A 46,376-nucleotide genomic window follows, 5' to 3' on the forward strand; every position below is an offset into this window, starting at 1 on the left:
CTTGCTTGAACTCCAGCGTGTAGCGCGCTCTCGTCGTCTTCGTCATTTGCGTTCTCCTTGCTTGCATTGAAACACTCAGCAAGGGATACGTTTTTTGGGGGCAAGGTCAGATATACCAAAGACAACGGCATCGACCTAATCGCGGTACGAAAGGTCGCACCTGATTTGCGATTTTCAATGATGGTTCAGTGCAAACGCTTCTCAGAAAAAAGAAAGGTTGGCGTGGAGTTGGTTCGTGAGATCTGGTCCGTCAAATGGGAGCATGGGTTTCATCAAGCACTACTGGCTACTACCTCCACCTTCACACGGGGCGCCAAGCAGAAGGGAGAGTTGTGGAACCTCGACCTCAGAGATCAAGCTGCAATTGCAGACTGGTGCACGACGCTCGCAGGCGGAAAAGTACAGCAGTACACATAAGCCGGGTTTCCGCTACAAAGTAGAAGAAGAGATGTATGCGCTTCGTGCCTAAGGTGCCTAGCGGTTCCAAGATCTCGAAAGTCGTTCGGACCGAATGAGTGTTTTCGAGAACTGCAAACAGCCGGTTGAATCCGCAGCCCGGAGCGCCGGTTCGCGACATGCGGAGGCAGGCGTTCACACGTGATTTCGTCCTGGTCGTCCGTTGCCACCCGCAATCCGTTCGCTGTCGCCGAACTCGGATTTCCTCGACGATGTCGGCGAAGGTCAAGTTCCGAAAGTAGACCAGCCGTTCGCGAAGAAAAGTGCCAAGGTCTGCTTTCGCCAGCCGCCGACTTTCGACAGACCAAAGGCGAATGACGGCAGCCAGTCTGGAGCGGCGGTCCGAGCGTGCAATCTGTGTGTAGCGCCCCCCGGCGGGAACCAGCAGCTGCTGTGGTTGCGTGAGCGGACGACCTCTCTCCATGGTGGGACGAGCACAACCCAGATTTCTTAGTCAAAAATGACCACAACTCTTTTTCTTTGTAAATCTGGGGGGCCTTACAGGGAGAAATTGACCACAACTTTAGGAAACCTACGAGAGCCCAACAGACGCCGTTGATCTCACTCCACCGTCACGCTCTTCGCCAGATTTCGCGGATTGTCCACGTTCAGGCCCGTTGAGTCTTTTCAGGGTGACTACCCGCGCAGCGTAAACACGACTGATAGGTATGACACAGGCTGCACCTCTACGGCCTCGATCCCATGCAGGGCCGTGGCGTCGAAGAGAAGCGAACCTCCCACCTTGAGTTGGACTACCTTTGTCCCATACCGATAGCTCACTTCGCCCGACAGCAGGTACAAGAACTTGAGTCCTGGGTGCTGGAACGTTACATAGGGCTCGGCGCCAGGTAGAAGGGTCACAAGGTAGGGTTCGACAAAAAGGTTCCCCGAAAGAATGTGGCCGATGAGATCGTAGCGGTAGTTCGCAACGGCGCCGACACGGTCCACCTGCACTCCCCTACCCGCCGGTACATGGGAAAAATCAGTTCGGCCTGGCTGATCGCCAAAGAACCTCGAGATCGGAACGTTCAGTCCACGCGCTATGCGGTAGAGCGTATCCACCGATGGAGACACCAAACCCCGCTCGATGCGAGAGAGCATGGATGCAGAAACGCCGGAGGCGGCTGCAACCTTGCCGCCCGAGACCCCTGCCGCGAGTCGCAGGGCGCGTACCTGAGCGCCAACCTCACACACAGCAGGCCTGTGCGATGGTGAGGTCGACTGGAGAGTCAGCGTCCGCGCGATCGAGGCGGGCAGCTTTACAGCCTTTCCGGTCGGAAACGGTGAAGCCATTGTCACGATGCCAACCCTGGTGCTGAACAACCTCGGATATACAGAGGGGGGTGAAATTAATTCGTTGAGGATTATAAGCTTCGAAGCATGTATTGCGTGGCAATAGATGCCGCAGCCGAGCAGATTCGGCGCCAATGAGTACATCACCGCGCCGGTCCATCATTCCAAAGGGCGCCGTTCCCCGACCGATCACGCCAGCCAGCGTTACAGAGAAAGAGCGCAGCTCGAACCCCGTCTCGTTGGCGCTCGGCAAACACCTCAAGGCTCTACGAATCTCAAGGCAGTTGTCCCAGGAGGAAATGGCCGACAAGGCCGAAGTTGACCGCACACTTGTCAGCCGCATTGAGCGAGGAGTGGCCAATCCGTCGTTGATGACACTGTCTGTCATCTGCTACGTGCTCGATGTCTCGCTATCGGAACTGATGACGCCCATTAAGAAGAATCTCATGCCGCAATGGGCTGATCCGACTGCGCCGATTCGTCGCCAGAACCGTCGTCGCTCCGATAAGCCGTCCACTGGAGCCAAACGCCGCCTTCGCTAGGGACCGAGCTTGGCGCTGGAGCCATGCCCAGAACTGCATCGGACGCACTTCCGCTGGAGGTATCGCTCATCTGAGCACTCGACGTTGTCTATTGGCCGCGCGAACCACCAGATGATTCTGGTACAGGTGCCGAGCGTGTTTCCGGCGAGATCGTCCGGGAGGCTTCAGCTGCCGCCGTGCTTCGACGATCGTCCGATCCGTTCCCGATACTGCCGCGCGACTGGGCTGTCCTTCCAGACAACCGCCCTGCCCTCGTCGACGGCTTCGCGCCCGTAGACGATCCATGCGTCGCAGATGGCGCCGATGGGTTCGATCACCTCGAAGCGCTCAGCGTGCGCCGCCGCGAAGGACGCGAAGACGACCCCCGCTTCGTAGCGTCCTTCGGCGAGCCCGGCCTGGACCGCGAGCACCGTGGGCTCGTGGACGACGGTCGGCCACGCAGAAAGGTCGGCATAGTTCTGCGTGGCGCGCTGCACGCCCACCTTGCCGGCGCCCTCCCCGCTTCCTATGGCGCGTACCAGTGCCATGGGACGGCTGGGGGAAATGAAGGCGTCGACCACCACCATGGCCGTGCGATAGGTGCCCGTGATCTCGGCGGCCGCGGGATGAACGGCGCATTGAAGCAGGTAGTCCGCCTCGCCGGCGATCAGCGCACGCGCGCCGCTGTGGAAGTCGTCGAACAGTACGATGCGAGTGGCGTCCGCAATGCCATGCGCGGCAAGGTACCGCTGGAGAACGAAGTGGTGGTTGCTGCCCTCGAGGCCCAGCGTCGAGAAAGTGAGCATGTGCTTTAGAGGTAGAGCATGTCTGGTGACGGTTGGTCGACCTCGAGGGTTGCCTTTGCGAGGCTCTCGGCCTTCAAGGGCTGCCGGGCTCTGGTCTGAACGGAAGATGTGCGGCTTCATGCAGGCGTGGCGGGCACGCCGATGATCTCATCCTCCAGGCGGCAGGTCTCCGTGATGATCAGCTCGTAGAGGGCTCGCAGGAACGTCGGGCTCATGCCGTGCTCTGCGGCAAAGGCAGCCGCACGTTCCTGCACCACCCCGATGCGGTGGGGCTGCATCATCGGGATCGCATGATCGCGCTTGTGCAGGCCGATCTGGCAGCAGCAGTCAAGCCTCTGCCGCAGGGTCTCGAGCAGCGTCATGTCCAGGCCGTCGAGCTCGTCGCGCAGCGCCTGCAGGATCTGTTGGGCTTCCTCGTTGCTGCGGGCAGGGGTTGTGCCTCCGCTCTGCGTGGCCGTTGCGTCATTGGCCGCGGCCGTGGCTTCCTGGCGCCCGCCCGGGCGCGGTTGTTCCGGGTTCATGGTGGGTCTCCCTACTCGAGCTTGATGCCCTGGCTCGCGATGATCTGGGTGAGCGCTGCCGTGTCCGCCTTCACCCGGCGGACCAGCGCCTCGCCCGATATGCCGGCTGCCTCGTAGCCATGCTGGAAGAGCTTCTGCCGCACCTCGGGCGAGCGGATGACTTCCGAGAGGACCTGGGTCAGGCGCTGGACGATGGGGGCGGGCAGGCTGGCGGGGGCTGCCGCGGCAGTCCAGATCTCGAGCTCGAAATCCTTGAGTCCTGCTTCCTGCAGGCTCGGGTAGTCGGGCACGAGTGCGGAGCGGCGCGCCGAGGTCACGCCGATCGCGCGCAGCTTTCCGGCCTTGACCTGTACTTCCGCGAGGCCCGGCGGAAGGAGCGCCAGTTGCAGCTGCGCGCTGGCCAGGCCGGTGATGACCTGCGGATTGCCCTGGTAGGGCACGTGCACGGCGCCGATCCCGGTGCGGGCCTTGAGGAGCTCCATCCCGAGGTGGCCGATCGTGCCGATGCCGGGCGTCCCATAGCTCCAGGTGCTGCCGGCAGCGCGCGCGGCGTCGAGGAAGCCGCGGGCATCTGACTTCGAGACCTCCGGCGTCGTGGCGAGCACCAGGGGTGCCGTGCAGATGATGCTGAGCGGCACCAGGTCCTTTTGCGGGTCGTAGGGGGTCGCCGGATTGAGGACCTTGGCAATCGTCATGTTGCCGTTGATGAGGATGCCCACCGTGTGCCTGTCGGTGGACTTCGCGACGATGTCCGCCGCGATGTTGCCGCTGGCGCCCGGATGGTTCTCGACGACCACCGGCTGGCCCAGCGCCCTCGCCATGGGGATGGCCAGGGCGCGTGCAACGAAGTCCGGCGACGAACCGCCGCCAAAGCCGACGATGAGGCGCAGCGGTCGCGTCGGCCAGTTCAGATCCGCCGGCTGGGTGCTCGAGGTGCCCGGTGGGCTGGGATCGGTGCGACTCGCACCGGACGATTGCGCGAAGGCGACGCCGGCGCAGGCGAGCGCGCCGAAAACGCACAGCAGGCGCGCGGCAAATGATCGAAAAAGGAGGAAGGACATGGCAAGAGAAGTTGGAAATCGGAAGCCAAGTCTTTCTTCGACGCCGCCCGATCTACGGCTCACACTTCGTGCAGCTTCAGGGACCGCACCAGCGCCAGCAGCTCCGCGCGCCGCGCCCCGACGGCCAAGGGTTCTTCATTCAGCACCTCGAACGGCGGCTCCGGAAGGCGTTGCCCGAACAGCATCAGACAGCGGGCCGCATCGTGGCGCTTCGAGCCGTAGCCGATCGCCTGGGCCGCCGGTCGCTGCAGGTAAGCCGCCTGGGACCAGCGCCTGGTCTGCGGATAGCACCCCGGCAGGCTGTCGATCAACTGCGCCCGCGAGATCTTCTGCAGCCTCGGCAGATACGGCGTATGGAAGCTGACATACCGCAGCACCGGCGGCAGCTTTAGCTTGACCAAGTGGAAATGCGCCAGCGAGGCCACCTCGAACAAGCCGGGCGGCGAGAGTGAGACGTCGTGGAGCACGGACTCCATGTAAGCGGCTTCCGGGCTGCTCGCAACATAGTAGGTGTGCACCGGCGTGTCATCCGCCTGGTCAATGGGCGCAAAGCGGGTGTCGCCCCAGCCTTCGGCGAATGTCTGTGCCGTGGTGCTGGGATGGCTGCGCGTGCAGTACACGTGGTACCAAACGGGCACCTCCTCGTGCGTTACTTCCAGGACTTCGAAGTCCTCGGCCGGGCCGGGGTCGGGCAGGTCGCAGGCCGCGCCGTGCGGCGGACCGCCGCTCATGCGACGTAGCTAGTGCGCCGCCGCTGCGCCGCATGGAGCACGGCGTCATGCCGGTCCAGCGCCTCCTTTGGCGCGACCGGCGTGCCGTCGGCTCCGACGATCCAGGCATTCGGGTAGTGGAACCACGCCGCCAACACCCACGGGTCGGCGACTTCTCCGAAGGCTTTCAAGATCTCGCGGATGACAGGCAGGGGCTCGTACATCGCATCGAACTGGTAGCGGGCGAAGTACTCCCTCCCGCCGTGGCTCACGCCGTAGATACGCCCACGCCGCTTCCAGTCGCTCGCCGGCTGCGACTTGCTCTTGGGCGCCGCTGCCTGCAGCACGTTCAACTGCTCGGCGGTCAACCAGTCGCCCTCGGCGAACACCTGCCGCAGCGTCCGCATCCGATGCACGCGGTCCTCGAGCAGTTCGGTGCTCGGCTCCAGCAGGCCTGTGGCGATCTCCGCCAAATGGTCGGCACGCACGATCACCTGACCCTGGCCGGCGTGCATCAACACCACCAGCGCCTTCTCGATAGCTTCGACCACCGACGACACCGCTGCCGGATCGGTATCGTCCGGCATGTTGACCGGCACACGCAGCCCGCCGGCCGGCCCGGCAGGCATTTGAAAGTGCATCGCTTCGGTGGGCATGGCGGGCTCCTTTGGCTTCCGATCTTGCCGACATACTATCATCAATCGTCAATCTCGGCAAACGAACGCGTTCGTGACGGCGTGGGTCAAAGGGCGCCCGCCCCCGGGCGGAGATCATTGGACCTGCCTTGTGGTTGGTCCCCGCTGGCCCTTTGCTGCTACGTGACGGCCAGCGGCTGCGCCGGCGCGTCGAAGCGAGCGCTCGCTTCGACGCGCCGGTGGACGGCAACGCCGCTTCGTGTTCCAGCAATTGGTGCCGCGGCGCATGCAGACCGGCGAGATTGCCGTGACCGACGCGGCCGGCGAGACGCGCGTGTTCCGGCGCGATTCCGACTGCCAGCCAACGACTGGTTCCTGGTCGGCCAGGCCGACCTCACGGTCGGACGGGACCGCACCAGTCGCCCTGCCGCATTGCTGATCACCGGCAAGAACCGCAACGACACCTGGACCGAAGGCCGCCTCGCCTTCTACGGCAAGGGCACCTCAGCGATCGCTGGCAGTTCACCGCCAGCGTCGACACCGAGGAGCGCGAACTCGGCGACCTGTTCCGCAGTTCACCCTCAGTCGAGCAGGCCGAGCTTCGAGGAGCGCGCGACCGCGGCACTCTTGTTGGCCACGCGCAGCTTCGCAATGGCGTTCTTGATGTGGAAGTTCACCGTGTTCGCCGAGATCGAGAGGATCGAAGCGATCTCCTCGCTGGCTCAGCGAAGGTCAGTGCGCTCGCCTTCCGGACGCAAGCTACAACCCCATTGCGACACGATCGCTCAGACCCTGAGTTGACGCGCACAACGCAATGTCGGCTATGGCATCGCGCCGAGGCTTCTTCATGTCGGAGTCATCGGTCCATCGCTTGAGTCGGATTGCCAGAACTTCCACCAGGGTCGCCTGGGGGTCGGAACCAGCGGGGCACGCAGGGTGATCATCTGGCTCGCGCGAATGCGCCCTCGCCTTTCGACTTCGAGCACGTGGGCGACTCCGAACGCGCCGGACTCACCGCGCGCAGCGCGAGCCCGCCAGGCGTGCGCCAACTCGTCAAGCTCGGCATCTTCGAGCTGGGCCAGTTGAGATGGCGTTGGAACGGCAGTCATGTCCTCTTGAAGTGAACCGAGTGAATCTTGGACGGGCGCAAGGCACCACCGAACGCTGTGGCATCCGGCACGACCATTATCTACATAATTAGTAATTATGACGTGGCATCTGTCACGGCACTTTGAGTTGGGAAGCGCGACAAGAATTTCTCCTTCTAGCCCCAGGCGCGGGTTATCAATTCGTCCATGGCATCGGTGATCTGTTGCCCGTGATCCGCGAGCGATTCGACGACAGCACCCAGGTGGTCAAGGGCCACAGAGACGGTTTGAAGTGGATTGAGTACCACCTCGACGCCACCGACACTGAAGATCGGGTTCATTCGAGACCCGGATATGGACGCGCCGCTCGGGGCGTTCTGGCGGAGAACCAGCGGGACTACAACGCGGCGACGATAGGCATCGAATCGCGCGGACTGGATGACCACGACGTAAGGAATGCTGTCCTTCTGGCTGCCCTTGTTGCGATGGACGTCGAATTGCGCCATGGCGCGGGTTAGAGCGTCGAGTGTTCGTCAGCGAACGAACCGAACTTGTTGTCGAATTCGTTCCAGGCTTCCGCGCTGGCTGTTGCCCAGTCACGTTGAGCCTTCTGTTGGGTGTCACCGCGCGCTCGCGCCTCCTGAAGCTCTTTCATGTCTTGAGGGGAGATCATGTATGCAGCTGGTCGCCCATGGCGCGTGATGATGATTGGCTCACGCTGTGCCTTGTCAAGAAGCTGTCCGAATCTGTTTTGCGCATCAACGGACGTGACAGTAATCATGGTTCAATCCCGATGAAAATAGCTAACCTGTACAGTTTAGCCCGGCCAGCTGCCCGACGTCCAGATGTGCCACGGACCGGAGCCGCCAACTGGTAGCTATGCGCTCGATCTGGCGCTCAGGCGAACAGCGCCGTCACCTGTGTCCGAGCGCTCACAATTCCACCTGGCTGGCCGGCAGGTGCGCTGGCGCGCTCTACTTCCGGCGCTGCGATGCCGAAGGCTTCCCGCTTGCCAAGATCGACTGGAGAGCAAAACCCCGACGAGACGCTCGAGCTCGCGGCATCGCGTGGGAGAGCTGCGATGGCCTCGGAAGGGGCGATCCATGGCGTTGTATTGAGCCGATTAAAAGCTGGACAGTTGGCGGTCAGGCGTGTGGGAAAAACCGAGCGGCCCCTGCTCCTATCTGCCCGGTGAGTCCGCGAAGGCGAACGTCCGTCACGTCAAATGGAACGAAGTCGGAATTGCGGACGCAAGGCAAGCTTCCCTGGCCTGCAGGCGCGACTTGCACCTCAAGGTCGGATCCGTAGTCGTTCGGTCCCTCCCTCGAATCGATCTCCCAAGTCGAAGGGTGGCAGAGATCGACCAGATGCTTGGAAGCTGTGCTGATCCGATGATTGCGGTCAACGATTGGGAAGTCTGCGGACATGCCGAGTGTTGGTACAAGGTTCCCCCGCGGCGGCGCGATGGCGTTGGAGCGGGAAGTTGCTTTTTGTCAGATGAGCTTGGAGGCTTTCGCGAGGTAGGCCGCCGTCTGCGGCAAGCCGCGCAGCTCGAGCGCCTTGACCAACTCCTCAGCGGAGCGCGCTGGATTTGTCCAACTCGCTCGCATCTCCTTGATGGCAAGTCGAGCCCGGCGACCAGCTTTTCGTACCCGACGACCAGGCAGTCCGGCACCGCATCGCGCATGAGGCTGACGGTCCGTTCGATGGCTTGCGCCTGCTCGGGCCGCTTCTCAAGCAGGTTGCGCGTCCACTCTTCTTCGATGGTGGCGCTCCAGCGCGCGTGATAGAGGCCGGCGAACGTGAGCCGCATCAGCACGTCTCGTACGAGTTGCGGGTACAGCACGCACGCGTCGAGGATCGCGGTGAACCGCTCGGAGCCCGCCATCGCCTAGAACTCGAATCCTGCCTCTTGGGATACGCGCGCCAGCTCGTCGAGCGCGGCGCGAGACTTCTCGCGCGACGCCGCCTGGTAGGCCAGCAGATCCTCGAACGCGATGCGCCGATGGCGGCCCACCTTCCGGTGCTTCAGCCTCCCCTCCTCAATCTCCTTGATCACGAACGGGCGCGAGACGTTCAGAATCGCGGCCGCCTCCTGCGTGGTCAACTCCGCCTGCTGCGGCACCAGCATCAGCGGCTGGCGCGCGGCCATGGTGCGCAGCACATGCGCGAGCAGGTGCAGCGCCCGCGGCGGCAGCTTCAGGACTGGCGCCGCTTGGGTCGCATCGTCGAGGTCCAGGGTGACATCGATATGGTCAGCCTTGGAATGATCCAACGCCATCACCAGGCACTGATGCGCAGCCGCCGCCATCTCCGCCTCGGCTTGCGTGGCAGGTTCCAGCACTTCGCTCGTCATTTCGCTTTCTCCTTGCAGTTGCTTCAACACGGCTTCCAGCCTCTTAAGGGGCCGTGGGGTGATGATGATGAGGCCTAAACGCAGTAGACGCAATATTCGTAGTAATCGAAAGAACTATCACGCGTGGAAATCCGTTCGGCGGTGCCGGATAGCCAGCGCTCACTCCGGCGACCGTCTCAGGGACAGCAGGGCGTGCGACGCCGAGAGCGACTCCCGCGCTCTCCCCTTCAACCCCACCGGGCGGGGCGGGCGTCTTCACAGGCCTCGAACTGCTCGGCCTGCGGGAAATTCTCCATGCGCTGCGCTTACGCGATCGGCCAAGCCCTGCAGCGCCGGCGCCGCGGCGAATCGATCCGGGTCGAGCAGGATCAGCCGCGCGGTCTGAATTTCTATTCCCGCCGCGGCGGCCGCGCCCTGCGAACTCGGCGTCATCGACATGGGGCGAGCTGCGGCGACGTCGGAAAGGAGGTCATGGCTTATTGAAGTTGCTCGATCAAAAGCTGGACACTTCCGGCCTTGGCGGCAAGACGTGTGAAAGAACCGCACGGCCCCTGCTGCCCTTCGCCAATGGCATGACGCCGAGTGGGCCAAGGATGATGGCGGCCGCAGCAATGCTCAGCATTCCTGGTGACTGCATGCCCATGCCTTGGGCGTTTTGAACGGATTCAGCACCCCGAGCCGAACGGCCGGTCCGGTCCTGACCATTCCGGTTGCGGCGGTTGAGCCCAATGAGGTGTCCGCCGTCGAAGACATCACGAGTCTCTCCGTCCCGCCGGGCCGTCCGGTGGCCTATTTCAGGATGCGGGAGCTGTCAAAGGAATAGTGCCGCATCGGCTCAACTACTGTGTCGCATGACAGAAGTTGGGGCAAGAATCAGCGCATCTCGGATTCCGTGAAACATTGCGCCTCCCAATTGGAGCAAGAATCCGTAAGACTTTTTCTGAAGTGCGACAACAACTTAGCTTGCGCGCTGTGCCTTGGGCAAAAAATTGTTTCACGGAAATCGGGAGCGGAAAAGCACTTTGGCAATAGCGGGCTGATAATTCGGTTATTCAGTAACCAAATCATTCAGGCGTGGCGCATTTGTCCTCCTTACCCACCGATCGTGCTTCAGAACAGGTTGTGGATCTCGGAGAATTCCGTGATGCCGCATGGCCGGAAATCAGCAGTGTCGCGGACCTCGGGCGCATTCTGGTCATCTTGCACGGCGCCAGCGCGCCGTCAGAAGCAATGCTGAAAAAGTGGAGTGCAAGCGGCGAATTCAGGGAATGTCTCATCGCGTCGCGCGGGGAGGCCGACCCGGGCGGTCAGGATGGCGCGAACGCCAAGGGCACCGTGCTGCCTGGCAAACCGGGCCGGCCAGGACTGCGCCTGGCCACGGACAAAGCGATCGCACGGGTCTATGAGTTGTGGCCGCAGCTTGCGGACTCAGACCCGAAGGCCGTCTTCGAGGAAGCCGTGGCGCGCACGGCCCGCCAGCTGTCTGCGGTGCTGCGCCCGCTGATGCACGACCAGGTGGCACCTGCTGCGCCCGCTCACCGATTCCACGAAGCGGCGCCCGCGGCCGCGCCGCCCTCGGAGGAACTTGCAGAGTGGCAGCAGCGCATTGAGCAGGTGCTCTTGACGCTGGGTGACGACGTGCGAGAAATGCGGCGCGAGATGGCGCAGTTCGCTGCGCTGCGAAACAACCTGATTACCAGGCTTGACGAGGTGGTGGCGCGTTCCAGAGAGACTTTGCTCGCCACCGCGCGCGCGGACGGAGGCGGCGGCAACCCCATCGTCGAGGCTCGGCGCGACAGGGACATGGGAGTTCTGAAGTCGACGATCGATCAGATCCTGTCGTCGCTCGAGCGTCTCGAGGCGTCTCGCGGCTCGCAGTCATAAGAGGCGTGAGGGTGGTTGCGGCCTGATCGCCGTCGCTGTTCGGAGGGGTGTAGTACGGTACTACACGCGGTTCGGTACCGACGACTTCCCCGCCCGGGTCGCTTCGATCGCGGGGTGTAGTACCGTACTACACCTCCCGATTCGGATATTCGAGGCCAACAAAAAAGGCGCCCAAGGCGCCTTTTTTGTTTGTCCTGCGGGAATCTCTCTTTATCCTTCCGCTACAAACTGCTTGAGCAAACGGGCGAGCTCCAACTGACGCGCCGCGGTCAAGCCGACATGGATCCGGATGGAAGGCCGGGCTTCCCCATCGACCTTCATCGTCGCGATCGTCGTACCCGCCTTCTCGAAAGTCTGAATCGACGGGTGCGACGGGGCCCGCATTGCCGCCTGCGGCGACGTCAGCCGCGCAAAGATCTCCTTCGCGCTCATCGTGCCGCGGTCCGCCGCGATCTCGGCCGCCCGGGCTTCCAGTCCCGCGGGGTCGCTCTCCACCGCGGCCTTGAACGCCGTCGACCATCGAAACTGAAGATCCAGCGGTGACGCGAAGGCCTGCAGCACCGCCTGGGGCAGCCGCGCCAGCACCAGCGCCTTCGAGAGATTGGTCGGGTCCACGCCGATCGCGGTGGCCATCTGGCGCAAGGACGGATAGAGGCCGCGGTCCAGCGCACGTGCGTACATCACGCCCTGCTCCCAGGCCGACAGATCGGCACGCTCCCGATTCTCGCGCTCCATCTCCTCGAACAGCGCACGATCGTCCAGGTTGTCCACGAAAGCCAGAACCTGAAGTCCCAGCTGCAGACACGCCTCGTGCCGGCGATGGCCGAACACGATCTCGTACTTGGGACCATCGCCCGGACTCGCGATCGGGCGCACCTTGATGGGCTGGATATTGCCCCCGGCCTCCTTGATCTCGCGCTTGAGATCCTCGAAGTCCTCGAGTCGAAAACTCGACTCGTGGCGATTGGCATAGTCGCTGCGCTTGATCTCGCGCGGGTCGAGCAAGCGCGTCGCCTTGGCGCCGTCCCAGGTGTGGAGCTCGGTCACGGCATCGTTCAGGCGCCCCTCGAGTTCCGCCGCCCGCGCGGCTTGCCCGCGCAGCAGGTCGTTCTCGCGCAGGAGTTCTGAACGCTGGTCGTTGGCCAGCGCCATCATGGCGCCCGGCGCCGTCTTCGGCTTGGTGACGTCGGGCGTGGGTGCCGCCACCGGCATCAACGATGCGAAGTCGATCTTGGAGGCCTTGTCTTTCAGTCCCATGTCAAACCACCGTTTCCAGAACCTGCCGCTCCGCCACCTGGTGCGCCCACACCGCTTCGATCTGCTGCTCGATCAACTCGCACATCCGATCGTAGGCAACCCGCGCCCGGGAAAATGTCTTGGAGTTCACCGAGCCGCGCGGCAGGTCATAGACGGTTCCGAACTCCGCGCTGGCGGTCGCCGCCACCGCGGTCTTCGGGATCTCGATCGGCAGCACCTTGTCGCCGTAGCCCTCGAGCACCCACTGGCGCACCACCGAGCTGGCCGTGTCCGAGGCCTCGACCCGCGACAACAGCACATCGATGAACTCGAAGCTCTTGTCCTTGCCACGGCTTCGGACCAGCTGGTTGCATAGGTCGGAGAACAGGTCCCAGAACTGGGCCGAGCTCGCGAAGTCGAGCGCGGAAGGGGGCAGGGGCATGATGACGCCGTCGGCCGCCATCAGCGCGTTGATCGTCACGTAGCTCAGGGACGGCGGGGTGTCGATCACGATCACGTCGTAGGCCTCGCGCGTCAGGTCCAGGCCGCGGTCCAGCACGCGCCAGAACTCGAAGCCCGCGTCCCTCGCCTGCCGCGCCGGCAGGTGGAATTCCGCGCCATAGAGAAGCGGCGCCGCGCAGACCAGGTCGATGTTCGGCCAGTAGGTCGGGCGGATCGCATACTGCAGGTTGTCCTGCTCCCCGGTGAACAGCGACATCGCCGTGTGCTCGGTCTCGACTTCGGCGTCCGGCAGCACCCCGAACAGGGTGGTGGCGGAGCCCTGCGGATCCAGGTCCAGCAACAGCACCTTGTGCCCGCGCATCGAGAGCCCCTGGGCCAGTGTGACCGCCGAGGTGGTCTTCGCCACGCCGCCCTTGAAGTTGGCGACGGTGATCGTGATGCCGGCGGCGCCCTCCGGCCGCAGGTGGTCGGCACGCAGCTCGCGGGCCCAGGCCTGGGCCTCCGCCATCGTCCATTCACGACTGTTGCCATGGATCTCGCCACTGGGCAGGTCGCCGCGCGTGAGCCGGTAAGCTATCTTGGACTTGTCGACCCCGCACAGCTCGGCCAATTGCACGGCCTTGAGCGTCGGCGCGGTCTTGGTGGCGGTCGGTGCCAGCATCGCAACCCGGATGCGCTCCATCATGCCCGCGACCTTGTGCGCCTGGTGCTCGATGTCCTCGAGATTCTGGCGCCGGATGGTTTGCTTGATGTCCACGAAGTCTGCCCCGGAAGTTGAAGAGTGCTGCGATTATGCCCATCACCTTCGTAAAAACGAAGAATCTTCAACAATCATCCTGCGCGGACGCTGCCCTGTGGCGGCCTTCGTATTCTGTTCTCCATCCACCTCTCCCGAGATTAAAAGATATTGAATACCTTAAAGAGATTAAGCCCCTGACAAATTCAATTTTCTCTTTATAAATCAATAACTTACGAGACAATATTCGCGTGCGCCGTCCGGGTTTTGATCGCTTGCGTCCAGCTTCTAATCGCATCTGTCCAGACTCTGATCGGCAACCGTCCAGCCGGTGACGCGATACCTCGCAGCTTATCCACAGCAGTGCTGAGGCCCCAAAATCTGCCCGTTTGCCTTCGCAAGAGGGCAATGTCCAGGTTCTAACCGCCCCAATGAAGACCGTCAGAACAGGCTGCGAGGCGAACTGTCCGGGTTTTAATCGGGCCGGCTGATGCCCCCGAGGCAGGGGAGTTCACCAAGTGTCCAGCTTTTAATCGGGCCCGGTTCTGATTGTCGACCCCTCGCGCCCAGCGCGGGAGAGAGGGTGCCGGCAGTCCGGTGATTCCGCTTGTGTCCAATCGGAGTTGGACATACGATCAGGTCCTCATGAACAGTCAGAAGAACGTCGTGGCGCCTGATGCCGACGAAGCGCTCGAGTTGCGCAAGCCGCACGAGATGATCGTGATGATGCCGCGCTCGGCGCGCGTGACGCTGACCGGCCGTCGCATCTACACGGCGCTGCTGCAGATCTCCCAGACGCGGCTGGTGGCCATGCCGGCCATGCCCTCGGCCGACTTCATGTTCGAGGCACCCCTGGCGGCTGTGCTGCGCACCACCGGCTCCAGCGGCAGCGAGCGCACCGCGGCGAAGCGCTATCTGCTGGAAATGCGCAGCCTGGAAGTCGACTGGGAGTCGACCGCGCCCGGGGATGGCGTGAAGTGGCGGGGCTTCTCCATGCTCTCGGAAGTCGCCCTGGAAGTGCGCCGCGGCGAGAACTGGGTCAGCTGGTCGTATCCGCCCACGATCATGTCCGCCCTGCGCGAGCCGCAGCGCTGGGCCACCATCGATCTGGAAGTTCTCGGCAAGCTCGGCTCCTATACGGCCGTGGCGCTCTACGAGATCTGCATTCGCTATCGGGACAATCCGAGCGGGGTCACCAGTCGCAAGCCCGTGGCGTGGTGGGTCGACGCCTTGAGCAACGGCCCGGGCCCCGAGCGGCGCGAGTGGCGCAAGTTCAAGAACGAGCGCGTGAAGGATGCAGTGGCCGAGATCAACAGCGACACGGACCTGGAGATCGAGCTCATCGAACACAAGCAGGGCAGGCTGATCCACGAGGTTCAGTTCGCCGTCAGGAAGAAGCGCCAGGCGTCGCTGCCACGGGCCGCCTCGAATCAACCCGTGGATGCCAACCTGATCCTGCGGGCCGAAACACTCGGTATCCGGGAGATCAAGCTCGAAGGCCTGATCAAGGAGTTCGGTGACGACCGTGTCCGCGATCAGATCGCGGTGCTCGAACGACGCGCCGGCAACAAGAGCCTGCGCGCCGTCGACAACGCTTTCTCCTATCTGCGCTCGCTGCTGCGCAACGAGACGGAGCCCGATGCGCCAACGGGGCCGGCGACCGCCACCCCTTCGCTGCCCGTGGCTGAGCCCGCACAGGCCGCGCCCGCGCAGCCCGCAGCCTCCGACGGGTCGACCTGGTTGCGCGAGCAGATCGAAGCCATGAAGAAAGAGGTCGCCGCCCTGGAGCCGGCCAAGCTCAACGGCTGGGTCAATCGGGCCCTTCAGGATCTGGCGCGCAAAGGCGCACTGAACGCGGTCATCAGTCGCAGAGCTGCGCAGGGAGACGTTCTTCACGGGCTCCTCGGATCAGCAGTGGTCTACGCCTATGCCGATGCGACCTACGGCCCGGACTGGAAGGTCGATCGGCAGCTGTTCGATGCGCCGGCCGGCAAATAGGCCCATTCCCACTGACCTCAGGATCCGGCGCCATGGCCCCCGGCTTGACCAACGATTCAGCTACTGCAATCGCATCCAAATGATGTGAGTGTTCACATCATTGGAAGGGCGCTTGAAGGGGGAACAACCAGCCCCGGCAATCCGTCCAGTGCTCTTGGGAGATTTTAATTCCGTGTTCACGGAACAATGGACTGGGAGGCTGCAAGCGGTGATAATTCCGGTATTGCGGAACAATCGACTCTACTCCCGGGCTCAAGAATTAGTTCCGTAAAGGCGGAACTATGACACGCAAGCTTCCTATCCCCGATGAAACCGTTTCCCCCGTGGTGCGGAACCTGGCCGATCTTGGGCGGCTGGTGCGCAACCAGCGCGCTCACGCCCGTCTGCGCATCGACGATGCGGCTTCCCTCAGCCTGGTGTCGCCGGACATGCTGTCGCGCCTGGAGAACGGAAAGCCGGTCACCGTGGACAAGTTGATGCTGGTCCTGGAGGGGCTGGGCCTGCGAATACTCGTCGTACCTGCGCGCGCGTTGCCCCGCGTGGAAAGCGCCCTCAGGTCGTCCTCCCAGACTACGGGAGCGTAGCCATGGATGACTACGCCCTGCATCTCTACGCCGGGGAAGTCTTTGTCGGTGCATTGAAGTTCGACCCCGGGAGCGAGGAATTCGCTCTCGAGTACGACCCCGCCTGGGTAAAGAATCCAGCCGGATTCCCGCTGTCACCCCACCTTCCTCTTGCAGGGGATGCGTCGTCAGGCACGGTCAAACGCTTTGTAGAGAATCTGCTGCCCGAGGGCAATGCGTTGGACGTTGCGTCGAAGCACTCCAACATCATGAAGAACAACATCTTCGGTCTCATCCGCCATCTTGGACGCGAGACTGCAGGCGCATTGAGCTTCGTCCCCGTGGGACAGAAGCCAGGCGAGGGGGGCCCACAGGCTCGCGAAATACCCCTCGCGGAGCTCGAGGAGCGCATCCAACGCCGAGCTCAGCAGCCCTTCAGCGTCTGGGATGGCAAGGTGCGCATGTCGGTCGCCGGCTTCCAGGACAAGCTGCTGGTGCTGAAGGACGGCGACAAGCTCTTCCTGGCCGATGGCTCGCTCGCCTCGACGCACATCCTGAAGCCGCAACCGCTCAGCGAGGCCATGCCCTTCATGGTGGCCAACGAGCACTTCTGCATGAAGCTCGCGAACCGCATCAGCCAGAGCCGCTTCAACGCGGACTATGCCGCCGAAGTGGAGATCCTGAGAGTGCCGTCGGCCGTGCTGGCAGTGAAACGGTTCGACCGCCGCAGGACCAAGGACTCGGTCGATCGACTGCACATCATCGATGCGTGCCAGGCACTCGACATGTCAGTGACCACCAAGTACGAGCGGAACATGGGCGAAGGAGAGGATGTGAAGCACATTCGCGATGGCGTGAGCTTCCAGAAGCTCATGGATGTGCGCAAGGACCTGATCGACCAAGCGCTGGGCGTGCAACGAATCGTGCTCTGGGCGGTGACGACGCTCTTGCTGGGCAACAGCGATGCGCACGGCAAGAACCTCTCCTTCTACAGCCAGAACGCCGGTCTCGCAGTGACCGAACTCTACGATCTGGTGAGCGTCGTGCAGTACAAGAACATCCACCACGATCTCGCGATGGCATTCGGAGACGAGTTCGAACTCAACGGCATCAAGTCGTTCGCGCTTGCGGACTTTTGCGAGCGCACTCGCATTCCACGACCCTACTTTGCGCGGGAGCTCACGAAGCTGTGCGAGCTCGCGATCGTGCAGGCCAAGCTGCAGGCCGAGGATTCTGTCTACGTCGACGAAGAAAGAAAGTTCGTATCCGGCCTGGCCAACTTCATTGTGGAGCGCGCGGCAAACCTCCTCAAGATGGCCGGGGACATCCCCAAATTCAAGAAAGTTAACTTCTAGCCAGGCACACCCACCAACTGGCCGAGGTGTGGCGAACGAAGAGGGTGCGCAGACCGCTCTCAATCCTGCAACCATGGACCCAGCGGGCCACTTCCTGCGTGACGTCCACGAGACCTCGGCCGGCCGTCTCGATCTCCAGTGTCGTGCTGTTCTGGCGAAGCATGCCGCAGCATCGGCGCTGGCGCGATCGTGCGCACCGAGCCTGGAATGCAGCTGCGACCTGGGGGAGGGGCAGGGCGCGGGCGGCGGGCACCTGCGCCAGACCGCCAGTTCGTCCGAGCACTGGCTCGAACGCCCGTCACGCCCCGACCTTGGACCCAGATGCCCCGGAGGCCACCATGACATGCCATCCACCGAGATGCTGACCGAGAACGCCTGACAAACAAGTCCTCATAGAAGCCGACCTTCAATGGGCGCCATTTACCGATCAGGATGGGCCAGATGCGGACGCGTGACCAGAACACAGCGTTCTGCTGTGGGGACAGGCGCTCAGAGCAAAGGACCACCGGCGTACATCATCGGGATGCATGCGAACACAAGAAGGCTGGCGAGCACACCCGCGGTGGCCGCACGCGCGAAGGTCAGAAGGCGTGCCTGATGCCGAAGTCGTAGCCGATGGACCTGCGAGGCTCCATTCCATTGGTGCTGACGTAGGCAGGCTGAGGCAGGATGGCAGGGAGACTCAGCACCAGAGGGGTGACGCCCATCACGGTCGGGTTGTTGTGGCCGTTTCGGATGCCGATGCGCGCCACCGACGCATACAACGCCGTGCGCTTGGACAGGTTGTGCACGTAGCCCAGCGCCAGCTTGTTGACCGAGGCATCGCTGTCCGGCAGGCCGTTGCCGTTCCTGAAATTCACCCGCGCAAACGACGCACGAATGATGCCTGGGCCCACCGGCACGTTCACGCCGGCGACGAGGCCGTCGTAGCGGTCCGTCGAGCGTGCAGGGAGGGCCGTGGTGCCATCGCGCACATCGCGCACGCGCGACCATTCGCCGAGGACCTTCACTACCCCGAAGTCGTAGGAGCCGCCGATGTTCGAGCTCTTGATCTTCTCGCCACCGGGGGTTGTGCTGGCCAAGGTGCTTTCACCATAGCCCAGCGCCACGTCGGCCTTGCCGTCGGTCCAGCCCAGGCGGCCGCCCGCATAGCGCCCGCGCTCGGACGGACCACCGGGCACGGTGCTGACTTCCACGTTCTCGTGAAGCGCATACTGCACCTGCCCATAGAGGCCTGCCAGTCCCGGAGGCAAGAAGTAGCTGACCGCATTGCTCGTGCGCAGATAGCTGTCGGTGCCGGCAGACAGTCCCCCGCCGAGCAGACCGCCGGTGGCCAGCGCCCGTGAAGCTGCCAGATTGCTGTTGACCACCGCGATCAGATTGGTGCCGACGCCGTTGACGCCGAAGGGATCGAACACGGCGTCGTTCCAGAAGGAGGCGGTGTAGTCGCGGCCCAGTCGAAGCTCGCCGAAGGGGCCGGACAGGCTGACGGTGGAGCGACGGCCGAAGTTCGAGATGGCGCTGGCACCCGAGTCGTTGGCCATTGGCGCCTCCAGCCAGAAGCTGGCCGCCAGCCCGCCGCCCAGATCCTCGGTACCTCGAAAACCGAACCTGCTGGAGTTGTAGCCCGAGCTCGACAGCACCTTCTGGCTTTGCGTCACCTGCCGCGGCAGCGTCGGCCCCCAGGATCGACTCGTGGCGCGGTAGTAGCTGAAACCGGCATCGACAACGCCGAACATGGTGACGGACGATTGCGCGGCGGCAGCTCCCGCATCCGCGAGCGCGCAAAGCGCCAGTGCGAGTTTCTTCATGGATGGGCTCTCCTCACATCGATCAGTTGGATTGCAACGGACGTGTCCGTTGCGCTACGTTTGGCGGTCCCGACATGGCCAGCCACCTGCATCAGGGCATCCAGCGCAACAGGGCGATCGCCAGAACTGCCAGGAACACGGTTTCGCCCACCATCAGCACCGCCGGCTTGAGGCCGACGGCGACCAGTTCGCGCAGTTGGGTCTTCATGCCGATGCCGGCCATCGCCGCCACCAGCAACCAGCCGGAGAGGTCGCTGCCCATGCGGGTGAGCGAGCTCGGCAGCCAACCGGTGCTGTTGAGCGCCACCGCCACCGCGAAGCCGACGGCGAACCACGGCAGCAGCGGTGGCCGGGGGCCGTCGCCTGCCTTCCCGCCGCGGCGCGTGAACGCCACGGCGAGCAGGATCACCGGCAGCAGCGCCGCCACGCGCACCAGCTTGACCAGGGTGGCGGTATCGCCGACCTCCTGCGACATTCCGTAGCCGGCGCCCACCACCTGCGCCACGTCGTGGATGGTGGCGCCGAGGAACACGCCCGCGGTCTGCGTGTCCATGCCCAGCGCGCGCGCAAGCATGGGGTAGAGGATCATCGTGAAGGTGGAGAGCGCCGACACGCCGACCACGGTGAACAGCGTGGCGCGCTCCTTGAGCGGGTGCGGCGGCAGCGCCGCCGAGAGCGCCAGCGCGGCCGAGGCGCCGCAGATGGCGGTGGCGCCGCCGCTGAGCAGGCCGAACAGGATGTTGAAGCCCATCAGCCGCGCCACGATCATCGACACGCAGATGGTCAACACCAGCGAGAACGCGACCACCAGCACCGGGGACCAGCCCAGCGCGATGACCTGCGCCGCCGTGATGCGCAGTCCCAGCAGCGCCACGCCCCAGCGCAACACCTGGCGCGCGGTGAACTCGATACCCGGCTTGCACGGCCCATCGCCGGAGAGGAAGTTCATCGCCATGCCCAGCATGAGCGCGAACAGCATCACCGGCGCACCGTAGTGCTGCGACAAGAAGGTGGCCGCGGCCGCGACCACGGCGCATGCGACCACGCCAGGGAAGAGCTCGCGCCCGCGTGAATGCCAGCTGGCGAGGGAGAGGCTCGTCATGGGTGCCTCAGGCCTTGGCCAGCAAGTGGTCGCCCCAGGCATCGCGCAGCAGGTTCTTCTGCACCTTGCCGGTCGCGCCCAGGGGGATGCTGTCGACGAACACCACGTCGTCCGGCGTCCACCACTTGGCGATCTTGCCTTCGTAGAAGCCGAGCAGTTCGTCGCGCGTCACTGCATGGCCCGATTTTTTCGCCACCACCAGCAGCGGCCGTTCGTCCCACTTGGCGTGGCGCGCGGCGATGCAGGCGGCCATGGCGACGGCGGGGTGCGCCATGGCGATGTTCTCCAGGTCGATGGAGCCGATCCACTCGCCCCCGGACTTGATCACGTCCTTGCTGCGATCGGTGATCTGCATGAAGCCGTCGGCATCGATGGTGGACACGTCACCGGTCGGAAACCAGCCGTCCACCAGCGGGCCGGCCTCCTCGCCGCGGAAATAGCCCGCAGCGATCCAGGGCCCCCGCACCATCAGTTCGCCCGCGGCCCGGCCGTCGTGCGGCAGCCGCTCGCCCTGGGCGCCGACGATCTTCATCTCCACGCCGAACACCGCGCGGCCCTGCCTGGACTGGATGGCCAGGCGCTGTGGCGCGTCGAGTGCCTGATGTTGCGGCTTGAGCCTGCACACCGTGCCCAGAGGGCTGGTTTCCGTCATGCCCCAGGCGTGCACCACCTGTACGCCATGGCGTTCCTGGAAGGACTGCACCATGGCAAGCGGGCAGGCCGAGCCGCCAACAATGGTGCGGCGCATGGTGCTGAACTTCAGCCCGTTGGCTTCCACGTGCGCGAGCAGTCCCTGCCACACGGTAGGCACGCCGGCAGACACAGTGACGCCTTCGGCCTCGAACAACTCGTGCAGCGACTTGCCATCGAGCCGCGGGCCGGGAAACACCAGCTTGGCCCCCACCATGCAGGCGATGTACGGAATGCCCCAGGCGTTCACGTGGAACATGGGCACCACAGGCAGCACTGTATCGCTGCTGGCGTAGCTCAGCGCATCCGGCAGCGCTGCCGCATAGGCGTGCAGGAGCGTGGAGCGGTGGCTGTAGAGCACGCCCTTGGGCTTGCCGGTGGTGCCGGACGTGTAGCACAGCGACGAGGCGCTGCGCTCGTCGAACTCGGGCCAGTCGAACGCGGGCGAATGGGCCTCGAGCAGATCCTCGTAGCACAGCAGGTTCGGCACCGTCGTGGAGACGGGCATGTGCGCGCGGTCGGTCATCGCGACGAAGGTCCTGATGGTCGCCACGTGCGGCGCGATGGCTTCGACCAGGGGAAGGAAGGTGAGGTCGAAGAACAGGATCCGGTCTTCGGCGTGATCGGCGATCCACGCCACCTGATCGGCATGCAGGCGTGGATTGATCGTATGCAGCACGGCGCCCGTGCCCGATACGGCGTAGTAGAGCTCCATGTGGCGGTGGCCGTTCCAGGCCAGCGTGGCCACACGCTCGCCCTGCGCGATGCCATGCGCCGCCAGCGCGTTGGCCAGCCGGCGAGCGCGCCGGCCGAGATCACGGTAGGTCATGCGGTGCAGGTCGCCCTCGACGCGGCGCGACACGATCTCCTGGTCGCCGTGCTGGCTCTCTGCATGCGTGAGCAGGCTGGAGATCAGCAGCGGCCGATCCATCATCAAACCGTTCATGGGAAATGCTCTCAGGTTGTTGGAGGCGAAGCAGGCCCGGCGCGGCCCGGACAAGCAGTCGTCGGCGCCGGCGTCGCTCGGGAGGAAGGCATGCATCCGGATGGCCATCGCCATCCGGCGGTTCAGGGCACCAGGACGGTCGATCCGGTGGTCTTGCGCGACTCCAGCGCGCGATGGGCTTCGGCCGCATCCTCGAGCTGGAACACCTGCTTGGGCTCGCTGACGATGCGCCCGGCGAGCACGTGGTCGAACAGTTCGCGGGCCATGTCCAGCATGTGGGCGCGCGGCTGGATGTAGTGCACCATCGCCGGCCGCGTGACCCAGAGCGAACCCTTGGCGGCCAGCATCTGCGAGTCGATCACCACCGGGCCCGACGATGTGCCGTTGCTGACCAACGAGCCCCGGGGCTGCAGGCAGCCCAGCGACGCCTCGAGCGTGTCCTTGCCCACCGAGTCGTAGACGACCGGCACGCCCTTGCCGCCGGTGATCTCCCGGACGCGCTGGACGATGTTCTCGCGCGAGGTCACGATGGTGTGGGCGCAGCCGTTGGCCTTGGCGAGCTCGGCCTTCTCGTCGGTGCTGACCGTGCCGATCATGGTCACGCCCATGGCACGCGCCCATTGGCAGGCGATCAGGCCCACGCCGCCGGCTGCCGCGTGGTAGAGGATGGTCTCTCCGCCCTGGAGCGGGAACACCTGACGGAACAGGTACTGCGCAGTCATGCCCTTCATCATCAAGGTGGCGGCCGTGCGGTCCGATACGCCGTCGGGCAGCGGGATCAGCACCTCGGCCGGCATCACGCGCACCTGCGAGTACGCGCCCTGCGGTCCGATCAGATAGCCCACGCGGTCGCCGACCCGGATGTCCGTCACGCCCGGGCCCACGGCTTCGACCACGCCCACTGCATCGGAGCCCAGCCCGTTGGGCAGCGCAAGCGGATAGCGTCCGGTCCGGAAATAGACGTCGATGAAGTTCAGCGCGATGTAGCTGTGGCGCACTCGCGCCTGGCCGGGGCCGGGATCCCCGACCTCGACGTCTTCGAGCTTCAAAACATCGGGCGTGCCGGTCTCGTAAAAGCGGATGGCCTTGACCATTTCGTGTCTCCTGTTCTTCAGTTGGGGAGTCCGGCGTGCAACGTCTGCCCGCGGCGGCCTCGGTGCTCAGTTGAGCTTGATGTCGAAGGTCTTGACGATGTCGGCGTTGCGGTCGTATTCCTCCCGCAGTTCGCTCTGCGCCTGCGCCAGCGAGCGCTCCGGCATCGGCTCGAAGCCGGCACCGATCAGGCGCTCGCGCACCGCTGCGTTCGCCGCGACCTTCTGCAGCGCCGCATGAATCTTCTCGGCCAACGGTGCCGGCATCTGGGACGAGGCGATCACGCCGGTCCAGTTGCTGAAGTTCAGCTGCGGGTAGCCGAGCTCCGCGAGCGTGGGCACGTTCGGAAACTCCGGCAAGCGGGTCTTGGTCGCGACCGCCAGCAGTCGCACCTTCCCGGCAGCGATCAGGTTCCTGGAGGTGACGGCCCCGTCGAACATCAGCGGAACCTGGCCGCCCATCAACTGCGCCAGCGCGGGCGCCGACCCCGGGTAGGGCACATGCTGCATGTCCAGTCCCGCCGTCTTGTTCAGGATTGCTCCGGCGTACTGGGATGCCGTTCCCGCGCTGTAGGAGGCATAGGACACCTGGCCGGGATGCGCCTTCACGTAGGCAATGGCTTCCTTCGCGTCCCTGGCAGGGAACTGGGGCGAACAGATGAAGAGCATCGAGGAGAGCGCCATCAGCGAGAGGGGCTTGACGTCCTTGAGCGGATCGAAGCCGCCCTTGAGCACGTGCGGCACCTCGGTGAGAACGTTGCTGGCCGTCACCATCAGTGCCTGGCCGTCAGCCGGCTGCGAGAGCAGGTACTTCACTGCGATGGCGCCGCCGGCGCCGGGCTTGTTCTCGACCACCACCGGCTGGCCGATGTCGCGCGAGAGCTGATCGCTCACGATGCGCGCCATCACGTCGATGGTGCCTCCTGGCGGCGCGGGCACGATCATCTTGATCGGCTTGTCGGCAAAAGCGAGCGCCGAAGCCGGCGCCACCCCCGCGACGGCGACCGCGGCACACAAGGCGAGGCGGAAGAAATGCATCATGGTTTTTTCCCGTGCCGCGCTCAGGCGGCCTTGCGCAGGAAGCCCTGCTGGCCACCATTGCGATTGGGTGCGAAACCGTTGGCCAGCAGCGTCTCTTCCGCCGTGTCGTAGAACACGCCGATCTTGCAGATCTCGCGCGCCTCCTGCGCGGTCGCGATGGGGCGGCCGAATTCACCGGCAATGCGCACCAGCTGCTCGATCTGCGCCACAGTGCCGATCTTTGCGCTGCGCGACTGGTTCCAGAGGTTGTCTTCGGTGCCGCAGCGCACATGCAGGCCCATGGCGATGCCCATCATGTTGATCGGCAACACGTTGAGCACCGAGCTCTCCACCGTCAACATCGCACCATCGGGCACGGCGCGCACGAAGTTGGCGAGGTTGTAGATATTCGGCGCGTCCATGCCGCCGCTGATGGCCACCCAGTTCATCACCAGCGGGCCTTTGTAGACGCCGCGGCGCATCAGCCGCTCGACCGACTCGAAGCTGTTGATGTTGTAGCACTGGAATGCACTCTGGATGCCCGCAGCCGACAGGCGACGGATGTGCTCCTCGGCCCAGCCGGGCTGGGCAGGCACGGTCATCTCCTTGTAGGCAGTGAAGACGGCCGGATCTTCCATCGAAGTGCCCTGGATGTCCCGGGCGTCGAACTGCTCCAGGATGTTCATCTGCGAGGTGTTGATCGTCACCGTCACCTGGTCGGGCTTGGGGTCCAGCTCCGCCAGCATGTGGCGCGTGTCATCGCTCAGCCACTTGGCGGCGGCGCCATCGGTCTCGGGCGCAAAGCTGATGGAGCCGCCCACTTGAACGATCATCTCCGGCACACGGGCGCGCACGCCGGCGATCAACTCGTTGAACTTGGAAAGTCGCTTGGAACCCTTGCCGTCCAATTCGCGCACATGCAGGTGCAGCACGGTGGCGCCGGCCTCGTAGCAGTCCACCGCCTTCTGGATCTGCTCTTCCATCGTCACGGCGATCTCGCCGGGAAAATCGGAGGGCACCCACGAAGGGGCGTAGGGGGCCGCCGTGATGACCAGCGGCTGCTGGTTCTCGGGAAACAGGTGTCCGTCGAGGAAGTTCATTGAATGCTCCGGGGAATGTCGTGGGGATGGGGCGACGAGGCGCGGGTCAGGACGTGGGCGTGCCGATGATTCCGGCGCGTTCCATCTTGCGGTGGCAGGGCGGGTAGTCCATCACCGCGTAGTGCTGCGTGGCCCGGTTGTCCCAGATCGCCACGCTGTCGGGCTGCCAACGCCAGCGCACCTGGTACTCGGGAATGGCAGCCTGGCTCTGCAGGTACTGCAGCAGTGAGGACGAGCCCTGAACGAAGTCCTGTCCGTAGCGCACGTTGGCCGGCGTATGGAAGTTGGTGAAGTGCGTGGTGAAACTGTTGACGAACAGCACCTTCTCGCCGGTCTCGGGGTGGGTGCGAACCACGGGATGCTCGGCGTCCGGGTACTGGGCCTTGAGCGCCAGCCGCTTCTCGATCGGCATGGCCGCGCCGAATGTCGCCTCGATGCTGTGGCGCGCCCGCAGCGGGGCGATCAGTGTCTTGATGTGCTCGGGCAGCCTTTCGTAGGCCAGCGCCATGTTCGCCCACATGGTGTCCCCACCGACCGGCGGGCACTCGACACAGCGCAGCACGCAGCCCATCGGGGGCACCTCGCGCCAGGTGGCGTCCGTGTGCCAACTGTTCTCGTAGCGATCGTTGGATGCATCGGGCGTCTTGTAGATGCGCACCAGCCCGGGGTGCTCGGGATCGCTGCCGGCGACGGGGTGGTCTTCCAGTTCTCCGAAGCGGCGAGCAAAGGCCACGTGGTCCTCGCGACTGAATGTCTGATTGCGCAGGAACAGCACCTTGTGGCGCAACAGCGCAGCCTTGATCTCGGAGAACAGTTCGACGCTGCGAACTGCGTCGGCAAGGCTGACGCCATTGAGCTGTGCGCCGATGGCGCACGTCAGCGGTTCGATCTGCATGCTTGTCTCCTTCTTGGTGACTGAACTGTAGGAGTCGCGCTGTATTGGCGCTTTGCAGTTCATGCCATTCGCTTGACATTTGATGCCAGAATCGGCGCACGACTGGAACGCTTCACGATGGCAGCCTTGGTGCGCGCAGCCGCGCTGACGAACTTCTCCGAAGTTGCACAAGAGCTCGGATTCGATCCGGGCGCGGCACTGCGCAGGGCGGGACTGCGCGCAGAGCTGATTCGCCAGCCGGACCAGCTGATCGAAGCGGATCGGGTTGCACGCCTGTTCGAGGATGCGGCCCGCGAGACCGGTTGCGAGTCCTTCGGTCTGCGCATGGCAGCGCGGCGCCAGCTCTCGAACTTCGGCGTCGTCAGTCTGCTGCTCATGCACCAACCCACGCTGCGGCAGGTACTGCTGACGCTGATCGATCACCTGCACCTGCTCAACGAGAGATTGGCGATCGAGGTCGAGGACGTCGGGAACCTGGTCGTCCTGCGCGAGGAGCTGGTTCTTCCGGTCGCCGCGCGCCAATCCATCGAACTGGCGATCGGCGTTCTCTACCGGCTGGGCGAGGGACTTCTTCAGGAGCGCTGGCGACCGACGAGCGTGAGCTTCACGCACCCACCGCCGGCGAACCCGGCGTTTCATCGTCGCTTCTTCAAGTGCCGCATCGAGTTCAACGGCGCCTTCAATGGGCTGGTGTGCCGGGCGGCCGATCTGGATGTGGCCAATTCGGCGGCCGATCCTGTGCTGGCCGAATATGCCAAGAAGATGATTGCGGCGCTGCCCGATGATCGGCAGCGCTCGATTGACCAGGAGGTTCGCAAGGCGATCTACCTGATGCTGCCGACGGGTCGCGCGACATGTAAGTCCGTCGCATCCGGCCTGGGGATCAGCATGCGCACGCTGCAGCGAGAGCTCGACGGATGCGGACTCACCTTCAAGGCCTTGATCAGTGAAGTGAGGCAGGAACTCGCGCGCCGCTATGTCGCCAATACCCACCACAGCCTTGGCGAGGTGGCGGCGATGCTGGGCTACACCACGCACAGCGCATTCACCCGGTGGTTCGGCACCCAGTTCGGCTGTTCGCCGGAAACGTGGCGCACCCGGTCTTCGCCTTCGGCAAGCCGTGCCGTCCGCCAGCGCCGTCCGCACGCGGGGCGAGGCGCGGCATAGCGTCCTTGAACGCCGGCAGCTGCAGGCAGTGTCGTGAAAAGCCAAGTGGGCGACGCCAAGCGTCAAGCGGGCCGTGGCGCGAATCCAGAAGATGCAACCGTCCCGCACAACGCGGGCGTCCATCTTTCCACGGAGACCCACATGCACTTTCTCGACGACTCCCTTCTGCCCGAAAACCAGGAACCGCTTGTCATCCAGGCCGCACCCTACGGACCTCAATGGCTTCCGGGCGACTCCGACGACATTCCCGTCTCGATGGCTGACCAGGTCCAGAAGGCGGTGGATTGCTACAACGCCGGTGCCACCGTGCTGCACGTGCATATCCGCGAAGCCGACGGCAAGGGATCGAAGCGGCTCTCGATGTTCAACGAAATGCTTGATCGCCTGCGCACCGCCGTTCCGAAGATGGTGTTGCAGGTGGGCGGATCCATTTCCTTTGCGCCGGAGAATGAAGGAGACACCGCGAAATGGCTCTCCGACGACACGCGCCACGGCCTTGCCGAACTGACGCCCCGACCCGACCAGGTGACGGTTGCCGTCAACACGAACCAGATGAACACGGCGGAGATGAAGACGCCTTCGGATGTCGAAGGTACTTCCGGAATCGTCCAGAAAGGCGTGCCGCCCCAACTCGCCTCATCACCCATCACAGCCCGCCATGTTTTGACGCACACCTCGGGTCTCCCCAACCTTAGCGGTGAAGAACTGTTGCAGACTTACTTCCCGCCAGGGAGCTGGTTCAGCTATTCAAGCGTCGGCTTCGCCTATCTTCAAATGGCGCTCGAGGCCGCCACGAACGAGTCTTTGGAGGCGCTTGCACAACGCTTGGTGTTCGACCCATTGGGGATGCAATCGTCCAGCTTCCAATGGCGCGACCGCTTCAGCGAGGATGTTGCCTTGCCGCACGAGGGTGAAGAGCGGCTTGAGAAGCATCGTCCGGCCGTCGCTCATGCCTCCTATTCCCTTCAGACCACAGCTGGCGACTACGCAAAGTTCATGGTCGCTGTTCTCAACGGCACGTCGTTGAGAGAGTCGACGCGCCGCCAATGGTTGACGCCCACAATGAGGGTGCCGAAAGGGGATGCCACCCACCTAGCAGACAGCCCCCCGAGACCGAGCAAGAAATCGGTTGGGGCCTCGGGTGGGGAGTTGAAGCAACTGGCGGCACATTCTTCCAATGGGGAAAGATGGATGGCATCCGGGCCTTCGCAATGGGAAATCCAAGAACTCAGTCAGCAGTCGTCCTTCTGACGAACAGTAACCGCGGCCTTCGCTTGATGGATGTGGCGGCAGAAGCTACGCTGCCGGGCGAGCATCCTGCCTTCTCGTGGCTGCGAGCGTGTGTCACAGAGTGAACCCGCTCAACCGCCGCCGACGGCCAAACCCGGACCTTCCATGTTGCGAAGAGAAAGTGACGTGTAGATGCCTCAGTCAATAGGTCAGGTCGCGGTTGTAGTGCGCGACTACGACGAAGCGCTCAGCTTTTACATTGGAATCCTCGGGTTCACTCTTGTTGAGGACACGTATGTGCCCGAACAAGACAAGCGGTGGGTTGTCATCTCCCCACCCGGCGCCACGGAATCACGCTTGTTGCTCGCACGAGCCGCAAATGGCGAACAGGCGACGCGAGTTGGCAACCAGACCGGAGGGCGGGTTTTCCTGTTCCTGTTCACGGACGATTTCTGGCGCGACTTTCGTTCGTACAAGGCCAAGGGTGTCACGTTCATTCGGGAGCCGAAGGAAGAGCCGTATGGCACCGTTGCCGTGTTCCAGGACCTCTATGGCAATTTGTGGGACCTTTTGCAGCCGCGGAAGCCCGTCTGACGGCAGAGTTCGGCCAGGGGCCGACATTCACCATGGGTCCTACGTGAGGCACAGGCCGGATTCATTGGGCTTGAGGATTTTTTTCGATACCGAGTCTACGGGGCTTACCGATGACGCTCAACTGGTGTCAATCGGGATGGTCGACGAGACCGGCCGCCTGACCTTCTACGCAGAGGTGATGGGCGTCGACGCTGCAGACTGCAGCCCGTTCTGCCGCGCGAAAGTGCTCCCGCTGCTCCAGGGCGGTCGCTTCGCCGTGCCGCTCGACCAGCTTCGAACTGCGCTTCATGTTTGGCTCTCCGCCTTGGGTCCGGCGGTGTTGGTGTGCGACTCCCCGCGCGACGCGGTTCAGCTTTCGCGCTTGTTCCCAGATGGGTTGCCTGCCAACTGCTCGGTCAGCGTTCTCGGATTCTTGGGGAAGGCGCGTCGACGCGTCCTCAACGTCGGGCGTCGGTTGCACCGAAAGCACGGGCTGCGCGTGCATCACGCCGACGCCAAGGCGAACCGCATTGCGCTCATGTAGAGACGGCCCCTCGCCGTGATGGCCGCCACGGCGCGAGTTGACGAAGTGACGTTAGCCGCTCGGAGGAGGCGCCGCAGAGGACCGTGCCGGCGATTACAACAACGCTTCGTACACAGCGAGGTCCTTGTCCGAGAAGCAGCAGAAAACTACTTCCCCGAGCTCACCGTTTTCTGAGACGTACGCTCGCACCTGAGCGACTGCGATGCGCGCCGCTTGGTTGACGGGATAGCCATAAACGCCAGTGCTGATGCATGGAAACGCAATGGTCTTGGCGTCGACCAGCGTCGCAAGCTCGAGCGCACGGCGATAGCACGAGGCGAGCAGTTCGGGCTCATTCTGCTTGCCGCCCTGCCACACCGGTCCTACCGCGTGCACGACATGCTTCGCTGGCAGCAGAAACCCCTTCGTAACCTTCGCGTTGCCGGCAGCGCAGCCCCCCAGTGCACGGCACGCCTCGAGTAGCTCGGGACCCGCAGCACTGTGAATGGCGCCGTCGACGCCGCCACCACCCAGCAATTTCGAGTTCGCAGCGTTGACGATTACGTCAACCTGCAACTTCGTGATGTCCGCCTTGATTGCACGCAGCCTTGTGGCCATTGCACTGCTCCTCCAGTCATTTCCTGGCGCGCTCTGTACGCCATTTGAGGACTATGATGGTCAAGCGCGTCCGCCGCAATCGGGCGTTTGCACCACCTGCGGGTGAGCCAACAATCAGGCGTGAGGCATGTACCGGCGTGCAGTCGTCTGTAGGCACTCAAACGGCGCCTCATCGGCGCCGTTTGTTTGAGGTGCACCATTGATGCGTTCTTGTTCACCTGCAGGGCAAGGGTCGCAAGCAGCGCACCGTGCCACTGTGGCGTTCCACGGTCAGGCAGATCCGGACTTGGCTGAAGCTCAACCCGCAGCTCGGGCCGGCCTCACCGCTACTGCCGAACCGTATCGGAACGGCGATGACGCGCAACAACGTGACGCAGCGGCTTGCCCTGGCGGTAAAGGCCGCGACCACGATCCAACCGCAGCTCGCCAAGCGCCGCATCTCTCCGCACATCGTTCGACACGCGACAGCGATGCACTTGCTGCAATCCGGCGTCGACATCAGCGTCATCGCGCTATGGCTGGGGCACGAGAGCCCGACAACGACACATCTCTACGTGGAGGCGGACCTCGCGATGAAGGAGCGCGCGCTGGCCAGGCTGCACGAGCCCGACGCGGCAATACGTCGTTACCGAGCTCCCGACTCGCTGGTGGAATTCTTGAAGACTCTGTAGTTATGGGCAGTACCCGGGTGCCGCGTCTCCGCCCCGTTCGAGGAGGGCGCCCGGGATCGCCCGGCGAACTGTTCATAACTGGGATCTGTGCCTAATGACTGCAAGCTGTCCTTCGTGTGCGGCGAGTGACGGGCAATCCCACGATCCGCAGAGCCGCAAGGCTGCCGTTTGCGCGACTCCGTGGAGCGGACGCTTCTTCGACGCCGGGGCCGAAACCAGTTCACGCCCTGCCCTGGGGGGCCGCATGAAACGTCGAACGTTCTTGGGCAGAGGTGCAGTCCAGGCGCGATGACGTCGCCTTTTCCAGTCTCCGCCGCTCATCACTTGAGTCACACCTGGCGAGGCCAAGGCTTGTCAACAATCAGGTGCGTGTTTTAAGCTGCCTTGAGGCCTGTCGTGCTGAAAGAGGTGTTCCAATGAATGAGCTTGAACGACTGGAAGCCATGCTTCGTGCGCAGCCGGCGTCCCTCACCATTGAACAACGTCGGGCAGCGTCCGACGCTCTGGGAGATCTCTTCCCGCTGGCAGCGGATGTCTGTGTGGAACAGGTGGAGGCGCACGGCGTTCAAGCTGAATGGACCTCCACGCCTGTCGCGAGCACCAGCGAAGTCATCCTCTATCTTCACAGCGGGGGATATGTTTGGGGCTCGCTGAAGAGCCATCGGCACCTCGTGAGCGAGTTGGGCCGCACGGCGACGATGAGAACGCTCGCCCTCGACTACAGGCGTGCCCCTGAGTTCCCGTTTCCGCATGCCCTGGAAGATGCGGTCAGCGGATACAGATTCCTCCTGGATTCCGGCTTCAAACCTCGTCAGATCGCGGTTGCCGGCGATAGCGCGGGAGCGGGCCTGGCCGTGGCCTTGCTGGTCCGACTGAAAGAACTGGGCACGCAGCAGCCAGCCTGCGCACTGCTTCTCTCGCCCTGGGCCGACATGACAGCGACTGCGGACAGCTACAGCCGCAACGCGAAGCGAGATCCGGTCCTCAACCGCGAGATCATGCAGTTTTTGGCCGAGCAGTACCTTGGAAAGCGGTCACGAGAGACACCTCTCGCGTCGCCGGTTTTCGCCGATCTGAGCGGCATCGCCCCTCTCACGATCTTCGTGGGGGCCACGGAGGCCTTGCTGGATGACGCGGTCGCACTCACCCGCGCGGCGGGTCTCGCCGATGTGAGCGTGCGGCTGGAGATTTGGCCGAAGATGTTCCACGTCTGGCCCACCTACCATCAGGTGTTGGCGCAAGGCAGGCAAGGTGTCGCCAGAGCTGGAAGGCTGCTGCGTGAAGCCGTGGAAGCGGCTTCGAGCGGCGAAGGCTGATGCATCGGTCCAGCGAGATGATCGCTTCTCAGACTGCGGGCCTGCTGCATGCGCCATCGCTGTTTGGCTACGCATGCGTGGGGGGCAACGGTTCAATGCACCATTGGCCGTGTGTGTCGCCGCGCGCCGGTCGTGTCGACCTTTGGGCCAGCGCACGCAACGCGAGTCCGACCGTCATTGACGAGCCCGACAGGTGACCGTCGCGACCGGCAGCTCATGGCCGCCAGTTCCACTTCACCGGCCGCGGTCGAAGGTCAGCTTCGCTGCATTCCGGTCGTTCGGCGCCCGACGTCGACGGACCGCAACGGTGAAGGGTTGTCCACGGGCCCGAAGCGGACCTACGCCGCCTCCAAAAGCGGGCGTTCTCATGATGAGAGCGCGGTCTTTTCCGGGCGATTTTTTGCTTCGCAGAACGCCGGAACGAGCTCTTCAAAAACGGACTGCGGATCCAAGTTTTCCTCAGGCTGGTCGATGATCAACGGCCGTTCATCGTGAGCATCCAAAGCAAGGTAGAGGAGCAAAAGCACGATGCCACGGGTGCCAGGCGAAAGTCGCTCAATGTCGATGCTTAGCGCTTGCTGGCCCCTCGGGCTGTCCGCTTGCTCGGTGTCAGCAAAGGAAGGACATCTGAGAATTGGCAAGTTGCGCGCGCAAGGGTCACCATGGTTGTCATGAACTCCCCGGCGCGTGCTGTTTTGTAGACGGCGGCGTATTGAAGCGGCGGCAGAGCCGGTTTGACGTCCAACCTCACGAGCCTGCCGACATCGCAAAGATGGCGGAATGTCGGCCACTGGACGTAGGTCACCCCCGCGCCGGCACATGCCAGGCTCAGTAGCGGAACGATGCTGTTGCTCGTCGTGCGGACCTTCGCTCTGAATCCGGTCTTTTTGAACCAGCGTTCCAGAATAAGGCCGGGGCCCGACCTGTTGGCTAGCACCGGGTATAGGGCGAGCTCGGCCAGCGTCATCGGCTGTGTCGCCTCCACCAACCCGGGCTTGCACATCCAGACAAGTTCCACTTCGCCCACCGGCTCGCTGATAAACCGCGCCTCATCGTACGCATTAGGCACGATCATCAAATCGATCTCGTCAGCGAGCAACTTGTCCCTCAAGGTCACGCTTGCGTCCACGTCTGGCTCGATTCTGACGTGAGGAAGATTCTCCTGAACCTCTGCGATCAAAGCGCTTAGCCACGTCATCGCGGTGGCCTCAGTCACCCCTAGTCTTAGGGCGCGAGTTCCGGAGACTTGCCCTGCAAGATGCAGAACCGTCTCGTCGCGAAGTGCAAGCATGCGCCCCGCGTATGCGAGCAGTTCGCTCCCTTTGTCGGTCAGACGGGCCGTCCGCTCCGTCCGGTCGAACAGCGTCAGCTCCAACTGCGATTCAAGCTCCTGGATTCTTTTGGTGATGGCCGAGGGAACTGTATGCAGCTTCTCGCTCGCGGGAACGAACCCGCCGAGCGTTGCCACCCAGAAGAACGCTTCCAGCTGCTTGAACGTCATACATATGTTCCTTTAGGAGAAATATAAACCTCTTATATTTCAATTGTAGGAACACGGGATTCGTCACACACTGCGGGCAGCAAACCCAATAGGCCAGTCATGACAACGTTCGACATCGCACTCATCCGCCAAGCTGCAGAACGCGTGGAAGGCCGGGTTGTCCGAACGCCGCTACTCGAGTCACCGATGTTGAACGAGCGAGCGGGCTGCCGGCTGCTGGTAAAAGCAGAGAACCTGCAGCTCACAGGATCTTTCAAGATCCGAGGCGCCCTGAACAAGCTCCTCTCGATGCCTGCCGCTGAGCGGAGCAACGGGGTGGTGGCGTTCTCTGCAGGCAATCACGGACAGGGAGTGGCGGCGGCTGCGCGTGCGGTCGGATGTCCCGCCATCATCGTGATGCCTACCACGGCCCCGAACATCAAGGTCGACAACTGCCGCTGGTGGGGTGCGGAAGTCGTCCAATACGATCCGAACGCCCAAAACCGTGAAGACGTCGCGCGCGAAATCGCGTCGCCGCGTGGAATGACGGTAGTCTCGCCGTTCGATGATTACGACATCATGGCGGGGCAAGGCACGTGCGGCCTCGAGATCGTGGAGCAACTGACCGAGCAACAGGTCGCTCCAGATATGGTGGTCATCAATTGCAGCGGTGGCGGCTTGGCCTCGGGTGTCGCGGAAGCCGTCAAGACTGCGTTTCCTTTGGCGCGAATCCATCTTGCTGAGATTGAAGGCTACGAGAAGATGGCGCGCTCGCTTCGCGCGGGCAGCGCGCAGCGCAACGCTACGGTCCCGAAGACCATCCTGGACGGCATCAATGGCCCCACAGCAGGCACCCTGCCCCTGCAAGTGTTGTTGCGTCACGGCGCAACGGGCATCGGCGTCAGCGATGAAGAGGCGCTTTCCGGTCTGAGCGCAGCCTTCAACTGGCTCAAGCTCGTTCTGGAGCCGGGCGGCTCCGCAGCGATTGGCGGCGTGCTTTCGGGAAAGCTCGACGTGGCAGGCAAGAACGTCGTCGTGATCGCATCCGGCGGAAACGTGGACCCCTCCGTCTTCGCCAACAGCCTGCTCGGGTGAGCCCTTCTTCCTGGAATCTGAACACTCATGAATCCCGAGCACCAACTGCAGAGTCGAGGCTTGACCATGCCGAGCGATGTCTACGCCCCTTCTGGCGCCTACCGCCCGTTCCGGCGTGCCGGCCAGCTGCTTTTCGTATCTGGCCATGGCCCGCGAAAGGCCGACGGCCAGTACCTGACAGGCTGTTTGGCAAGTGCCGGCGATGTCGCCGCAGGGTACGCGGCAGCCCAACTCGCGACCCTGAACCTGCTGGCGGCGGTCAAGCTGGCCATTGGGGACCTTTCAAAGGTCGAGGCCGTTGTCAAGGTTCTGGGTCTCGTGAACTCAACTCACGATTTCAAGCTGCATCCCAAGGTGATCGACGGCTGTTCGGACACGCTCATTCAGGCGTTCGGCGAACGAGGTGAGCATGCCCGATCCGCTGTCGGGATGGCATCGCTGCCTCACGGAATGATGGTGGAGATCGAGGCCATTTTCCTCATCAGCGACTAGCAGCTGCAGTCGCGCGTCCCCTCCGCTTTTCTTAGCTCTTGATGCACCGGACCCGATTGGTCGGGATGGTGCTGCACGTTCCTTCCTTCAATCAACCACGGAGACATCATGAAAGTTCGAGCGATCACGGTTGCCGCAGTCCTCACATCTGCCCTTGCGTGCCACGCGCAGAGCAGCGACACCCTTTCCAAGATCAAGGCCTCGGGCACGGTGCTGCAAGGCGTGCGGGAAGCGTCTGGCGCCCTCGCCTACACCTTGGGAGCCGGTGTCTACACGGGCTTTCATTACGAAATCTGCTCGAACATCATTCGCGACATTCGCAAGCAGCTGGGGCTTGAGAAGGTCGAGACGAGATACGTGCCTGTGACCTCGGCGAATCGAATCCCTTTGGTCAAGAATGGCACCGTAGATCTGGAGTGTGGTTCGACGTCGAACACGCAGGCTCGACAAAAGGAGGTCTCGTTCGCGAACACCCTGTACGTTGAGGAGGTGCGGATGGCCGTGCGAAGCGACTCTGGCATCTCATCGTTGTCGGACCTCAACGGCAAGACCGTCGTCACGACCACTGGCACCACGGCGTTGCAACAAGTACGACAGAACAAGCGAGCCAAGGGCCTCGACTTCAACGAGATCAGCGGCAAGGACCACTCGGACAGTTTCCTGCTGCTTGAATCCGGACGGGCCGACGCATTTGTACTCGACAGCCAAGTCCTGGCGGGCAGTATCGCGATGTCAAGAACCCCGAAGAAATACAAGATCGTGGGAGAGCCGCTCTCCATCGAGCCTATCGCCATCATGATCCGAAAGGACGATCCGGCGTTCAAGAAAGTTGTCGACGACAGCATTGCGCGCCAAGTGAAGGACGGCACCGTCGCAAAGTTGTACGAGAAGTGGTTTCAGCAGCCGATTCCCCCGTCCAACACGTCGCTGAACCTGCCGCCTTCTGCGGCGACAAAGGCAGCTTGGGAGTCCTTGAACGATCGGCCTGCCGAATCGTACAAGGTCGAGTGATCTCGAACTTCGCGCTCTCATGATGTCCAGCAACTCAAGCTCCGCCCTCGAGTCCTTCGATGGCGCATATGCGGCTCAATCGGTCGCCACGGTTCCCCCGGACGTCACTTTACAGTTGCAAACGGACTGAAGAAGGAAAAGCCGAATCCGGCTCAGAGGCGGATTGCAGCGATGCCCTTTGACTTGAGCTTAATGGAGCGGCGTGGCGTGACGCAACGCTGGCGGGAAGTTCAACCGGAGCGCAGCGTTTGATGACCGAGTCGCTTGGAAACCTCGACGCCACATGCTTTCGCTGCTATTGCCTGACTGCCGGCCCAGTCGGTATCGAAGGATCGTGAGCGCCCCATGAGCGTGACCCCGAGCACGATGTTTCCGGAATAGTCGAAAACAGGCGCCGCGAACGAGCAGACCCCTGGAGTGGGGTTGTTGACTGAGCGAGACACGCCGTGTTTTCGTACCTCGTTCAACATGCCTTGGAAATCGACGCGCTCGGTAGGTTTGGCGATGTCCGGTCCTAGTCGCCGCTCGTCCTCGAGCAGAGATTCCTCAATCAGTTTGGCGGGCAGGTAGGCAGCAAATAGGCGGCCCGTCGCTGTGCCCGCCAACGACATGACGGTCCCCGTTCGGATGTTGGTGTGTAGCGGATAGATCGCATCAAAGAGATACACGATCGTCGGCCCCTGGTTGCCCCACACGGAAAGGGCAACGCTGTGTCCAGTTTCCCTGGCCAATTGCTCCGCGAAGGGCGTGGCCTCGCGAACCGGATTGAGCATCCGGAGAGTCACAAGGCCAAGCTGCATTGCGGTCGGTCCGAGCCAGTAGTAGCCCGTCGAAGCCTCCTGGGTGACCAACCCCAGCTTGGAGAAGCTCACCAGGTACGGGTGGGCCTTCCCGGGCGCCATGTCAGCGGCCTTGGCGAGCTCCCTCAAGGGCATAGGTCGGCCCTGGGCGCCCAGCGCCAGAAGCAATTGGCCGCCCGCTTCGATGGACTGGATGCCCCTGCGTTCCTTCTCCGAGTTCGATTCGCTGCTGTCACCTTCAAGTACGCCCATGGCTGTCTCCTAACGTTTTGATTCTAACAACGTCATTAGCTCAGGGTAAACCATTAGTATATGAAAGATGCGTTAGCCAGATACTAACGCCATCGGGTCGGCAGATGCGGCCCCTACCTCTAGGAGTGATGGTCAATGAGCAAGCAGGAATCCGAGTACGACGTTCTGGTGGTCGGCACTGGCGCGTCTGGCATGTCGGCGGCGGTCACCGCGGCTTATCAGGGCCTCAAGGTGCTCGTCGTCGACAAGGCGCCGGTCTATGGCGGCACTACAGCCCGCTCAGGTGGATGGCTCTGGATCCCTGGCACCAAGCTCGCGAAAGAGCAGGGCATCAACGAACCGCCGGGAGCGGCCCGCGCCTATCTGCAGCACGAGGCGACCACGCATTTCGACGCCGCGCGCGTCGACGCCTTCATCGAGAACGGACCGAAAGCCTTCGACTTCTTTACCGAGAACACCTGCGTGCAGTTCGACATGCCGCCGGTGTTTCCCGACTACCACGCAGAAGCGCCTGGCGGCCAACCGGGCGGTCGCTCCATGGTGACCCGTCCCTTCGACGGGCGAGAACTCGGCAGCCGCATCGCCCAGCTGGCGCCGCCCGTGCCCGAGCTGACTGTGTTCGGCATGATGCTCGGCTCGGGCAAGGAACTGTGGCACTTCCTGCGTGCCTTTAAATCTTTCGAGTCCTTCTGGTACGTCGCCAAGCGCTTCGGCGGTCACCTGCTCGATGTGGTGAGGTATGGCCGCGGGATGACCCTGACGAACGGAAACGCCTTGGCTGGCCGACTCGCCAAGGCCGCAATGGACCTCGACGTTCCCGTGTGGCTGAACTCGCCGGTGAAGTCGCTCATCGTGGAAGGCGATGCTGTCGTCGGCGCGACCGTCTTGCAGGACGGCAAGCCGCTCGAGATCCGCGTGCGCCGTGGCGTGGTCCTGGCATGCGGCGGCTTCCCCTATGACGTGGAGCGTCGCAAGCAGTTGTTCCCGCATGCGCCGACCGGCCATGAACACTTCACTCCCTCTCCGGCACTGAATACCGGCGATGGTCTGCGACTGGGGGAGTCCGTCGGTGGCTGGGTTGATCCCACGATCCCAAATGCCGCCGCCTGGTGCCCGACCTCGGTGACGAAGCGCAAAGATGGCTCCGAGGGCGTCATGCCTCACTTCATCGATCGGGCGAAGCCGGGTGTGATCGCAGTCACGCCGCGGGGTCGCCGCTTCACCAACGAAGCGCTCTCGTACCACGACTTCATTCAGGATCTCGTGAAGGCGTGCGCGGGCAACTCCGAAGCGACCTGCTGGCTGATCTGCGACCACAAGCACCTGCGCGAATACGGCATGGGCTGCGTTGCGCCGTTCCCCCTGCCGATCGGCAGGCACTTGCAAACTGGTTATCTCAAGCGCGGCAACAGCCTGCAAGAACTGGCCAAGGTGATCGGCGTGCCCTCCGGCGTACTGCAAGAGGAGGTCGAATCCTTCAATCGCGATGCCGCCAAGGGCATCGACACGAAATTCGCCAAGGGCAGCACGGCCTACAACCGTTTCCAGGGCGACTCCTTAGTGACTCCGAACCCGTGCATGGCACCCATCCGTCAGGGCCCTTACTACGCGATCAAGATTGTTGTCGGCGAGATCGGCACATTCGCCGGACTGCTGACCGATGACTCGTGCCAGGTCCTCACGCAGGACCGGCAACCGATCAAGGGCCTCTACGCCGTCGGCAACGACGCCGCCAGCATCATGGGTGGCAACTACCCCGGAGCGGGCATCACCCTCGGCCCGGCGCTGACCTTCGGCTACGTCGTGGGTCAAACGCTCGCAAGCCAAACAACTCGAACTGCTGCTGATGTCGTCCAGTTGGCCGCTCCGCGCCAGCGTGTCCACGCCGCCTGATCTCAAGACAAACCTATCCGGAAAGACAAATGGAAATCTCTGAACTCATGGCGCCGCAGGTCTTGGGCGGGCGCATCGCTCTTGTGACCGGCGCAGGGCAGGGCAATGGCAAAGCCATCGCCAAGGGCCTTGCGAAAGCGGGCGCCCAGGTCGTCGTGACCGACCTGAACGATGAAAACGCCAAGGCAGTTGCTGCCGAAATCAATGCTGCGGGTGGGAAGGCGGTCGCGTACAAGCTGGATGTGACTTCGCGAGATGCTTGCCAGGCACTGGCGCTCACCGTGGCACGCGAAGTCGGAAACATCGACATCCTGGTGAACAACGCCGGCATCATCATTCGCGAGGGTTTGGACAGCCCGAAGGTCGCGTCGAACCTCGAGCGCACGCTGACGGTGAACGTGATGGGTACCTTCCTTCCAACGCATGCGTGGTTGGATGCGCTGAAGGAAACCAAGGGCGTGATCATCAACGTTGGGTCCATCGCCTCGAGCACCGGAATTCCCAATGTGGTCGGCTACTCCCCGTCCAAGGGCGCGGTCAAGCTCATGACGCAAGCACTCGCCGTCGAGTTGGCGAAGGACGGTATCCGTGTCAACGCAATTGCGCCTGGCGTCATCGAGACGCCCATGACGTCGTACACGCGGGAGGCGCCAGAGCGCCTCGACAAGTTCATGTTGCGCACGCCGATGGCGCGCGTCGGGCAGCCCGAGGAACTGGTCGGCCCCGTTGTATTCCTGGCATCGAGCATGGCCACCTATGTGACGGGCGTGACTCTTCCCGTTGATGGCGGTTTCCTCGCTTCCTGATTTTCGACTTCATTTTTGATCGCAACCCTGAACTCACTGAGTTCGAATAACCGGAGACAGCTATGAGCATTCCCAAGTTCCTGAAGCGAGCCGCTCTTGCCGCGAGCCTTGTTGCTGCCACAGCCGCAAGCGCTCAAGACGTCAAGTTGGGCTACAACGGAGATCTGTCAGCCTCTCCCTCCGCGCAAAGCGGCCAGGCGGCAGTGCTCGGCATGGAGGCGGCGATTGCCGACATCAATGCGGCTGGCGGCGTCCTCGGCAAGAAGCTGGTGCTCGTCACTCGCGATGACACTTCGGCACCCCCGAAGTCGATCCAGAACATGAGCGAGCTGGTCGACAACGAAAAGGTCTCCGCCGTGTTCGGTCCGACCAACTCCGGCAATGCGATGGCCTGGAAGCACATTGCGAACCAGAAGAAGATTCCGGTCATCGGCAACGTGGGTTCGGGCACTGACATCACCAAGCCCATGAGCCCGGGCGCAGACAACTACATGTTCCGAGTGTCGATGGTGGACCGCGAGCAGGTGGCCGCCCTGATGGCGTATGTCAAGAAGAACACAGACAAGGCGAAGGTCATCGGCCTGATGGCTGAGACCACGGGCTACGGCCAGGGCGGCCTGAAGGACATGGAGGAGATTGCCAAGCTCCAGAACATTAAGATCGCCGCGACCGAGCGTTTCGGTGTCGGCGATACGGACATGACCTCCCAGCTGAGCAAGATGAAGTCTGCCGGCGTCGACACCGTGGTGGTGTGGGCACAGGGTACCCCCATCGCGCAGCTGGTTCGCAGCATGGAGAAGATCAACTATTTCCCGCTGGTACTGACCTCGTGGGCGGCAGACAACATCACGTTCTACGACGCAGCAGGCAAGACGCTTGCTGAAAAGCCGATCTTCATGCGCACGGTCAGCGAGACGCGCACACCTGCCCAGCAGAAACTGTTCGACCGCGTCGGCCCCAAGCTCAAGGCGCCGGGCTCCTTCTCCTTCGCGCTGCACGGCTACGACTCGGTCCTGCTCTATGCCGCCGCCGCGAAGCAAGCCAACAGCTTTGATGGATCGGCCGTTCGCGTCGCACTCGAAGACCTGAAGACCACGGTCCAGGGCGTTCTGAAAACTTACGACAAGCCGTTCAGTAAGACCAATCACGAAGCTCTGACCGCCAAGGATTTGGTGTGGATTCGCTGGAAGGACGGCAAGCTGCTGCCCTATACGGACCCGATCGTCGGCGCATTGGCAGGCGCGGACTTCAAGCAGTAACGCGAAACGCGTATCCGGGCCGCATCCCGCGGCCCGGGCAATCATCTCGGAGGCAACTATGGTTGAGGCGCTCTTACAAGCGATTCTCAGTGGCTTGGCCGTGGGCGGTGCCTACGCGTTGGTCGCGCTGGGTTTCAGCATCACCTTCACGACGACCAAGACGCTGAATTTCTCTCACGGGGAGTTCGTGTCGGCAGGTGCATTCATCGGCATGAGCGCGCTCTTCCTAGTCTTGGGTCTTCCTGTGACCTCGACCACGTTCGGCCAGGCGCTGCCCGGCGCAGGCGCTCAACTCCTGGCCCTTGCGGCAGCACTCGGTGTCATGGGTCTTCTCGGATGGTTCCTCTATGTGATCGGTGTGCGGCCCTTTGCTGGACGGCCAGGCATGGCCTGGGTCATGAGCACCCTGGGCTTTGGAGTCATCCTGCAGAGCATTGGCTTGGCCATCTGGGGACCGAAGCCCGTGGTGGTGCCCGGACCGGTGGGCGACACCGTGATCAGACTGCTCGGTATCGGCGTCCGTCCCCAGGAGCTTTTGACGCTGGCCGTCGCCGTGGTCATCATGATCGGCTTCGATTTCGTCATGAATCGGACGATGGTGGGCAAGGCCATGCGCGCGGTGGCGGCAAATGGCAACGTAGCCAGCCTCATGGGCATCAACACCAACGCAGTGATGATTGGCGCCTTCGTGATCAGTTCGGCACTCGCCGGCCTGTCCGGCTTCCTTCTCGCGCCGATCGCGCAAGCCTCACTCTTCATGGGCCTGACGGTCGGCCTCAAAGGCTTCTCCGGCGCCATGATCGGCGGCCTGAGCAATCCGCGAGGCTGCGTCATTGGCGGATTCGTTCTCGGTGTCTTCGAGTCGCTGGTGAACCTGTGGCAGGCGCAGTGGCGCGAGGTCGCTGTCTTCGGTCTCGTGATCCTGGTCCTCGCGTTCCGTCCCACCGGACTTTTCGGCAAGAAGCTGGTGGAGAAGGTATGAAGCGCAGTCAACATCTCTTGGGCGTCGTCCTCGTCGCCGCCGCGCTCGTCGGCGCCACCTCCCTCTTGGGGAACGACTACTACCTGCGCATCGTCTTCATGATGTGCGTCTACTACCTCTGCGCCGCCGGGATGAACGTGTTGGTCGGCTATGCAGGGCAGAAATCGCTCGGCCAGGCAGGTCTCTTCGCCGCAGGAGCCTACGCGGTTGCACTGTTGACGACTCGTACCGAAATCAACCCATGGCTTGCGCTTGTGATTGCAGCCGGTATCTCTGCGGTTTGTGGCGTCCTGATCGCTCTGCCATCGCTGCGAGTCAAGGGGCCGTACCTGGCAATGGTCACGCTGGCATTCGGCATCGTTGTGGAAAAGCTCGTGGGCGAGTGGACCGACGTGTTCGGGGGCGCGCAAGGGATCTATGGCATCAAGGCCTTGACCTGGAACGGGCAACCCTTGACGTCCCAGCAATGGGTCTGGCTAGGCATCGGTCTGTGTGCCTTGACGCACCTCTTGTTGCGCAATCTTCTGCAGGGTCGGTTCGGCCGCGCGCTGCTCTCGCTGCAGGCTGACGAGATTGCCTCGTCTTCAGTGGGTGTTCGCGTTTATCGCGCCAAGGTCATCGCATTCGTCGTTGCTGCCGTCACCTGCGGTATCGCTGGTGCGCTGGTTGCGCAGCAGAACCAGTACATCAATTCCGACTTCATCACCTTCCACCTGTCGATCTTCATCCTCCTGCTGGTGCTGTTCGGCGGAGCGGGTTCCCAGTACGGACCGCTGGTCGGCACGGTGATCCTCACGGCGGTCGATGCGGCATTGGCGCGCTGGCCTTCGGCGCAGCATTTCTTGTATGGCTTCCTGCTGCTGTTTGCGCTCTATGTCATGCCTGGCGGTGTGACCGGATTGTTCTCGAAGTGGTTCAGGCGGTCGAGCGCGACGCCCGAGGTATCGAATACGGCCGCGGTCCCCACGCGCATTGGTCCCGAAGGCAAGGGTGAGTTGCTGGTGGTTCAGGGGGTCACCAAGAACTTCGGCGGCGTGAAGCCTGCCCAGAACGTCTCGTTCCGGCTGCAGCGCGGGCACATCCATGCGCTGATCGGGCCGAACGGCGCCGGCAAGAGCACGATGATCAACATGCTCACCGGCCTGATCGATCCGACTGAAGGTTCGATCCAGTTCCTAGGCCAGGAAGTCTCCGGTCGACCGGTGCACTCGATCTGCTGCATGGGCATGGGGCGCACATTCCAGAACCTGCGCCTCTTCGCTGAACTGTCGGTGCTCGACAATGTCATGCTGGGTCGTCACAGCCGTATGACGAACGGCTTCTTCGCATCGCTGCTTCACCTGCCCAGTGCGAAGAAGCAAGAGGCCGCAACGCGAGCCCGCGCCCTGCAGTTGCTGGATCTGGTGGGGCTGCTGCATCTGGCGCACCATGCGGCAGGTAGCCTGCCGTACGGCCTGCAACGCCGCGTCGAGCTCGCACGGGCGTTGGCAACGGAGCCGCAACTTCTCCTGCTTGATGAACCTGCTGCGGGTCTCAACCCGCAAGAGACGGCCGAGCTGGGCCAGCTCTTGCTCCGTATCGGCAAGTGCGGCGTGAGCATCTTGATGGTCGAGCATCACATGGATCTCGTCATGTCGATCTCGGACCACGTCATCGTGCTCGACTATGGCATCAAGATCGCCGAGGGCAAGCCCGCCGAGGTGCAAGCCAACCCCCGTGTTGTCGAAGCCTATCTTGGCGTCGACGAGCCCGAAGAAGCGCTCGCCGCAGCCTGAACCGGAAAGTCAAACATGCTGAAACTCGAATCAGTCAAGGTCGCCTACGGTGCGATTCAGGCAGTCAAGGGCGTGAGCATTGAAGTGCGCAAGGGCGAAGTGGTGACCATCATCGGCGCCAACGGAGCCGGAAAGAGCACCCTGCTCAAGAGCATCTGCGGGTTGGAGCCCGTCACCGAAGGCCGCATCCTGCTCGATGGCAAGGACATCACGAATGTTGCATCGCATCAACGTGTGGGCCTTGGCGTCGCGATGTCGCCGGAAGGCCGCGGGGTATTCGCCGATCAGACGGTGCGCGAGAACCTGATGCTCGGTGCCTATTCGCGAAGGAATGACCCCGCCGCCACCGCGGCCGCCATCGAACGCGAATTCAAGCGATTCCCGCGGCTGCGGGAACGCCAGGATCAGTTGTCCGGGACCTTGTCGGGCGGTGAGCAGCAGATGTTGGCCATTGCACGCGCCTTGATGAGCGAGCCGCGCTTGCTGTTGCTCGATGAACCTTCGCTCGGCTTGGCGCCATTGATCATCAAAGACATTTTCAACGCCATTCGCCAACTGCGTGAATCAGGACTGACCATCCTGCTGGTCGAGCAAATGGCCAAGCAAGCGCTTGGCGTGGCCGACCGAGCCTACGTGCTCGAAACAGGACATATCACCTTGGAGGGCACAGGTCGCGCACTCCTCAACGATCCCAAGGTCAAGGCAGCCTATCTCGGCTCGCACTGACCCAATCACTGTCCACACAAGGAACACTCCATGACCGAAACCAAAAAGTTCGCGAGCCAGGCCGACCTGGAAGAGAAGAAAGTCACCTTCAGCCAGATCTCCGAGCACGCCTGGGCGTACACCGCCGAGGGCGACCCGAACACAGGCATCATCATCGGCGAAGACGCCGTGTTGGTGGCCGACACACAGGCCACGCCGGCCATGGCGGCCGATGTCATCCGGCGCATTCGCGAAGTGACGGACAAGCCGATCAAGTATGTGGTGCTAACGCACTACCACGCAGTGCGCGTCCTCGGCGCCAGTGCCTATCAGCCTCAGCAAATCATCGCGAGCCAGGACACGTACGACCTCATCGTCGAACGCGGCGAGCAGGACAAGGCGAGCGAGATCGGGCGGTTTCCGCGTCTCTTCAGCAACGTCGAGACGGTGCCGCCTGGCATGACCTGGCCGACGATGACCTTTACCGGAAAGATGACACTTTGGCTGGGCAAGCTCGAAGTGCAGCTGCTGCAGCTCGGTCGCGGCCATACGAAGGGCGACACCGTGGTCTGGCTGCCGGGTGAAGGTGCGTTGCTGTCGGGTGATCTGGTCGAATTCGGCGCTACGCCGTATGCAGGCGATGCCTACTTCAAGGATTGGCCGCAGACGCTGAACAACGTCGCCGCACTCAAGCCCAAAGTGCTTGTGCCGGGTCGTGGTGCGGCGCTGACCACGCCCGACGAAGTTGCCAAGGGCCTGAACGAGACGCGCGACTTCATCGCTGACGTCTACGCCAACGTGCAGAAGGGCGTCACCGCGGGCAAGGACCTGAATGCGGTCTATAAGGACACCTTCGCCGCGCTCAAGCCCAAGTACGGCCACTGGGTGATCTTCGATCACTGCATGCCCTTCGACGTCACGCGTTGCTACGACGAAGCGACCCAGTACACCGACCCGCGCATCTGGACCGCGGAACGGGACGTCGAAATGTGGAAGACGCTGGAAGGCTAGCGCCTCCGCCGCCAAGAGCAGTCGTCGAAGTCTGTTGTTTGTCTAGCACCGGCGCCGAGCCGGTGCGATGGGACTCGTCACGTCCGTACACAGCGGGAGCAAACGACGATCCCCCGCATACGTCAAGGAGCCAGTCGTGAACGATCGCCTGACCACGGAGCGCCTCTACCAGAGCGGCTTCGGCAACGAATACGCCAGCGAGGCCGTGGCCGGCGCGCTGCCGCAAGGCCGCAACAGCCCGCAGCGCGCGCCCTTCGACCTCTACCCCGAACTGATCTCGGGCACCGCCTTCACCGCGCCGCGCCACGAGAACCGGCGCAGCTGGATGTACCGGCGCCAGCCCTCGGTGGTCTCCGGCCGCTACCAGGCCTATGCGCAGCC

At 63.1% G+C, this 46,376-nt stretch carries 46 protein-coding genes and 2 pseudogenes; 25 read left to right on the forward strand and 23 right to left on the reverse strand.

Going from position 1 to position 46,376, the window contains the following annotated elements:
* Nucleotides 1–57: 57 nt before the first annotated feature.
* Nucleotides 58–417, forward strand: a complete 360-nt coding sequence (locus BLS74_RS32045) for a restriction endonuclease (protein ID WP_093111824.1) — start codon at nt 58–60, stop codon at nt 415–417.
* A gap of 675 nt (nt 418–1,092) precedes the next feature.
* Here BLS74_RS32045 and BLS74_RS32050 read toward each other — a convergent pair.
* Nucleotides 1,093–1,650 (reverse strand): helix-turn-helix domain-containing protein, encoded by a 558-nt coding sequence (locus BLS74_RS32050; RefSeq protein ID WP_244504129.1) that lies wholly within the window; start codon nt 1,648–1,650, stop codon nt 1,093–1,095.
* A 233-nt stretch (nt 1,651–1,883) separates the two neighbouring features.
* Here BLS74_RS32050 and BLS74_RS35610 point away from each other — a divergent pair, with 233 nt between their 5' ends.
* Nucleotides 1,884–2,291 carry a helix-turn-helix domain-containing protein gene (locus BLS74_RS35610; protein ID WP_093111826.1) on the forward strand — a complete coding sequence of 136 codons (408 nt, stop codon included), beginning with the start codon at nt 1,884–1,886 and terminating at the stop codon, nt 2,289–2,291.
* 164 nt (nt 2,292–2,455) lie between these two features.
* Here BLS74_RS35610 and BLS74_RS32060 read toward each other — a convergent pair whose 3' ends face one another.
* From BLS74_RS32060 to BLS74_RS35685, 6 genes and pseudogenes are all read right to left on the reverse strand, one after another.
* Nucleotides 2,456–3,076, reverse strand: coding sequence for a hypothetical protein (locus BLS74_RS32060; protein ID WP_093111828.1), 621 nt, complete (start codon nt 3,074–3,076; stop codon nt 2,456–2,458).
* 116 nt (nt 3,077–3,192) lie between these two features.
* Nucleotides 3,193–3,597, reverse strand: a complete 405-nt coding sequence (locus BLS74_RS32065) for a chorismate mutase family protein (RefSeq protein ID WP_093111830.1) — start codon at nt 3,595–3,597, stop codon at nt 3,193–3,195.
* Between the two features lie 11 nt (nt 3,598–3,608).
* Nucleotides 3,609–4,658 carry a Bug family tripartite tricarboxylate transporter substrate binding protein gene (locus BLS74_RS32070; RefSeq protein WP_093111832.1) on the reverse strand — a complete coding sequence of 350 codons (1,050 nt, stop codon included), beginning with the start codon at nt 4,656–4,658 and terminating at the stop codon, nt 3,609–3,611.
* A gap of 59 nt (nt 4,659–4,717) precedes the next feature.
* Nucleotides 4,718–5,389 carry an RES family NAD+ phosphorylase gene (locus tag BLS74_RS32075; RefSeq protein WP_093111834.1) on the reverse strand — a complete coding sequence of 224 codons (672 nt, stop codon included), beginning with the start codon at nt 5,387–5,389 and terminating at the stop codon, nt 4,718–4,720.
* On the reverse strand, nt 5,386–6,024 hold the full coding sequence (locus tag BLS74_RS32080) for a hypothetical protein (RefSeq protein WP_244504123.1): 639 nt from the start codon (nt 6,022–6,024) through the stop codon (nt 5,386–5,388). Before BLS74_RS32080 ends, BLS74_RS32075 begins: the two co-directional genes overlap by 4 nt.
* Before the next feature lie 560 nt (nt 6,025–6,584).
* Nucleotides 6,585–6,716: pseudogene (locus BLS74_RS35685) on the reverse strand (LuxR C-terminal-related transcriptional regulator); the annotation flags it as partial.
* A gap of 273 nt (nt 6,717–6,989) precedes the next feature.
* On the opposite strand from BLS74_RS35685, the gene BLS74_RS34690 reads away from it, so the two are divergent.
* Complete coding sequence (locus tag BLS74_RS34690) at nt 6,990–7,127, forward strand: hypothetical protein (protein ID WP_170855796.1); 138 nt, start codon at nt 6,990–6,992, stop codon at nt 7,125–7,127.
* Nucleotides 7,128–7,267: 140 nt separating this feature from the next.
* Here BLS74_RS34690 and BLS74_RS32095 read toward each other — a convergent pair whose 3' ends face one another.
* The 3 genes from BLS74_RS32095 to BLS74_RS32110 all read right to left on the reverse strand — a co-directional run bounded on the left by BLS74_RS32095 (nt 7,268) and on the right by BLS74_RS32110 (nt 9,474).
* On the reverse strand, nt 7,268–7,597 hold the full coding sequence (locus BLS74_RS32095; protein ID WP_093111840.1) for a CcdB family protein: 330 nt from the start codon (nt 7,595–7,597) through the stop codon (nt 7,268–7,270).
* Between the two features lie 8 nt (nt 7,598–7,605).
* Nucleotides 7,606–7,872, reverse strand: coding sequence for a type II toxin-antitoxin system Phd/YefM family antitoxin (locus BLS74_RS32100; protein ID WP_093111842.1), 267 nt, complete (start codon nt 7,870–7,872; stop codon nt 7,606–7,608).
* Nucleotides 7,873–8,982: 1,110 nt separating this feature from the next.
* A complete protein-coding gene (locus BLS74_RS32110; protein ID WP_244504125.1) occupies nt 8,983–9,474 on the reverse strand; it encodes a helix-turn-helix domain-containing protein in 492 nt (163 codons plus the stop codon).
* 267 nt (nt 9,475–9,741) lie between these two features.
* On the opposite strand from BLS74_RS32110, the gene BLS74_RS34695 reads away from it, so the two are divergent.
* Together BLS74_RS34695 and BLS74_RS32115 are read left to right on the forward strand one after the other, a co-directional pair.
* A complete protein-coding gene (locus BLS74_RS34695; RefSeq protein WP_170855797.1) occupies nt 9,742–9,930 on the forward strand; it encodes a hypothetical protein in 189 nt (62 codons plus the stop codon).
* A 591-nt stretch (nt 9,931–10,521) separates the two neighbouring features.
* Nucleotides 10,522–11,331, forward strand: coding sequence for a hypothetical protein (locus tag BLS74_RS32115; protein ID WP_139191802.1), 810 nt, complete (start codon nt 10,522–10,524; stop codon nt 11,329–11,331).
* Nucleotides 11,332–11,541: 210 nt separating this feature from the next.
* Here BLS74_RS32115 and BLS74_RS32120 read toward each other — a convergent pair whose 3' ends face one another.
* Nucleotides 11,542–12,588 (reverse strand): ParB/RepB/Spo0J family partition protein, encoded by a 1,047-nt coding sequence (locus BLS74_RS32120; protein ID WP_093111848.1) that lies wholly within the window; start codon nt 12,586–12,588, stop codon nt 11,542–11,544.
* A 1-nt stretch (nt 12,589) separates the two neighbouring features.
* Nucleotides 12,590–13,786, reverse strand: a complete 1,197-nt coding sequence (locus tag BLS74_RS32125) for a ParA family protein (RefSeq protein ID WP_244504126.1) — start codon at nt 13,784–13,786, stop codon at nt 12,590–12,592.
* A gap of 624 nt (nt 13,787–14,410) precedes the next feature.
* On the opposite strand from BLS74_RS32125, the gene BLS74_RS32130 reads away from it, so the two are divergent.
* From BLS74_RS32130 to BLS74_RS32140, 3 genes are all read left to right on the forward strand, one after another.
* On the forward strand, nt 14,411–15,763 hold the full coding sequence (locus BLS74_RS32130) for a replication initiation protein (RefSeq protein ID WP_093111850.1): 1,353 nt from the start codon (nt 14,411–14,413) through the stop codon (nt 15,761–15,763).
* Between the two features lie 281 nt (nt 15,764–16,044).
* Entirely contained in the window at nt 16,045–16,347 is a 303-nt protein-coding gene (locus BLS74_RS32135; RefSeq protein ID WP_170855798.1) for a helix-turn-helix domain-containing protein, read from the forward strand.
* A 2-nt stretch (nt 16,348–16,349) separates the two neighbouring features.
* A complete protein-coding gene (locus BLS74_RS32140) occupies nt 16,350–17,681 on the forward strand; it encodes a HipA domain-containing protein (protein WP_093111852.1) in 1,332 nt (443 codons plus the stop codon).
* Nucleotides 17,682–18,262: 581 nt separating this feature from the next.
* Here the strand turns inward: BLS74_RS32140 and BLS74_RS32145 are convergent.
* From BLS74_RS32145 to BLS74_RS32175, 7 genes are all read right to left on the reverse strand, one after another.
* On the reverse strand, nt 18,263–19,492 hold the full coding sequence (locus BLS74_RS32145; RefSeq protein ID WP_093111853.1) for a porin: 1,230 nt from the start codon (nt 19,490–19,492) through the stop codon (nt 18,263–18,265).
* A 91-nt stretch (nt 19,493–19,583) separates the two neighbouring features.
* Nucleotides 19,584–20,594, reverse strand: coding sequence for a YeiH family protein (locus BLS74_RS32150; protein WP_093111855.1), 1,011 nt, complete (start codon nt 20,592–20,594; stop codon nt 19,584–19,586).
* Between the two features lie 7 nt (nt 20,595–20,601).
* The gene (locus tag BLS74_RS32155; protein WP_093111910.1) at nt 20,602–22,230 is read right to left on the reverse strand and encodes a 3-(methylthio)propionyl-CoA ligase; all 1,629 of its coding nucleotides are present in this window, start codon (nt 22,228–22,230) and stop codon (nt 20,602–20,604) included.
* Nucleotides 22,231–22,352: 122 nt separating this feature from the next.
* Nucleotides 22,353–23,324 carry a quinone oxidoreductase family protein gene (locus BLS74_RS32160; protein ID WP_093111857.1) on the reverse strand — a complete coding sequence of 324 codons (972 nt, stop codon included), beginning with the start codon at nt 23,322–23,324 and terminating at the stop codon, nt 22,353–22,355.
* Nucleotides 23,325–23,390: 66 nt separating this feature from the next.
* Nucleotides 23,391–24,359 (reverse strand): Bug family tripartite tricarboxylate transporter substrate binding protein, encoded by a 969-nt coding sequence (locus BLS74_RS32165; protein ID WP_093111912.1) that lies wholly within the window; start codon nt 24,357–24,359, stop codon nt 23,391–23,393.
* Nucleotides 24,360–24,382: 23 nt separating this feature from the next.
* The gene (locus BLS74_RS32170; protein ID WP_093111859.1) at nt 24,383–25,441 is read right to left on the reverse strand and encodes a beta-keto acid cleavage family enzyme; all 1,059 of its coding nucleotides are present in this window, start codon (nt 25,439–25,441) and stop codon (nt 24,383–24,385) included.
* A gap of 46 nt (nt 25,442–25,487) precedes the next feature.
* On the reverse strand, nt 25,488–26,336 hold the full coding sequence (locus BLS74_RS32175) for a TauD/TfdA dioxygenase family protein (protein ID WP_093111861.1): 849 nt from the start codon (nt 26,334–26,336) through the stop codon (nt 25,488–25,490).
* Between the two features lie 117 nt (nt 26,337–26,453).
* Between BLS74_RS32175 and BLS74_RS32180 the strand changes: the two genes are divergently transcribed.
* The 4 genes from BLS74_RS32180 (at nt 26,454) to BLS74_RS32195 (ending at nt 29,850) form a co-directional block, all read left to right on the forward strand.
* Nucleotides 26,454–27,503, forward strand: a complete 1,050-nt coding sequence (locus BLS74_RS32180) for an AraC family transcriptional regulator (protein ID WP_093111863.1) — start codon at nt 26,454–26,456, stop codon at nt 27,501–27,503.
* Nucleotides 27,504–27,644: 141 nt separating this feature from the next.
* Complete coding sequence (locus tag BLS74_RS34700) at nt 27,645–28,754, forward strand: 3-keto-5-aminohexanoate cleavage protein (RefSeq protein ID WP_170855799.1); 1,110 nt, start codon at nt 27,645–27,647, stop codon at nt 28,752–28,754.
* 171 nt (nt 28,755–28,925) lie between these two features.
* The gene (locus BLS74_RS32190; RefSeq protein ID WP_093111865.1) at nt 28,926–29,327 is read left to right on the forward strand and encodes a VOC family protein; all 402 of its coding nucleotides are present in this window, start codon (nt 28,926–28,928) and stop codon (nt 29,325–29,327) included.
* A 136-nt stretch (nt 29,328–29,463) separates the two neighbouring features.
* Nucleotides 29,464–29,850 (forward strand): hypothetical protein, encoded by a 387-nt coding sequence (locus BLS74_RS32195; protein WP_139191803.1) that lies wholly within the window; start codon nt 29,464–29,466, stop codon nt 29,848–29,850.
* A gap of 93 nt (nt 29,851–29,943) precedes the next feature.
* Here BLS74_RS32195 and BLS74_RS32200 read toward each other — a convergent pair whose 3' ends face one another.
* Entirely contained in the window at nt 29,944–30,447 is a 504-nt protein-coding gene (locus BLS74_RS32200) for an O-acetyl-ADP-ribose deacetylase (protein WP_093111869.1), read from the reverse strand.
* Nucleotides 30,448–30,659: 212 nt separating this feature from the next.
* Between BLS74_RS32200 and BLS74_RS32205 the strand changes: the two are divergent.
* Together BLS74_RS32205 and BLS74_RS32210 are read left to right on the forward strand one after the other, a co-directional pair.
* A pseudogene (locus tag BLS74_RS32205) lies at nt 30,660–31,118 on the forward strand (tyrosine-type recombinase/integrase); the annotation flags it as partial.
* Between the two features lie 416 nt (nt 31,119–31,534).
* Nucleotides 31,535–32,434: an alpha/beta hydrolase gene (locus BLS74_RS32210; RefSeq protein ID WP_093111873.1), complete on the forward strand. Its 900-nt coding sequence runs from the start codon at nt 31,535–31,537 to the stop codon at nt 32,432–32,434.
* A 365-nt stretch (nt 32,435–32,799) separates the two neighbouring features.
* Here the strand turns inward: BLS74_RS32210 and BLS74_RS34705 are convergent, their stop codons facing one another.
* Entirely contained in the window at nt 32,800–32,961 is a 162-nt protein-coding gene (locus BLS74_RS34705) for a hypothetical protein (RefSeq protein ID WP_170855795.1), read from the reverse strand.
* Nucleotides 32,962–33,002: 41 nt separating this feature from the next.
* Nucleotides 33,003–33,935, reverse strand: a complete 933-nt coding sequence (locus BLS74_RS32220) for a LysR family transcriptional regulator (protein ID WP_093111877.1) — start codon at nt 33,933–33,935, stop codon at nt 33,003–33,005.
* Between the two features lie 99 nt (nt 33,936–34,034).
* Here BLS74_RS32220 and BLS74_RS32225 point away from each other — a divergent pair, with 99 nt between their 5' ends.
* The 3 genes from BLS74_RS32225 (at nt 34,035) to BLS74_RS32235 (ending at nt 36,512) form a co-directional block, all read left to right on the forward strand.
* Nucleotides 34,035–35,009 carry a threonine ammonia-lyase gene (locus BLS74_RS32225; RefSeq protein ID WP_093111879.1) on the forward strand — a complete coding sequence of 325 codons (975 nt, stop codon included), beginning with the start codon at nt 34,035–34,037 and terminating at the stop codon, nt 35,007–35,009.
* Between the two features lie 27 nt (nt 35,010–35,036).
* Nucleotides 35,037–35,501 carry a RidA family protein gene (locus BLS74_RS32230; protein WP_093111881.1) on the forward strand — a complete coding sequence of 155 codons (465 nt, stop codon included), beginning with the start codon at nt 35,037–35,039 and terminating at the stop codon, nt 35,499–35,501.
* 108 nt (nt 35,502–35,609) lie between these two features.
* A complete protein-coding gene (locus BLS74_RS32235; protein ID WP_093111883.1) occupies nt 35,610–36,512 on the forward strand; it encodes a transporter substrate-binding domain-containing protein in 903 nt (300 codons plus the stop codon).
* Between the two features lie 230 nt (nt 36,513–36,742).
* Here BLS74_RS32235 and BLS74_RS32240 read toward each other — a convergent pair whose 3' ends face one another.
* Nucleotides 36,743–37,564, reverse strand: a complete 822-nt coding sequence (locus BLS74_RS32240) for an IclR family transcriptional regulator (RefSeq protein ID WP_093111885.1) — start codon at nt 37,562–37,564, stop codon at nt 36,743–36,745.
* A 135-nt stretch (nt 37,565–37,699) separates the two neighbouring features.
* On the opposite strand from BLS74_RS32240, the gene BLS74_RS32245 reads away from it, so the two are divergent.
* The 8 genes from BLS74_RS32245 to BLS74_RS32280 all read left to right on the forward strand — a co-directional run.
* Entirely contained in the window at nt 37,700–39,457 is a 1,758-nt protein-coding gene (locus BLS74_RS32245) for an FAD-dependent oxidoreductase (RefSeq protein WP_093111887.1), read from the forward strand.
* A 29-nt stretch (nt 39,458–39,486) separates the two neighbouring features.
* Complete coding sequence (locus tag BLS74_RS32250; RefSeq protein WP_244504128.1) at nt 39,487–40,263, forward strand: SDR family NAD(P)-dependent oxidoreductase; 777 nt, start codon at nt 39,487–39,489, stop codon at nt 40,261–40,263.
* A gap of 62 nt (nt 40,264–40,325) precedes the next feature.
* The gene (locus BLS74_RS32255; RefSeq protein WP_093111891.1) at nt 40,326–41,522 is read left to right on the forward strand and encodes an ABC transporter substrate-binding protein; all 1,197 of its coding nucleotides are present in this window, start codon (nt 40,326–40,328) and stop codon (nt 41,520–41,522) included.
* A gap of 58 nt (nt 41,523–41,580) precedes the next feature.
* Complete coding sequence (locus BLS74_RS32260) at nt 41,581–42,504, forward strand: branched-chain amino acid ABC transporter permease (RefSeq protein WP_093111893.1); 924 nt, start codon at nt 41,581–41,583, stop codon at nt 42,502–42,504.
* Entirely contained in the window at nt 42,501–44,279 is a 1,779-nt protein-coding gene (locus tag BLS74_RS32265; RefSeq protein ID WP_093111895.1) for a branched-chain amino acid ABC transporter ATP-binding protein/permease, read from the forward strand. The genes BLS74_RS32260 and BLS74_RS32265 overlap by 4 nt, the downstream gene beginning before the upstream one ends.
* Before the next feature lie 15 nt (nt 44,280–44,294).
* On the forward strand, nt 44,295–45,005 hold the full coding sequence (locus BLS74_RS32270) for an ABC transporter ATP-binding protein (protein WP_093111897.1): 711 nt from the start codon (nt 44,295–44,297) through the stop codon (nt 45,003–45,005).
* A 30-nt stretch (nt 45,006–45,035) separates the two neighbouring features.
* Nucleotides 45,036–45,995 carry an MBL fold metallo-hydrolase gene (locus BLS74_RS32275; RefSeq protein ID WP_093111899.1) on the forward strand — a complete coding sequence of 320 codons (960 nt, stop codon included), beginning with the start codon at nt 45,036–45,038 and terminating at the stop codon, nt 45,993–45,995.
* A gap of 136 nt (nt 45,996–46,131) precedes the next feature.
* Nucleotides 46,132–46,376, forward strand: a 245-nt coding sequence (locus BLS74_RS32280) for a homogentisate 1,2-dioxygenase (protein WP_139191804.1), incomplete at its 3' end; no start/stop codon positions are given.

The organism is Variovorax sp. CF079 (assembly GCF_900101545.1).
Lineage (GTDB): Bacteria > Pseudomonadota > Gammaproteobacteria > Burkholderiales > Burkholderiaceae_C > Variovorax.

What these genes read in the sequence shown, in the direction of transcription:
- BLS74_RS35610 (WP_093111826.1), top strand. Translation starts at nt 1,884, where the DNA reads ATGAGTACATCACCGCGCCGGTCCATCATTCCAAAGGGCGCCGTTCCC.
- BLS74_RS32060 (WP_093111828.1), bottom strand. Translation starts at nt 3,076, where the DNA reads ATGCTCACTTTCTCGACGCTGGGCCTCGAGGGCAGCAACCACCACTTC.
- BLS74_RS32065 (WP_093111830.1), bottom strand. Translation starts at nt 3,597, where the DNA reads ATGAACCCGGAACAACCGCGCCCGGGCGGGCGCCAGGAAGCCACGGCC.
- BLS74_RS32070 (WP_093111832.1), bottom strand. Translation starts at nt 4,658, where the DNA reads ATGTCCTTCCTCCTTTTTCGATCATTTGCCGCGCGCCTGCTGTGCGTT.
- BLS74_RS32075 (WP_093111834.1), bottom strand. Translation starts at nt 5,389, where the DNA reads ATGAGCGGCGGTCCGCCGCACGGCGCGGCCTGCGACCTGCCCGACCCC.
- BLS74_RS32080 (WP_244504123.1), bottom strand. Translation starts at nt 6,024, where the DNA reads ATGCCCACCGAAGCGATGCACTTTCAAATGCCTGCCGGGCCGGCCGGC.
- BLS74_RS32095 (WP_093111840.1), bottom strand. Translation starts at nt 7,597, where the DNA reads ATGGCGCAATTCGACGTCCATCGCAACAAGGGCAGCCAGAAGGACAGC.
- BLS74_RS32100 (WP_093111842.1), bottom strand. Translation starts at nt 7,872, where the DNA reads ATGATTACTGTCACGTCCGTTGATGCGCAAAACAGATTCGGACAGCTT.
- BLS74_RS34695 (WP_170855797.1), top strand. Translation starts at nt 9,742, where the DNA reads ATGCGCTGCGCTTACGCGATCGGCCAAGCCCTGCAGCGCCGGCGCCGC.
- BLS74_RS32120 (WP_093111848.1), bottom strand. Translation starts at nt 12,588, where the DNA reads ATGGGACTGAAAGACAAGGCCTCCAAGATCGACTTCGCATCGTTGATG.
- BLS74_RS32130 (WP_093111850.1), top strand. Translation starts at nt 14,411, where the DNA reads ATGAACAGTCAGAAGAACGTCGTGGCGCCTGATGCCGACGAAGCGCTC.
- BLS74_RS32135 (WP_170855798.1), top strand. Translation starts at nt 16,045, where the DNA reads ATGACACGCAAGCTTCCTATCCCCGATGAAACCGTTTCCCCCGTGGTG.
- BLS74_RS32140 (WP_093111852.1), top strand. Translation starts at nt 16,350, where the DNA reads ATGGATGACTACGCCCTGCATCTCTACGCCGGGGAAGTCTTTGTCGGT.
- BLS74_RS32145 (WP_093111853.1), bottom strand. Translation starts at nt 19,492, where the DNA reads ATGAAGAAACTCGCACTGGCGCTTTGCGCGCTCGCGGATGCGGGAGCT.
- BLS74_RS32150 (WP_093111855.1), bottom strand. Translation starts at nt 20,594, where the DNA reads ATGACGAGCCTCTCCCTCGCCAGCTGGCATTCACGCGGGCGCGAGCTC.
- BLS74_RS32155 (WP_093111910.1), bottom strand. Translation starts at nt 22,230, where the DNA reads ATGAACGGTTTGATGATGGATCGGCCGCTGCTGATCTCCAGCCTGCTC.
- BLS74_RS32160 (WP_093111857.1), bottom strand. Translation starts at nt 23,324, where the DNA reads ATGGTCAAGGCCATCCGCTTTTACGAGACCGGCACGCCCGATGTTTTG.
- BLS74_RS32165 (WP_093111912.1), bottom strand. Translation starts at nt 24,359, where the DNA reads ATGCATTTCTTCCGCCTCGCCTTGTGTGCCGCGGTCGCCGTCGCGGGG.
- BLS74_RS32170 (WP_093111859.1), bottom strand. Translation starts at nt 25,441, where the DNA reads ATGAACTTCCTCGACGGACACCTGTTTCCCGAGAACCAGCAGCCGCTG.
- BLS74_RS32175 (WP_093111861.1), bottom strand. Translation starts at nt 26,336, where the DNA reads ATGCAGATCGAACCGCTGACGTGCGCCATCGGCGCACAGCTCAATGGC.
- BLS74_RS32180 (WP_093111863.1), top strand. Translation starts at nt 26,454, where the DNA reads ATGGCAGCCTTGGTGCGCGCAGCCGCGCTGACGAACTTCTCCGAAGTT.
- BLS74_RS34700 (WP_170855799.1), top strand. Translation starts at nt 27,645, where the DNA reads ATGCACTTTCTCGACGACTCCCTTCTGCCCGAAAACCAGGAACCGCTT.
- BLS74_RS32190 (WP_093111865.1), top strand. Translation starts at nt 28,926, where the DNA reads ATGCCTCAGTCAATAGGTCAGGTCGCGGTTGTAGTGCGCGACTACGAC.
- BLS74_RS32195 (WP_139191803.1), top strand. Translation starts at nt 29,464, where the DNA reads ATGGTCGACGAGACCGGCCGCCTGACCTTCTACGCAGAGGTGATGGGC.
- BLS74_RS32200 (WP_093111869.1), bottom strand. Translation starts at nt 30,447, where the DNA reads ATGGCCACAAGGCTGCGTGCAATCAAGGCGGACATCACGAAGTTGCAG.
- BLS74_RS32210 (WP_093111873.1), top strand. Translation starts at nt 31,535, where the DNA reads ATGAATGAGCTTGAACGACTGGAAGCCATGCTTCGTGCGCAGCCGGCG.
- BLS74_RS32220 (WP_093111877.1), bottom strand. Translation starts at nt 33,935, where the DNA reads ATGACGTTCAAGCAGCTGGAAGCGTTCTTCTGGGTGGCAACGCTCGGC.
- BLS74_RS32225 (WP_093111879.1), top strand. Translation starts at nt 34,035, where the DNA reads ATGACAACGTTCGACATCGCACTCATCCGCCAAGCTGCAGAACGCGTG.
- BLS74_RS32230 (WP_093111881.1), top strand. Translation starts at nt 35,037, where the DNA reads ATGAATCCCGAGCACCAACTGCAGAGTCGAGGCTTGACCATGCCGAGC.
- BLS74_RS32235 (WP_093111883.1), top strand. Translation starts at nt 35,610, where the DNA reads ATGAAAGTTCGAGCGATCACGGTTGCCGCAGTCCTCACATCTGCCCTT.
- BLS74_RS32240 (WP_093111885.1), bottom strand. Translation starts at nt 37,564, where the DNA reads ATGGGCGTACTTGAAGGTGACAGCAGCGAATCGAACTCGGAGAAGGAA.
- BLS74_RS32245 (WP_093111887.1), top strand. Translation starts at nt 37,700, where the DNA reads ATGAGCAAGCAGGAATCCGAGTACGACGTTCTGGTGGTCGGCACTGGC.
- BLS74_RS32250 (WP_244504128.1), top strand. Translation starts at nt 39,487, where the DNA reads ATGGAAATCTCTGAACTCATGGCGCCGCAGGTCTTGGGCGGGCGCATC.
- BLS74_RS32255 (WP_093111891.1), top strand. Translation starts at nt 40,326, where the DNA reads ATGAGCATTCCCAAGTTCCTGAAGCGAGCCGCTCTTGCCGCGAGCCTT.
- BLS74_RS32260 (WP_093111893.1), top strand. Translation starts at nt 41,581, where the DNA reads ATGGTTGAGGCGCTCTTACAAGCGATTCTCAGTGGCTTGGCCGTGGGC.
- BLS74_RS32265 (WP_093111895.1), top strand. Translation starts at nt 42,501, where the DNA reads ATGAAGCGCAGTCAACATCTCTTGGGCGTCGTCCTCGTCGCCGCCGCG.
- BLS74_RS32270 (WP_093111897.1), top strand. Translation starts at nt 44,295, where the DNA reads ATGCTGAAACTCGAATCAGTCAAGGTCGCCTACGGTGCGATTCAGGCA.
- BLS74_RS32275 (WP_093111899.1), top strand. Translation starts at nt 45,036, where the DNA reads ATGACCGAAACCAAAAAGTTCGCGAGCCAGGCCGACCTGGAAGAGAAG.